Annotated in this window: 59 protein-coding genes and 2 pseudogenes (2 of these 61 only partly in view); 20 read left to right on the top strand and 41 right to left on the bottom strand. The window is 48.3% G+C overall.

Translation table 11 applies throughout. The annotated features are described in order from the left end of the window. Positions 1 to 227: the 5' portion of a hotdog fold thioesterase gene (locus tag G5S52_RS06170; RefSeq protein ID WP_165012263.1), read on the bottom strand. The gene continues 202 nt to the left of window position 1, outside the view; 227 of the gene's 429 nt are visible here — the first part of the coding sequence; it begins with the start codon at positions 225 to 227; its stop codon lies off the left edge, out of view. Between the two features lie 182 nt (positions 228 to 409). Here G5S52_RS06170 and G5S52_RS06165 point away from each other — a divergent pair, with 182 nt between their 5' ends. Beyond that, positions 410 to 1219 (top strand): M48 family metallopeptidase, encoded by an 810-nt coding sequence (locus G5S52_RS06165; protein ID WP_165012262.1) that lies wholly within the window; start codon positions 410 to 412, stop codon positions 1217 to 1219. 73 nt (positions 1220 to 1292) lie between these two features. Here G5S52_RS06165 and G5S52_RS06160 read toward each other — a convergent pair whose 3' ends face one another. The 6 genes from G5S52_RS06160 to G5S52_RS06135 all read right to left on the bottom strand — a co-directional run bounded on the left by G5S52_RS06160 (position 1293) and on the right by G5S52_RS06135 (position 8370). Continuing rightward, positions 1293 to 1721 carry a PAS domain-containing protein gene (locus tag G5S52_RS06160; protein ID WP_165012261.1) on the bottom strand — a complete coding sequence of 143 codons (429 nt, stop codon included), beginning with the start codon at positions 1719 to 1721 and terminating at the stop codon, positions 1293 to 1295. Positions 1722 to 1723: 2 nt separating this feature from the next. Beyond that, positions 1724 to 2731 carry a response regulator gene (locus tag G5S52_RS06155; RefSeq protein ID WP_165012260.1) on the bottom strand — a complete coding sequence of 336 codons (1008 nt, stop codon included), beginning with the start codon at positions 2729 to 2731 and terminating at the stop codon, positions 1724 to 1726. A gap of 203 nt (positions 2732 to 2934) precedes the next feature. After that, positions 2935 to 3609, bottom strand: a complete 675-nt coding sequence (locus G5S52_RS06150; protein ID WP_165012259.1) for a hypothetical protein — start codon at positions 3607 to 3609, stop codon at positions 2935 to 2937. Positions 3610 to 3729: 120 nt separating this feature from the next. After that, positions 3730 to 5559 carry an MOSC N-terminal beta barrel domain-containing protein gene (locus G5S52_RS06145; RefSeq protein ID WP_165012258.1) on the bottom strand — a complete coding sequence of 610 codons (1830 nt, stop codon included), beginning with the start codon at positions 5557 to 5559 and terminating at the stop codon, positions 3730 to 3732. Between the two features lie 109 nt (positions 5560 to 5668). Further along, complete coding sequence (locus tag G5S52_RS06140; RefSeq protein WP_165012413.1) at positions 5669 to 7252, bottom strand: hypothetical protein; 1584 nt, start codon at positions 7250 to 7252, stop codon at positions 5669 to 5671. A 224-nt stretch (positions 7253 to 7476) separates the two neighbouring features. After that, entirely contained in the window at positions 7477 to 8370 is an 894-nt protein-coding gene (locus G5S52_RS06135) for a LysR substrate-binding domain-containing protein (protein ID WP_165012257.1), read from the bottom strand. 217 nt (positions 8371 to 8587) lie between these two features. Between G5S52_RS06135 and dgcN the strand changes: the two genes are divergently transcribed. From dgcN to G5S52_RS06110, 5 genes are all read left to right on the top strand, one after another. Next, positions 8588 to 9601 (top strand): N-acetyltransferase DgcN, encoded by a 1014-nt coding sequence (gene dgcN, locus G5S52_RS06130; protein ID WP_165012256.1) that lies wholly within the window; start codon positions 8588 to 8590, stop codon positions 9599 to 9601. 1 nt (position 9602) lies between these two features. Beyond that, a complete protein-coding gene (dgcA, locus tag G5S52_RS06125; protein ID WP_165012255.1) occupies positions 9603 to 10538 on the top strand; it encodes an N-acetyl-D-Glu racemase DgcA in 936 nt (311 codons plus the stop codon). A 186-nt stretch (positions 10539 to 10724) separates the two neighbouring features. Then, on the top strand, positions 10725 to 11858 hold the full coding sequence (locus tag G5S52_RS06120) for an acyl-CoA desaturase (RefSeq protein ID WP_165012254.1): 1134 nt from the start codon (positions 10725 to 10727) through the stop codon (positions 11856 to 11858). Positions 11859 to 11959: 101 nt separating this feature from the next. Then, positions 11960 to 12184, top strand: a complete 225-nt coding sequence (locus tag G5S52_RS06115) for a hypothetical protein (protein WP_165012253.1) — start codon at positions 11960 to 11962, stop codon at positions 12182 to 12184. An 89-nt stretch (positions 12185 to 12273) separates the two neighbouring features. Next, positions 12274 to 12738, top strand: a complete 465-nt coding sequence (locus G5S52_RS06110) for a GNAT family N-acetyltransferase (RefSeq protein ID WP_165012252.1) — start codon at positions 12274 to 12276, stop codon at positions 12736 to 12738. Between the two features lie 50 nt (positions 12739 to 12788). Here the strand turns inward: G5S52_RS06110 and G5S52_RS24175 are convergent, their stop codons facing one another. The 5 genes from G5S52_RS24175 to G5S52_RS06085 form a co-directional block, all read right to left on the bottom strand. Further along, entirely contained in the window at positions 12789 to 13259 is a 471-nt protein-coding gene (locus tag G5S52_RS24175) for a trypsin-like serine protease (protein WP_268895512.1), read from the bottom strand. Further along, on the bottom strand, positions 13259 to 13804 hold the full coding sequence (locus tag G5S52_RS24170; protein WP_165012251.1) for a S1 family peptidase: 546 nt from the start codon (positions 13802 to 13804) through the stop codon (positions 13259 to 13261). The genes G5S52_RS24175 and G5S52_RS24170 overlap by 1 nt, the downstream gene beginning before the upstream one ends. A gap of 163 nt (positions 13805 to 13967) precedes the next feature. After that, positions 13968 to 14393, bottom strand: a complete 426-nt coding sequence (locus G5S52_RS06095; protein ID WP_165012250.1) for a GFA family protein — start codon at positions 14391 to 14393, stop codon at positions 13968 to 13970. Between the two features lie 110 nt (positions 14394 to 14503). Further along, positions 14504 to 15496, bottom strand: a complete 993-nt coding sequence (locus G5S52_RS06090) for a cytochrome d ubiquinol oxidase subunit II (RefSeq protein WP_165012249.1) — start codon at positions 15494 to 15496, stop codon at positions 14504 to 14506. Then, on the bottom strand, positions 15493 to 16833 hold the full coding sequence (locus G5S52_RS06085; protein ID WP_165012248.1) for a cytochrome ubiquinol oxidase subunit I: 1341 nt from the start codon (positions 16831 to 16833) through the stop codon (positions 15493 to 15495). Before G5S52_RS06085 ends, G5S52_RS06090 begins: the two co-directional genes overlap by 4 nt. 563 nt (positions 16834 to 17396) lie before the next feature. Here G5S52_RS06085 and G5S52_RS06080 point away from each other — a divergent pair. Beyond that, positions 17397 to 17678, top strand: a complete 282-nt coding sequence (locus G5S52_RS06080) for a hypothetical protein (RefSeq protein WP_062664566.1) — start codon at positions 17397 to 17399, stop codon at positions 17676 to 17678. A gap of 12 nt (positions 17679 to 17690) precedes the next feature. On the opposite strand, the gene G5S52_RS06075 is transcribed toward G5S52_RS06080, so the two are convergent. Together G5S52_RS06075 and G5S52_RS06070 are read right to left on the bottom strand one after the other, a co-directional pair. After that, positions 17691 to 18095, bottom strand: a complete 405-nt coding sequence (locus tag G5S52_RS06075) for a DUF1801 domain-containing protein (RefSeq protein ID WP_235956113.1) — start codon at positions 18093 to 18095, stop codon at positions 17691 to 17693. Positions 18096 to 18146: 51 nt separating this feature from the next. Next, positions 18147 to 19133: a CobW family GTP-binding protein gene (locus G5S52_RS06070; RefSeq protein WP_165012247.1), complete on the bottom strand. Its 987-nt coding sequence runs from the start codon at positions 19131 to 19133 to the stop codon at positions 18147 to 18149. 254 nt (positions 19134 to 19387) lie between these two features. Here G5S52_RS06070 and G5S52_RS06065 point away from each other — a divergent pair, with 254 nt between their 5' ends. The 5 genes from G5S52_RS06065 (at position 19388) to G5S52_RS06045 (ending at position 25062) form a co-directional block, all read left to right on the top strand. Continuing rightward, positions 19388 to 20773 (top strand): TldD/PmbA family protein, encoded by a 1386-nt coding sequence (locus tag G5S52_RS06065; protein WP_165012246.1) that lies wholly within the window; start codon positions 19388 to 19390, stop codon positions 20771 to 20773. Next, the gene (locus G5S52_RS06060) at positions 20773 to 22116 is read left to right on the top strand and encodes a TldD/PmbA family protein (protein WP_165012245.1); all 1344 of its coding nucleotides are present in this window, start codon (positions 20773 to 20775) and stop codon (positions 22114 to 22116) included. Before G5S52_RS06065 ends, G5S52_RS06060 begins: the two co-directional genes overlap by 1 nt. A 196-nt stretch (positions 22117 to 22312) precedes the next feature. Continuing rightward, the gene (locus G5S52_RS06055; RefSeq protein WP_165012244.1) at positions 22313 to 23998 is read left to right on the top strand and encodes an LruC domain-containing protein; all 1686 of its coding nucleotides are present in this window, start codon (positions 22313 to 22315) and stop codon (positions 23996 to 23998) included. Positions 23999 to 24002: 4 nt separating this feature from the next. Next, positions 24003 to 24485 carry a hypothetical protein gene (locus tag G5S52_RS06050; protein WP_165012243.1) on the top strand — a complete coding sequence of 161 codons (483 nt, stop codon included), beginning with the start codon at positions 24003 to 24005 and terminating at the stop codon, positions 24483 to 24485. 73 nt (positions 24486 to 24558) lie between these two features. After that, positions 24559 to 25062 (top strand): GNAT family N-acetyltransferase, encoded by a 504-nt coding sequence (locus G5S52_RS06045; RefSeq protein WP_205743791.1) that lies wholly within the window; start codon positions 24559 to 24561, stop codon positions 25060 to 25062. Here G5S52_RS06045 and G5S52_RS06040 read toward each other — a convergent pair. The 5 genes from G5S52_RS06040 to G5S52_RS06020 form a co-directional block, all read right to left on the bottom strand. After that, entirely contained in the window at positions 25057 to 25530 is a 474-nt protein-coding gene (locus tag G5S52_RS06040) for an NYN domain-containing protein (protein ID WP_062664579.1), read from the bottom strand. The genes G5S52_RS06045 and G5S52_RS06040 overlap by 6 nt on opposite strands. Positions 25531 to 25591: 61 nt before the next feature. Further along, positions 25592 to 25975 (bottom strand): MAPEG family protein, encoded by a 384-nt coding sequence (locus G5S52_RS06035; RefSeq protein WP_165012242.1) that lies wholly within the window; start codon positions 25973 to 25975, stop codon positions 25592 to 25594. Between the two features lie 24 nt (positions 25976 to 25999). Further along, entirely contained in the window at positions 26000 to 26854 is an 855-nt protein-coding gene (locus G5S52_RS06030; protein ID WP_165012241.1) for an alpha/beta hydrolase, read from the bottom strand. Between the two features lie 83 nt (positions 26855 to 26937). Continuing rightward, positions 26938 to 27528: a TetR/AcrR family transcriptional regulator gene (locus G5S52_RS06025; RefSeq protein ID WP_165012240.1), complete on the bottom strand. Its 591-nt coding sequence runs from the start codon at positions 27526 to 27528 to the stop codon at positions 26938 to 26940. 108 nt (positions 27529 to 27636) lie between these two features. Further along, complete coding sequence (locus G5S52_RS06020) at positions 27637 to 28158, bottom strand: GNAT family N-acetyltransferase (RefSeq protein WP_165012239.1); 522 nt, start codon at positions 28156 to 28158, stop codon at positions 27637 to 27639. 198 nt (positions 28159 to 28356) lie between these two features. Between G5S52_RS06020 and G5S52_RS06015 the strand changes: the two genes are divergently transcribed. After that, positions 28357 to 28662 carry a hypothetical protein gene (locus tag G5S52_RS06015; RefSeq protein ID WP_165012238.1) on the top strand — a complete coding sequence of 102 codons (306 nt, stop codon included), beginning with the start codon at positions 28357 to 28359 and terminating at the stop codon, positions 28660 to 28662. 450 nt (positions 28663 to 29112) lie between these two features. Next, entirely contained in the window at positions 29113 to 30453 is a 1341-nt protein-coding gene (locus G5S52_RS06010; RefSeq protein ID WP_165012237.1) for a calcium-binding protein, read from the top strand. 62 nt (positions 30454 to 30515) lie between these two features. Here G5S52_RS06010 and G5S52_RS06005 read toward each other — a convergent pair whose 3' ends face one another. Continuing rightward, positions 30516 to 31148, bottom strand: a complete 633-nt coding sequence (locus tag G5S52_RS06005) for a flavin reductase family protein (protein ID WP_165012236.1) — start codon at positions 31146 to 31148, stop codon at positions 30516 to 30518. A 428-nt stretch (positions 31149 to 31576) separates the two neighbouring features. On the opposite strand from G5S52_RS06005, the gene G5S52_RS06000 reads away from it, so the two are divergent. Beyond that, entirely contained in the window at positions 31577 to 32230 is a 654-nt protein-coding gene (locus tag G5S52_RS06000; protein WP_165012235.1) for a heme-binding beta-barrel domain-containing protein, read from the top strand. A 50-nt stretch (positions 32231 to 32280) separates the two neighbouring features. Here G5S52_RS06000 and G5S52_RS05995 read toward each other — a convergent pair whose 3' ends face one another. Further along, positions 32281 to 33180: a pyridoxal-phosphate dependent enzyme gene (locus G5S52_RS05995; protein ID WP_165012410.1), complete on the bottom strand. Its 900-nt coding sequence runs from the start codon at positions 33178 to 33180 to the stop codon at positions 32281 to 32283. A gap of 157 nt (positions 33181 to 33337) precedes the next feature. Between G5S52_RS05995 and G5S52_RS05990 the strand changes: the two genes are divergently transcribed. Beyond that, a complete protein-coding gene (locus tag G5S52_RS05990; RefSeq protein WP_165012234.1) occupies positions 33338 to 33709 on the top strand; it encodes a hypothetical protein in 372 nt (123 codons plus the stop codon). Between the two features lie 22 nt (positions 33710 to 33731). Here the strand turns inward: G5S52_RS05990 and G5S52_RS05985 are convergent, their stop codons facing one another. After that, a complete protein-coding gene (locus G5S52_RS05985) occupies positions 33732 to 34196 on the bottom strand; it encodes an Lrp/AsnC family transcriptional regulator (protein ID WP_165012233.1) in 465 nt (154 codons plus the stop codon). A 140-nt stretch (positions 34197 to 34336) separates the two neighbouring features. Here G5S52_RS05985 and G5S52_RS05980 point away from each other — a divergent pair, with 140 nt between their 5' ends. Continuing rightward, positions 34337 to 35308 (top strand): hypothetical protein, encoded by a 972-nt coding sequence (locus tag G5S52_RS05980; protein ID WP_165012232.1) that lies wholly within the window; start codon positions 34337 to 34339, stop codon positions 35306 to 35308. 241 nt (positions 35309 to 35549) lie between these two features. Continuing rightward, positions 35550 to 36371 carry a c-type cytochrome gene (locus G5S52_RS05975; RefSeq protein ID WP_165012231.1) on the top strand — a complete coding sequence of 274 codons (822 nt, stop codon included), beginning with the start codon at positions 35550 to 35552 and terminating at the stop codon, positions 36369 to 36371. A gap of 59 nt (positions 36372 to 36430) precedes the next feature. Here the strand turns inward: G5S52_RS05975 and G5S52_RS05970 are convergent, their stop codons facing one another. Further along, positions 36431 to 37006 carry a redoxin domain-containing protein gene (locus G5S52_RS05970; protein ID WP_165012230.1) on the bottom strand — a complete coding sequence of 192 codons (576 nt, stop codon included), beginning with the start codon at positions 37004 to 37006 and terminating at the stop codon, positions 36431 to 36433. A 133-nt stretch (positions 37007 to 37139) separates the two neighbouring features. Here G5S52_RS05970 and catB point away from each other — a divergent pair, with 133 nt between their 5' ends. Then, positions 37140 to 37769, top strand: coding sequence for a type B chloramphenicol O-acetyltransferase (gene catB / locus G5S52_RS05965; RefSeq protein ID WP_165012409.1), 630 nt, complete (start codon positions 37140 to 37142; stop codon positions 37767 to 37769). A 31-nt stretch (positions 37770 to 37800) separates the two neighbouring features. Here catB and phnP read toward each other — a convergent pair whose 3' ends face one another. From phnP to G5S52_RS05880, 17 genes and pseudogenes are all read right to left on the bottom strand, one after another. Next, positions 37801 to 38559 carry a phosphonate metabolism protein PhnP gene (gene phnP / locus G5S52_RS05960; protein WP_165012229.1) on the bottom strand — a complete coding sequence of 253 codons (759 nt, stop codon included), beginning with the start codon at positions 38557 to 38559 and terminating at the stop codon, positions 37801 to 37803. A gap of 64 nt (positions 38560 to 38623) precedes the next feature. Further along, positions 38624 to 39286 (bottom strand): DapH/DapD/GlmU-related protein, encoded by a 663-nt coding sequence (locus G5S52_RS05955; protein WP_165012228.1) that lies wholly within the window; start codon positions 39284 to 39286, stop codon positions 38624 to 38626. Then, positions 39279 to 39854, bottom strand: a complete 576-nt coding sequence (phnN, locus tag G5S52_RS05950) for a ribose 1,5-bisphosphokinase (protein WP_165012227.1) — start codon at positions 39852 to 39854, stop codon at positions 39279 to 39281. The genes G5S52_RS05955 and phnN overlap by 8 nt, the downstream gene beginning before the upstream one ends. Positions 39855 to 39874: 20 nt before the next feature. Continuing rightward, positions 39875 to 41011: an alpha-D-ribose 1-methylphosphonate 5-triphosphate diphosphatase gene (gene phnM, locus G5S52_RS05945; protein ID WP_165012226.1), complete on the bottom strand. Its 1137-nt coding sequence runs from the start codon at positions 41009 to 41011 to the stop codon at positions 39875 to 39877. Between the two features lie 15 nt (positions 41012 to 41026). Further along, positions 41027 to 41748, bottom strand: a pseudogene (phnL, locus tag G5S52_RS05940) (phosphonate C-P lyase system protein PhnL). An 8-nt stretch (positions 41749 to 41756) separates the two neighbouring features. Beyond that, complete coding sequence (phnK, locus tag G5S52_RS05935) at positions 41757 to 42542, bottom strand: phosphonate C-P lyase system protein PhnK (protein ID WP_205743804.1); 786 nt, start codon at positions 42540 to 42542, stop codon at positions 41757 to 41759. A 26-nt stretch (positions 42543 to 42568) separates the two neighbouring features. After that, positions 42569 to 43456, bottom strand: a complete 888-nt coding sequence (locus G5S52_RS05930) for an alpha-D-ribose 1-methylphosphonate 5-phosphate C-P-lyase PhnJ (protein ID WP_165012224.1) — start codon at positions 43454 to 43456, stop codon at positions 42569 to 42571. Further along, a complete protein-coding gene (locus tag G5S52_RS05925; protein ID WP_165012223.1) occupies positions 43453 to 44553 on the bottom strand; it encodes a carbon-phosphorus lyase complex subunit in 1101 nt (366 codons plus the stop codon). The genes G5S52_RS05930 and G5S52_RS05925 overlap by 4 nt, the downstream gene beginning before the upstream one ends. Next, positions 44538 to 45152, bottom strand: coding sequence for a phosphonate C-P lyase system protein PhnH (phnH, locus tag G5S52_RS05920; protein WP_165012222.1), 615 nt, complete (start codon positions 45150 to 45152; stop codon positions 44538 to 44540). The genes G5S52_RS05925 and phnH overlap by 16 nt, the downstream gene beginning before the upstream one ends. After that, the gene (gene phnG, locus G5S52_RS05915; RefSeq protein WP_165012221.1) at positions 45149 to 45601 is read right to left on the bottom strand and encodes a phosphonate C-P lyase system protein PhnG; all 453 of its coding nucleotides are present in this window, start codon (positions 45599 to 45601) and stop codon (positions 45149 to 45151) included. The genes phnH and phnG overlap by 4 nt, the downstream gene beginning before the upstream one ends. Continuing rightward, positions 45602 to 46297, bottom strand: a complete 696-nt coding sequence (gene phnF / locus G5S52_RS05910; protein WP_165012220.1) for a phosphonate metabolism transcriptional regulator PhnF — start codon at positions 46295 to 46297, stop codon at positions 45602 to 45604. It lies immediately after the preceding gene. A gap of 72 nt (positions 46298 to 46369) precedes the next feature. Next, the gene (phnE, locus tag G5S52_RS05905; protein ID WP_165012219.1) at positions 46370 to 47158 is read right to left on the bottom strand and encodes a phosphonate ABC transporter, permease protein PhnE; all 789 of its coding nucleotides are present in this window, start codon (positions 47156 to 47158) and stop codon (positions 46370 to 46372) included. A gap of 74 nt (positions 47159 to 47232) precedes the next feature. Continuing rightward, positions 47233 to 48228 (bottom strand): phosphonate ABC transporter substrate-binding protein, encoded by a 996-nt coding sequence (phnD, locus tag G5S52_RS05900; RefSeq protein ID WP_165012218.1) that lies wholly within the window; start codon positions 48226 to 48228, stop codon positions 47233 to 47235. Positions 48229 to 48255: 27 nt separating this feature from the next. Then, on the bottom strand, positions 48256 to 49089 hold the full coding sequence (gene phnC / locus G5S52_RS05895; protein ID WP_165012217.1) for a phosphonate ABC transporter ATP-binding protein: 834 nt from the start codon (positions 49087 to 49089) through the stop codon (positions 48256 to 48258). Between the two features lie 230 nt (positions 49090 to 49319). Beyond that, positions 49320 to 49631 (bottom strand): hypothetical protein, encoded by a 312-nt coding sequence (locus G5S52_RS05890; RefSeq protein WP_046304437.1) that lies wholly within the window; start codon positions 49629 to 49631, stop codon positions 49320 to 49322. A 98-nt stretch (positions 49632 to 49729) separates the two neighbouring features. Further along, the gene (locus tag G5S52_RS05885; RefSeq protein ID WP_046304436.1) at positions 49730 to 50299 is read right to left on the bottom strand and encodes a hypothetical protein; all 570 of its coding nucleotides are present in this window, start codon (positions 50297 to 50299) and stop codon (positions 49730 to 49732) included. 119 nt (positions 50300 to 50418) lie between these two features. Continuing rightward, positions 50419 to 52961, bottom strand: a pseudogene (locus G5S52_RS05880) (Ig-like domain-containing protein). A 351-nt stretch (positions 52962 to 53312) separates the two neighbouring features. Here G5S52_RS05880 and dctP point away from each other — a divergent pair. Beyond that, the gene (gene dctP, locus G5S52_RS05875; RefSeq protein WP_165012216.1) at positions 53313 to 54344 is read left to right on the top strand and encodes a TRAP transporter substrate-binding protein DctP; all 1032 of its coding nucleotides are present in this window, start codon (positions 53313 to 53315) and stop codon (positions 54342 to 54344) included. Between the two features lie 38 nt (positions 54345 to 54382). Here the strand turns inward: dctP and G5S52_RS05870 are convergent, their stop codons facing one another. After that, on the bottom strand, positions 54383 to 55974 hold the 3' portion of the coding sequence (locus G5S52_RS05870; protein WP_165012215.1) for a PTS sugar transporter subunit IIC/EAL domain-containing protein. Its footprint extends 526 nt past the window's final position; only the last 1592 of its 2118 coding nucleotides appear in the window; the start codon falls outside the window, past its right edge; its stop codon occupies positions 54383 to 54385.

Raw genomic sequence — 55974 nt, 5'->3', positions numbered from 1 at the left:
TCCACTGCCATATTGGCTGCCAGCGAGCCTAAGGTTTCTGCAAGCACAACTGACGCGCCACCATGCAACATACCTAGCGGCTGATGCGTTCGGGAATCTACCGGCATCGTGCCCGTCAGGCTGTCATCACTGAATTCGGTGTAAACAATACCGAGATGTTCCACCAAGGTGTTTTTCGAAGTGGCATTCAAGCCCTCAAGTGAAATGGGTTTCTTCCAGATAGACAAAACAAGTCCCTTCAATAATTTTTATGGTTTTAGCTATTATCTTTGTTGTCACTGTCTTTCGCTACCGGCTTCTATCGCAATCGGTGACATTTAAGGCTCTCCAAGGGTCTTTGTTGTTTAAATCAGGTCTATCGATCCTTTACTATATAGCCAGGATTATTAAGGGCTTAAGGAATAGCTTCATGAAGATCAACAAAATCAAATACACAGTCGCTGCAGCGCTGTTGAGTGCGTTGATTGCGGGTTGTACGACTTCGCCAACCGGACGCAGCCAGTTTATTCTCGTCTCGGGTGCAGAGATGGCGACACTGGGCGCACAATCTTTTTCTGAACTGAAACAAAACGAGAAAATCAGCACGGACAAAAAGACCAATGCTTACGTGCAGTGCGTAACCGATGCAATTTTAGAAGTGACGCCACCCCAGCCGGATTTTGATAAATGGGAAGTGGTGGTTTTCGACAGCGACCAAGTGAATGCCTTCGCACTGCCCGGCGGGAAAATCGGGGTTTATACTGGCCTGCTGAAAGTCGCTAGAACGCAAGATCAACTGGCGTCTGTGATCGGTCACGAAATTGGTCACGTGATGGCGAACCACGGCAGCGAGCGCGTTTCAAGCCAAGTGGCTGCAAATAGTGCCTTGCAGATCACCAGCATTGCACTGGGTGCGTCAGGTACCGCAGACGCTGACTTGATCATGGCGGGGTTGGGCCTTGGTGTGAACGTCGGCGTATTGCTTCCATTTAGCCGCACCCACGAATCAGAATCGGATTTGATTGGTGTGCGATTGATGAACGAAGCTGGCTTCGATCCTAACCATAGTGTTGCCTTGTGGCGAAACATGGCAAAAGCTTCTGATGGCGCTCCACCGGAGATTCTCTCCACTCACCCATCACACGACACCCGAATTTCTGACTTGCAGGCAGCTATCAACGAATTGCCACCGCCGACCCGAAAAGCACCAGACTGCGGCCGCCCAAATCTGTTCGGCTAACACTGTGTGATTAATTGAATGTCGGAAACAAAAATGCCAGCGATGACGCTGGCATTTTTCTATCTGCAAAGTGCTATTCAGAAGCTAAAGCCTCCCCCGTCACATCTGCCACAGAGATAAACATATGCTGTGCTTCACCACGCAAGTTCACCATAGGGTTTAACGTGACATTTTGGTACATAAAGCTCGCTTGCCCGGTGATAGGACGGACATTGCGGCAATGGAAAAGATAAGGGCGTTGCTTCCACACCACAAAGCTCCGGCATTTCAGCTCAAACACTGGGCGACACTTGGCGCGGAACCAACTTTCCGGAATTTCAGGGAACACATCAAACAGTGATTGCCCTTTCACCTTGTTTGGGTGCTTGCCCGTGTGGTGAACCATAAAGCCGTTCCACATATGGATGTTGAAATCGCGGTCGACAACAATCAAACCCATGTCGATATTTTGAACCATATCGACCATCCAGTTGAATTGTTCAAATTCTGGTGAGTCAATCATGGTTACTCCTCGTCATCCATCAGGTAAGCCAGTTTCGCGTCCAGAAGTGGTAAGGATTCATCAACCAGCAGCAGCAACAAATCACACTTGATGTTGGTGCCGTCAATGGCGTAACTCACTTCGATTGTCACCGTGCGCTTCCAGGTACCGTGCATGTTTTCCACCAGCTTATCGACCGATTGGTGTTGGCCAATAATGGCGGGATAACTTTGTGCGAATACCAAACCCGCTTGCTCACCGATACCAGAAAGGAACGCACTGATCAGCACGTTACTGACATCAACAAGCACTTCGAGATCATTATCAATGGTGCCATCGTCCGGATAATCCAGAATGCCCAGCAGGTCTTTCATCGAGGAATCAGAGATCAGCATCAAGGCTTCACCCGCAAGCCCCTCCCCGCTGAATCCCTGACAGATACCATTCATATTGTCGTTATTCGCCAGGTGCTTGATGGTCATGGTGAGCTCGCTGACCTCTAGCACGTTAACCTGTGGCAGCGGCATATGAACGAACACGTCAAAGTAACGCGCTAGCGAATCAGCTGCTCGACCCATCGCCACGTTCACCACTTCCATGTACATTTCGCGGCGGCCAATTTTCATGTCCACCGGCGGTTGAGTAGGTTTTGGTGAAGTTGAAGGTTCGCTGTTTTTGAAAGGTTGTAAAAGCTCAATCAGTTTCTCCTGACTGACGGGCTTTTGAACGAATGCTTTTGCGCCCAGAGAGAGGACTCTCTCTTGCGCCTTTGGTTGGATATCGCCTGATACGACAAAGACAGGAACATTGATGCTGTTGGCTCGCATCACTTCCAGTGTTTCAAAACCGTCCATTTCTGGCATGGTCAGATCAAGAAACATGACATCGAAACTGGAAGACTGAAGTTGCTCGATGGCGACTTTGCCATTTTCCGCGAACGTCACTTCTGCATTAACAAATGCTGGCAGCGACCGGGCAAGTTGCTTTCGTGCTAATGCAGAGTCGTCGGTGATTAATACTCGGGTTGTCAAAATCTCCACCCCTAAATCCGGCTGCGTATTCTATTGATTGGAATTGTTGTTGTAAGCAAGGCTACGAAATATAACGCAATTTTCAAGGAAATATGACCTTACTCCCATAAGCATAGTTGTTAAACAAGCCTATTGGTCTCTGTGGAAGTAATTTAATGTGATGGGGAGAGGGATTGACCGGTTTTCGACTCCCCCATTTGGTACTAAGGATGATCAGGAAGTGGCACATTACCAAATGCTGAAAGTTCCCTTTTCACTTTGTCGAGATCTGAGCTCAGATGGTCAAATTGCTCAATCATGGCGTTATTTTCGGCTTTTAGTGCATTGAAGTTATCGCAATCATTTTCCGATACTTTGTTCCAAGAATTACCTTTTTTGAACTCCGAGCATGCCTTCTGGCTGAGCTCCAGCTTGTGCGCGCCTTTCAGGATCTTCTCATTCAGATCACTGACCGCTTTAGTCAGCCGGTAACGCTCAGCGTACAATACATCGGTGTCCGTCACGCGTTTTTTGAGCTGGGCAATGGCGACAGACTTTTCTTCCAATGTCTTTTCCATTGCATCCGCTTTGCCAGCGTAAGTACGGGATTTTTCTCCCAGCGTCGCTTTCAACGCCGTTATCTCAGCCTGCTTTTCTTCCAGCTGCTGGGCGAGTGACTCAGCGTGCTCTGTCGCGGCTTCACCTTGCACGTTGACTTGCGCTAACGCTTCCTGCGCTTCGGCCAAAGCAACTTTTGTCTCGGATAGCTCGGCCTTCACGTCATCAAGTTGCAAGGAGATGCTATTTTCTACCGAAGACCAGTGGTTAGTGGCCACCAGTCCGCCCAAAAGTAAACCGCCGGCAAACAGCAATGCACCTTTTTTGTTTGTGCTTGTCATTATGTTTTCCTTGCAGTCGCAACTGCGTATTCCCCAAAAAATAACTGCCACCATGATAGCCTATGGTGGCAGTTATTAATGTTAGCTGATGGAAAAAATCTTTAGTTTTCCGCTATCTGATTAAGGTTTGACCAAAGTGACGTCACCTTTTGGAATACAACAACATGCGAGCACAAGACCGTCTTCTTTCTCACCGGGGAACAGGGCTGGCATGTCAGGTTGTTCTACTTCACCTTCGACCAAGCGAAGCTTACAGCAACCACACACACCTGCACGGCAACTGTAATCCACATATACACCTGCCTCTTCCGCCTGAACCAAAATCGGACGCTGGTTTTCACCGCGGATGAACTCACCTTCAATGTTTATGTTCACTTCCATCGCTGGCGCGTCATTGCCCACAGTTGGTGGAGTGAAGAACTCCTGATAACGTTGGCTTTCCGGCACACCCAAGGTTTCCAGCAGATTCATGGCGGACTCCATAAACCCTTCAGGACCACAAACAAAGACTTCACGCTGCGGCAGTTTTGGTAACAATGCCAAATGTTCCTGACTCAAGCGGCCAGACATTCCCTGCCAATCCGCTGCAGGCTGACTGAGTATGGTCATGACTTTTAGACCCGCGTGCGCATCTTCCAATGATTTCAGTTCATCCGCGAAGGGAATATCTGCTTCTGTACTGCATTGATGCAGGAAAATCACATCATTGATTTCGTTGTTATCTGCCAGCGCACGAAGCATCGACATCATGGGCGTGACACCGCTACCACCAGAAAGCAAGAGCAATGTCTGACGCTTGCCTGAATCATCACTCAGGTGGAACTGACCGTCCGGTTGCTGTGCTTTGATTTTGTCGCCGGCTTTTAGATTGTCGTGAAGCCAGTTTGACACCAAACCACCATCGACACGTTTAACGGAAATCGACAGCTTTTCGGGACGAGTTGGCGAGGAAGACAGCGTATAACGACGCTGGATGCGTTCGCCATCGATCTCCAGTTCAATAGGAAGATGCTGACCGGCTTTGTAACTTGGTAACGTGCCCTGCTGGCTGGTAAACCAGAACGTTTTGAAATCAAGGGCGACGTCTTCAACTTCGCTGCATTTGAGATTTAGCTTTGGCGTGGTGTTGTCTTCGTAGACTTCTGGCTCACGGTACTCAAGGACTTTGATCTCATCGTCTGCAGAAATCAAACCTTCATTCAGCGCAACCAAATTCATGCCGAAATTCACGTTGCCGTCTTTGTCGGTGCGGAACTGGCTCAACGTGGTGATAGGTTCGCCGTTCACACGGAATCGACCGCTTTCCAGATCCAGCGTGGTGAACACACAGCGACTGCAAGGACGGTCAACTTGAAACGTCACACCACCAATACGGATTTTCTCCCAGCGGTCTTCTTCAAACGCTTCACAACCGGTTGCGACAATGTTGGTCCGGAACTGATCCATGATGTGTTTATCGGGCGAGCGTTCGTTCAATGCTTCCAGAGAGGCTTCTGAAATCACCAAAAGCGGATAACCATCAGCAAAACTCACCTGGGTTTGCGCACTTTGAGAGTAACGCGGCGACGATTCTTCGCCCGTAAAGAGCAATTGCTTATTACCGCCTAACAGGTGACTGAACCAGGCATTGGCGGTGGATGTGGTGGAGTAACCCGCGAACTCATCTTTCCAGACGCCCGTTTGCACTTCACTCATGGAGAATTGAGAGTACTTCAACACCAAAGGAGACATGGTGGGATGAGTCAGCGTAATACCATTGGACTGAATACCCACCGACACTTCAGTCAGCTTTGGCTCGGTGCGTCCGGTGACCATTTTCCCCGTGCTATCCGTCACCATAAAGCGGCGATCGAAACTCAGGCCAATTTTTTCAACCCAAGCATTAGAGAGCGAGATGCCTCCTGCCGATTTAACGGGAAATACATTTATCTGGCTGACTTTTGTGCTCACGCTGACTCCTTTCATATGTAAACGCCGATTCCGTATTTTACAGAATCGGCGTTTGATTGCTCCAACAAACTGTTCAGTAAGAGAAATGCTTCACTTGTCCATACGTGAACTAACTGGCAATGCTTTCTCCGTTTGCAGCAATGATCTGGTTGAGTCGGTCAGGTTCACTCACCAATGCAGGGAACTTGAGGTACAAGTGGTGCAAACAGGTGAGACACAGTGAAATACAGTCATTGGTTTTCTCACGGATTTCTTCCGCATCCCACCAGGCTTCACCAGAGAGAATAAAGTTCCAGTCACTTTCCAATGTTTCAGCCAACTCTACCGCCACTTCCGAATCGCCTTTCACCAGCACACCCACAGCTTTGGCAACATTTTCAGATTGCGCCCCCGCACCGAAAATATTCCGAAGCGCGAGGATCGCATCTAACAAGCCATCTAAACGGTCGGGCTGTCTCGCCGCGCTGAACAGCCTTCCGAAAGCAAGTCGAATACCCGTTGAATCAGTATCTTCCAGCAACAGGCTCCAGTTTTCCAAATCATCCAACACACTGTTAGTGACTGATACGGGCTCTTCTGCTTCTTTAACGGTATCGACAATCTGTTTTGCCCCTTCCAGGGAAAAGGGATCGATATGCCATGCCCATTCTGGCGCGACGAAAGGCGGGGTTTGCTCTAGGAAGCACATTGCCATACACAAGGTAATGTTCAGCTCGGTCGCGACTTTATCGTTCTCCGCATCCATCACATCGTCCGGCCATTCATCATCTTCCAGCAAGTCACCCACATTGATGGCGTAAGCAAAACCAGATTCCAACATAAAGCCGCTGTCTTTGCGTTTAGCCATCTGGCTCGGCAGTTGGAGTACATATTCAGCAATGGCCGGCGTGTAGCGGCGAATGGTTCCCCACTTGGTATCCAAGGCATCGAAATCAATCAAGGCAGCATTGCGGAAGCCAACAAACAGCGGGATCTGTGCAACTTCGCCATCGGCTACACTTCTCGCAATTTCAAGCATCTCGAGTACGGTCTCGACAAAGATGTCCGCAGAGATTGGCCCACGCACACGCATTAAGTCGTAGCTGTTGATCAATAGCGCTGCGGGAAGCGAGGAAAGCGTGATCACGCCACGCTTGCCTTTAGAATCCGCATAATGGCCGAAGGTTTCGCTTGGCTCGTTGCCAATCGTCTCGAAGACCCGCTCAAAGGAATGATCTTCAATGAAATGTCGATACAAGGTCTTGTGGCCGGGCAGATTCATGATCGCCGCGCTCAAATGACCCGAAGCACGGTAAAAAAGATGAGGACGAGCCCCTGCTTTTACCAGAAACAGTGGATAAAGCTCAGCCGCAACATTCGCCAAGCTTCGCGCGAGCGGATCTGTCGCATTAACTACCGGCGTTACACCGCCATTTTGGCGACGCCAGACAGAAAACATATGCTGACCATTCTGCAGCACGTGCGGCAAACGATGGAAAAAGGATTGCTCGATGTCACCCTGTGAAACCGCCACGGCACGCATTTGTCGGCACAGTTGGACATAGGAAGACAGTGTGTCTTTTTGCTTGGCGTTCAGGCGTGCCTGGTGCTGCAGCACCAGCCTCGCATCCGCTTCAGAAACGTTCAGGATATAACTGACAACGCGATGCCCCATGGCTTTGACGAAATTCGGGATAGGTTCTTTCAACGGCATGTCACCCCCAGCGTCAATCTCTTCCGCTACACCCCATTTAGCGAGAGAGTCGTCTATCCAAACAGCGCTCACGAGAGGCTATTTGATCGTATCACCACGTGCTTTGAGAAAAGGCAGGCTGTTTGGACTTCTTATGCTTTAGTTATCGGCAGCGCGTTAGAAAAATATAGCAGCTACCCGACAAGATCTTTCGAGCCACTGGGCTGTTTCTTGAATTTCCATTGTCAGTTGAGAGAGTTACCGGTAGCAATTTTTTTCAGCGCCGACCACACTTTTTCTCCTGACGGATGCAATCGCGACTGATACCGGTACGCATAGTAAGCAACTTTCCGGACATGCTCCTTTTCTCCCAACACGATCAAGCGACCATCTCTGATTTCATCTTGAATCGAAAAGTCCGGTAACCATGCCACTCCCTGACCTTTGACGGCCTGAAGTTTTAACATGTCGACCATCGACGAAAGGAAGACGGTTTTTAGATTGAGCTCAGTGCGAAGGGAATCTGTTTGTCGTCCCATGTATGACGTCGGGTTATAGGCCAGCCATGGTGTTGCTTCTTCAGTGGTGAACGAAAATTTTGGCAACCCTTTTTCGTTGGGCGCGGTAACGGGTAGCAAATCAGCATGACCGACCTGAATGTAATCGAACGGCGGTAATTTCAGGTGTTCGTTCTCAAACGCCAATAACAAGTCACACTCGCCTTGTTGTAGTGCGTCTACGGCTTCATCCACGTTCATCGCATCGACACTCAGCATAGGCTGTGTTTCAGACGTAAAAGCTTTTTGAATGGCGAGCGTCATATCCAAAGCGAGAGAATGGGCTGAAGCAATACGTACCACACTGCCATCTGAGTAGTTGAGAGCGGAGATCTGGCTGATCCCCTCTTCCATCTGATGAACCAAGGTTCTCGCGGTAACCCGGAATATTCGGCCACTGGCGGTTAATGCGACGGGGGTTTGGGTGCGGTCAATCAGTTCAGCGCCGACAGACTGCTCCAGCATACGAATGCGGCGTGAAAAAGCAGGCTGGGTAATATTTCTAAGCCCTGCTGCCGTCGAAAAATTCCGTGTTTCTGCCAATGCCAGAAAATCTTCCAGCCACTTACTTTCGATATTCACGCCAACTTCCCATGCTTTGTCTCTGTTCCTATCGGCATTTTAATTTCAAAGACAAAGATTAAACCGACACCAATCACATTTTTATTAGTTTTCGATAACCGATTGGCATGGGCAAATCACAAACGGCATTTTTCTGGAAGGACCAACCCACCTATAGTGAAAACATCACCTTAGGACTTCATGCAGCACGCAAGGCGTGCCGGAGAAAAGTAAAACAATGAACATCCCAGCCCCTTACCTTCTTATGCTCGGCGACAGCCATGACCCGCTTGCGATTAAAACTGCCCGTGGTATCCACTACTGGCGACCAGAGAAATGTCTAGGCCAATTACGTTTGAACGATGGTGTACCTTCACTTGGCCTTCCAGAAATGGATGCCAATACTGCATACGCGCAAGGCGCCCAAACCTTTGTTCTGGGTACAGCAAACGCCGGTGGTGTGTTGGCAGAACACTGGATCCCAGTGATTGTTGAAGCGATTGAACTGGGTATGCATGTCGCCTCTGGATTGCACCAACGTTTGGCGGATGTGCCAGCTATTGCAGAAGCGGCTGAAAAAGCGGGCGTTCAACTGTTCGACTTACGCCACTACGCGGAAAAACTGGATGTCGGGAATGGTAAGAAACGCTCTGGTCGACGTCTGCTTACTATCGGTACCGACTGTTCCGTCGGCAAAATGTTCACCACCTTGGCGCTCGAAAAGGCGATGAAAGCACGCGACATAAAAGCTACCTTCTGCGCAACAGGGCAAACAGGCATTTTGGTCGAGGGTAAAGGTATCGCTGTCGATGCAGTGATCTCAGACTTTATCGCAGGTGCAACAGAAGCCTTGTCGCCGGCATGTGATGCCGATGAGTGGCAACTGATTGAGGGTCAAGGCTCCCTACTCAACCCTGCATTTTCGGGCGTCACCATGGGCCTGCTGCATGGTTCCCAGCCGGACGCATTGGTCCTTTGTCACGAAGCGAATCGCCCTCACACCCGTCACATGCCTCATATGCCAATGCCAGAAGTCAAAGACATCATGGAGCTGGGTTTGCGATTAGCAAAGCTAACCAATCCAAATCCTCGCTTTGTCGGCATGGCCATCAATACTTCAGCCTTAAGCGAGGACGAAGCCAAGGTCTATCTTAAAGAGATGGAAGAAAAGCATGGATTGCCAGCCACCGATCCGGTCCGATTCGGTGTTGAAAACATCGTCGACCGTTTGGTCAGCAGTTTCGGGGATTAAGATGCAAATTAGCGCGCAGATAGTCACATACACACTTAAACGCCCTTTTACGATTTCTCGTGGTAGCCGTACCCAAGCGGAAGTGGTTCAGGTAACTATCGAGAAAGACGGCAAAAAAGGGCTTGGGGAATGTTCGCCTACCGGACGTTACGGGGAATCTTTCGATAGCGTGTTAGCGCAAATTGATTCGGTAAAAGGAAAAGCCTTTGATCGTTCACAATTGAAGACGCTTTTACCCGCCGGTGCTGCCCGTAACGCACTGGATTGCGCGCTATGGGATCTGGAATCAGAAAACTTCCCTGATGGCTTTTCATTACCCGCGCGTATTCAAACTGCGATGACGGTATCGATAGCAACACCGCAGGAAATGGCGGATGAAGCCAAGGCCTATGTGGAGCAAGGCGCTACACTAATTAAGGTCAAGCTCAATGGCGACGAAGTGTTTGAAAGACTCTCGGCTGTTCGTGCTGCAGCACCAGATACCCTATTGATTGTCGATGCCAATGAAGCCTGGGGGAATCTGGATATCGAAGCGACGATTCAGCAAATCTCACCGCTGAATATCGCCATGGTTGAACAGCCCTTACCAGCTGCGGAAGACGAAGCGTTACGTCAGATAAACAGCTCCATTCCTTTATGCGCAGATGAAAGCTGCCACACCGCAGATGATGTCGAGAGCCTCGTTGGCAAATACCAGATGGTGAATATCAAACTGGACAAAACCGGCGGTTTAACGGCAGCGTTTGAATTGGAACAAGCCGCAAGAGCAAAAGGCATGCAAGTGATGGTGGGATGCATGCTTGGCAGTTCCATTGCGATGCGCGCTGCATTACCTGTTGCGGCAACGGCAGTGCTTGTAGATTTAGATGGTGCATTCCTTATTAGTGACGACATTCAGGGCGGTTTACATTATCAGAACGGACATATTGTTCTGTAGTCATATTCCCGCCTCACAGAGAGGGTGAAACACTTTCATAGTGTTTCACCCTTTTTTGTGGGTTTGAATCGAGTCACGTAATTAGTGGGCGAAATTGAGACAAATTGTTAATGGCCATCTTGACCGCCTAGATAGTGCCCACTATTCTAGCGTACATGTGTACGCTGGAAATTCGCGGTATTAAACATGGAATCAAATAACACTAATAAACCACCGATCATTTGGCTGAACGTCTCGGTATTTGTCGTCACTTTTGCGGTCGCCATGATTGGTACGCCACTTTGGGCCTATTACCATGGCTTCGATTGGGCCCAAATCGCGATGCTCCTTGTCGCTTTCACCTTTAGCGGTATGTCTATCACCGCGGGTTACCACAGGCTCTGGTCTCATAAAACCTACGAAGCTCACCCTATTCTGAAATTCATTTTTGCTCTTGGCGGCGCTTATGCTGTTCAAAACAGCATCCTTCACTGGTCTTCCGACCACCGCGTACACCACCGTCATGTTGATGACAACGATACCGACCCCTACTCCGCTAAACGCGGTTTCTGGTACTCACACATCGGATGGATGCTGCGTGAGTATCAAAAACACCGTTATTCTGACTACAGTAACTGCCGTGATCTCCAGAAAGACAAAATCGTCATGTGGCAGCACAAGTACTACCTGCCATTGGTCATCGCGACTAACTTCGGTATTCCGATCGCTTTCGGCCTCCTTCACGGTGACTTATGGGGTGCCATTATCCTGATTGGTTTCACACGTCTGGTACTTAACCATCACTGCACTTTCTTTATTAATTCACTGGCCCATATCTGGGGTAAACAACCTTACACAGAGAAAAACACAGCGCGTGACAACGGTATTCTGGCATTCCTGACTTTCGGTGAGGGCTACCATAATTTCCACCACATCTTTGAAAATGATTACCGCAATGGCATCTACTGGTGGCAGTTTGATCCAACAAAGTGGCTGATTAAATCAAGCAGCTGGCTTGGGTTGACGAAAAAGCTTCGTATCACGCCACCAGATCGCATCGAGAAGGCAAAGGCAAGAATGATGCTGAAAAATATTCAAGCGCGTTTGAGCCTTACGCCAAATGCGACACATCGCCTGCAGATTGTTGAGCAAGAATATGAGGCCTTGGTATCTCGCATGAGTGAATACTATGAAGCGAAGAAGCGACTGCTTGACCTGAAGAAGCAGAACCTGCTGAAGAAGTACGAGCGAGCCATTCTGGTGCAGCAATTGCAGATCTTGAAGGCAGACTTTCAGAAGCAGAAGCGTAATTGGGTGACTCTCACTGCTTCCTATGCCTAACTGGCCAATGAGACCATCTACGCAAAAGGGCAGAGAAATCTGCCCTTTTCTTTTTTGAAACGATAACCTCTTCAATTCGCTCGAAACTCACAAGGAATCGTATGAACGTTGGTCGCCTTCCAGTTTGGTGGTTTATCATCATCGGAGTTGCTTCGAATCTACTCGCCGAGATGGTACTCAGCCAGTTTGGATTTAGCTACGATATTTTCAGCGAAGCATTCAACCTAGGGAAACTACTCATCGACTCAGGTGTATTTGTTGGGTTCTTTATTGTGCTTAGCTTGGCATACTTTAAAATCTCAGCTCATAGAAACACTTCATCATGATTCAACGCCGTGTTTATCGCACACGAGACGCCGAGCTGCTTTTATCAAAAACTTTCTGATGGAACGTATAGAACCTAAAGGTCAATAACTTGGAAATCCGACAAGCAACACCACTCGATATCGAAGAGATATTCGATATCTATAAACAAATTGCCCAACAACACTTCGATAACGCTCCGAATGCCTTTAACCCTCCCTCACAGGAAGACAAGCGTTTTTTGCTTTCCAAAATCCAAGATGAAGCCTGGTGGTTTGCCGTGGCCGAATCTGAAGGCCAAATCGTTGGATATACCATGGCAAGGCTGGATAAAAATGAGACCGTTCCATTCCTCACTAACGCTCTCATTTGCCGCCTGAACACCATTGTGGTTAACCAGAATATTCAAACCAAAGGTGTTGGGCGTGCACTTATCGATGCTTGTAAAAAGTGGGCGGAAGAGAATGGTGCTGTAGAAGTACGTTTGGAAGTGATGTCATTCAATGAGAATGCCGTTGGTTTCTATGAACATATCGGATTTGAGAAGCTTTCCCACACTATGTGTCTATCTCTCTAACGCTCACGAAAAAGCCGGAGAGTTTCTTCAACTCTCCGGCTTTATTTTCTTTAACTGATTGTTTTGTTGCGCGACGCCCTTATCAAAATGACTGGCAGCATTAGCGTCAGTAACCAAAGAGGCAATGAACCGCCACCACCGCTAGTGCTCTCGACTAAAGGAATGGTTCTGTCTGGCTCGTAGTCTGTTCTTAGATTGAACAAGTCCATCTCAAAGGTTACATCGGGCTTTTGATAGCCTCCCATTTGAGCTGAAATCCAACCGTAGTAGCTAGCAATCTGAGTGAATCCATCTTCATTGTTAACTGTTCCACAGCCTTCCACCGAAGTGAAGCTGACGACACCTACAGCCACATAGCCCTTGTCACTATCATTGGTTGATAAAGGGTCTTGCCAAATGAGTGGACCACCTGAGTCTCCATAACAGATGCCCGTTGGTTCAGAACTGTTAGCGCAGATGAAAGAGGAATAAACACCGTTGTGGTCATAGCCGAAACAGGTAGAGTCATCGACACCATCCATCACAGTGAATTGTAAGAATCTGCTTGCGTAAGAATTAGTACCCGTCTGCCCCCACCAGAAACAAAAAGATTTCGAGTTTCAGCTACGGCAAATTCAGCATCTAACTCCAGTTGTTTTTCCGGCGGTAGAATAGCAATTGGAGAGGCTGTTCCAGGAACAGCTGTCGTCAGATGCAGCAAAGCAATGTCAGAAGTCAGATAGTAATCGTTATATGAAGGATGGACATCAATTTGGGAGACTGAGAGTATCTTGTCTTCATCTATGTACTGCATGTCTTCATGGGATGTCACGACCTTTAATTCGTTGGCACTGGTATCAACAACACAATGTGCCGCTGTCAGAACATGCTTTTCTCCAATAATAATTCCGCCACAAATTTGGTATCCGTCGATAGTAAGCGCTACTTGCCAGGGAACATTGGCTATTTCAGCGTAGGAGCCATTTACTATTGCAGGTGAAGGAGAGGGCTCGTCAGCACTGATAGTAAAAGCAGATAACATACCCACAACCGAGAGAAGTAAGGCTCTACCTTTTTGGCCCTTCATAGCAACACCTCAAAATAATCCGTTCAATCAACGGATAGACGATATCCTGCGGCCATACAGATAGCTTTATTTACTCAGTTACTTCTCGGCTCAACTCTCACTAATTGTCCATTTTTGCAGCCAAAAACAACCAATAAATTGTACTTGCACACTAAATTGATGGCTAAGGGTTGCTTTGTCGCCCTTCATCAAACTGCGGCAATTCATCGGTAATGTCATACCATTGCGCTTTAAATTTCTTGAAAATATGCGCATCAGGTTTGAGTGGAATATCACTTTCCAGCGTGCCCAACGTAAACTCAACTAACCTACCGTCACAGTTAGAAGCCTCAAACAGCAAGCTGGATCCGCAGTTTTCACAGAAGGTTCTTTTGGTGCCATTTTCCGCCGCATAGACTTTCAATTTGTCTTTGCCTTTCGTGAATCGGAAATTCTCCGCTTTGGCTTCACCAAAAGTAGCGAATGCGGCACCATGAAATTTTCGACACATTGAACAATGGCAATGCCCCATTTTCAGTTCGATGTGGTCAACCTCATATTGAATTTGACCGCACAAGCACTCGCCTTTGTAGCTGGCAGGTTTTGACATCGTAAACTCCTTTTACTGGTGAATTATCACCCTACCCCAGCCCCAACTGAATTGACAATGAAAATGGGCACCACGCCGGGTGCCCATTTTGCATTTTCATAGGTAACTTTTTACAGATAACTTAACTCTGTCGCTTTTCCTTTAAAGATTCGATAAATCATAAAGGTATAAAGCAGGATCATTGGCATCACGATGGCTGCACCGACACCCACTATCAGAAGGGTTGCAGGCGCACTCGCTGCTTCACTCGCAGTCATGATTCCTGGCACGACATCCGGGAAGAAGCTGTAAGCCAGCCCAAGAAAGCTCAGCGCAAAGATCAAGCTGACGCCGAAGAAAGGCCACCTTGCACCCAAATCATCTTTTACGGGTACCTGACGCAAATAACGGTCGACCAGGAAAATAATCGACATCACCACCAATGGCACTGGCGCCAAAAGCAGCATTTCAGGGAAGCTGAACCAACGCTCGGCGACTTGTTCGTTTACTAGCGGATTGACGATACTGACCGCTGCAATACCCAATGCCGCCAACCAACCTGCACGTCGAGACCATTTGGCTGCCCTGATCTGCAATTCACCTTCCGTTTTCAGTACCAGCCAAGCACCGCCAATATAAACATAGGCTGCGGTCACACAGAGCGCACTTAATACCGCAAATCCGTAAGCTGAGGCAGATTCCTCAAAGCCCATGATATAGCGGCCCATCATATAGCCTTGGGAAAGCGAAGCGATCAATGAGCCCGCTTTAAAGCAGAGATCCCAGCTGTCTTTTCTGTCAGCCTTTGCCTTGGCGCGGAAGTCAAACGCTACCCCGCGCATGATCAGCGCAATCAGCATAAACGCTGTAGGCAAATAGAGCTCGGTCAGAATCAAACTGTGAGCGGTTGGGAAGGCAATCAGCAAAATGCCAACCGCCAATACCAGCCAGGTTTCGTTTGCATCCCAGAAAGGGCCAATGGACGCAATCATCCGGTCACGGTGCGCTTCATTGTTTGAAGGCAGCAACATCCCCACACCAAGATCATAGCCATCTAAAATCGCATACATGAACGCGGAGAATCCAAGGAGCAGCAGATAAATTTCCGGTAAATAGTCCATCATGCGCAGGCCTCCTTAAGGTTTTTATTTAGCTCAGTTGATTCAGCGTCCAATCCTTTCCTTGCGAGATAGAAAAGCGTGCGAATATAGGCAACGAGTAAGACGGCATAAACAACCAAATACATCAACAGTGATAACATGACATTACCGCTAGAAACCGTTGTAACGGCATCCGAAGTGCGAAGCACGCCATTGACCAGCCAAGGTTGACGGCCAATCTCAGTCACATACCAACCTGCCAGGGTGGCAACCCAACCTGAGAAAGTCATTGCGACTAGCGTGTAAAGATAGGGTTTCGGAAGTTCGCGCTTCTTCAATATTTTGAATGCGCCATAACCCGCCACCAGTAACATCATTACGCCAACACCAACCATGATCCTGAAACCATAAAACAGCGGAGACACTGGGGGATGGTCCTCAAAATCATTCAATCCCACCAATTCACCATTGAGGTCATGAGTCAGAATCAGGCTCGCCAACTTCGGAATCCCAACTTCTAAGTCGTTGGAACGGGTTTCTTCATTAGGCACAGCAAACAAAAGTAAAGGCGCGCCGTTCTGTGTTTCCCAAACGCCTTCCATTGCTGCAATTTTTTCCGGCTGATGCTCGAGCGTATTTAAGCCATGTAAATCGCCCACGAAAATCTGAATTGGGATAAGCCCTGCGGCTGCCAATACGGCAACTTTTAAGCCGTTTTGTGCAGGTTTGTGGTCTGGTTTTTTCAGGTACTGGTAGGCGCTAATGCCGGCTATCAAAAAGCTTGCCGTCAAACCCGAAGCCAACAAGGTGTGTGCGAGGCGATATGGCATAGACGGATTGAATATCACTTCCTTCCAGCTGGTGACGTGAACAATACCGTCAATCAACTCATAGCCCGCTGGTGTGTGCATCCAACTGTTGAGTACCAAAATCCAGAAGGCCGACAACGTTGTTCCGATGGCCACCAGGAAAGTCGCCAGCGTATGTACCCATTCGGCAACGCGGTTACGCCCGAACAACATGACGCCGAGGAAAGTCGCTTCCATAAAGAAGGCAGTCATTACCTCATAACCGAGTAACGGCCCAGCCACATTGCCGACTTGCTCCATAAAGCCCGGCCAGTTTGTCCCAAACTGAAAGCTCATTGTGATGCCGGAAACCACACCAAGCGCGAAAGTCAGAGCGAATACTTTGACCCAGAAGTAATAAAGATCCAGCCAAGCCGAATCCTGAGTTCGGTTAAAGCGGAGTTTGAAAAACACCAGCATCCAGCCAAGTGCAATGGTGATGGTCGGGAAGAGAATATGAAAACTGATGTTCGCAGCGAATTGTATTCGCGAGAGCATAAGGGTTTCTAACATCGTTGTACCTCAATCATAAACAACTCGAAAAATGGATTTTGAAAACACGTTCAAACAGAAGAAGTGAGATGCTTGGTGTGATGCCTGCGCCCTAGGGGCTGTTGATAATTGATCTATATCAATTTTTATTTAGAGTACGAAAGAAGGATTCAGTGAGGATCTACGTCGAATTGTTTAGAAATATTAAGGGTTAACACCAGCACAACAAGCCAATTACATACCCGTGATTTATGTGCTGCTGGACAGCGATTTCAGGGAGGCGTAAGATTTCGCTCCCTTTATTAGGGCCTGTTGACCTTTGGTGATGATTTTTGCAGCAGTTTGTGGGGATTTTATGCAAGGCAGAGGCTTGGACGTGTAGCTAGCCTACATAAGAAGCCGATAACGCAGCAGAAACTCCCCACAAACGCTGCCCGAAGGGTTCTGCTCTAAGCGTTTTATGCTTTGTTAAGGTGTATTTGCTTAGAATGACTAGGCGGCACACACCTCGCCGCGCCTAAAACGCTTATAGCTAGAACAAAATTTAACCACCAAAGGTCAACAGGCCCAAGCGAGTCTTAAAAATGGCAAAAAAACCGACTCGCATGGATGCAATGAAACAGATTATTGAGCAGGTGAAGCAGGAGCTTCCTCTCTACGAATCCGACACTTTTGTGTGCGGCCCAGAAGGTAACTGTATTGGTTGTCCGAAGAAGCTGTTGGAAATGGTGGACTCAGAACTGAGTTATTGGGAATCAGCAATGTCTCGCGGCATTACACCGCAATTCGACGAAATTCGCCGTTTTGGAAAAATGTGTACCAGCGTCCGCCGCGGTTTGGTCCGTAACAACATTATTGCGGCTTGATAGAGCTCTGCGCTAAAGGCCAAGAAGCGGCTGTTTTCTTCTCGATTGATAAGTAAACGCCGCTTCAATGCAAACCCTTAAAGCTATATCTGGAAAAGGTTGATTTAATGGGAACGAGAGTTCGCGGTTTCCAGAATAACTGAATGCCTCTGGCATCACTTCTCGCAGCGTATCGACCATTAGACTCTGACAATGAAAGTAAATGGAGACCGATTCTGGTGCTTTGGCCTTCCAATCGAACCGCAGTGGCGTTCCGCCTTTTACAGCATAACTGGGTTCACCCCATTTCAGACTCTCGTCGACACTAACACCGCTTTCAGCTGCGACTACGAAAATCAGTTCCCTAAGTTGTAGCAATCTTGATTGTACTGGCTCTGGGTAACTTTCAAACTTTGTCTTTACCTCTTCCGTCATCATGCTGAATTCCTTTTCCCATGAAAACGCCCGGCATTTAGCCGGGCGTGACAATTATTCTGTGATGAACGACAGCAGGATGTCTTCAAGCTCGTCCCAAGGTAGCTGCTCTTTGTCGATGACTTCGACACGGGACTCAACGCCTTGCAAACTGATTGGGCTCACCGTCACCATCTGGTTTACCACGTTGAACGCAAACATACCATCATCGGTGTTCATCACGGCTTTTACGCGTTCCGCATTCAAGTTCGCAAACAGGCCGTAGAGTGAATCGAAAGGAAAAACTGTGTTTGGTTCGAACACCCAGCCGCAGCTGACATAGCCCTGCCCTTTATTTTCTTTACGACGGTATTTTTCACCTGGCTCCAGCTCAAACGGAGGCATTTCATCATCATCGTGTGAGTGATGGTGTCCAAACTGCGCATTACGGTCAACGCGTGGCAAGGCTAACCATTCAGGGTTGAGTTGTCCTTGTTCAACATACCCTGATGCTAACTTCGCGATTTCAGCGCTTTTGACGTAGTCATCGAACGCTTCAATGTCGGCTGGTGAACTGAGGTCAGCTTTGTTCGCCACCACGACATCCGCTAACGCCAACTGGTCGCGGAAGTTCTGGTTCTCGGTGTAACGAACATCTGCGAAGTTACGCGGATCAACCAAAGTAATCGTCGCATTCAGCTCGATATAATTTTCGTAGTGCTCTGAAAGCAGCTTACCGATAATGTCTTTAGGGTGTCCCAAACCGGTCGGTTCAATCAGCAAACGATCAGGATTTTGAGCGAGCAACGCATTGATGCCAATAGCCATGGGTAATCCCGCCACACAGCACATGCAACCGCCTGGAACTTCTTTCACCATCGCGCCCTGCTCACTTAGAAAGGCACCATCAACGCCCACTTCACCAAACTCATTCACGAGCACAGCCCAGTTTTCATTTTCTGGTTTTTGTTTGAGCAGATTGAGAATGGCAGTTGTCTTACCTACACCGAGGAAACCAGTGATGATATTGGTCGGGACTTTTTTGGTTAGCTTATCGGCCATGGAGATTCCTATCAGTACGCTGATCATTGTCAGGCTGAGCAGTGTATCAATCCGGCAGAGATCCGAAAGTGCAAATTCCTTATTGCTGCCATGAATACAGTGTATTCACTTACATTATGTAAATGTTTTGCATAATTTTTAATCAAACAGTCTCTACCTATATCACTAAAAGGCACACACGATTGGTGCTCTGATTGCTAGCTGTTAATCTCAAAGTAACAGATAAGAAAACTGACTCTATGTAGGAGGAAGGAATGTTAAATACCAGCACTGCCAAAGCAGTGATTGACCACGCCCTGTTTTTGGGTGCGGATTTTGCGGAGTTGTTCGTTGAGCGACACCATTCAGGGAGCGTAGAGTTACTTTCAGGCGAAGTCGACAAAGTAAATTCAGGTATCGATTTTGGTATCGGCATCCGCCTTTTCTTTGGCCATAAAGTGCTTTACGGCTACACAAACAGTCAAGATGAAGAAAAGCTCAAGCAAGTCACCTCACTCCTCTGTGCAAAAGACAAACGTGACCAAATCGCACAAGCTGGTGCATTGAACTTTATGCAGCGCGACGATCGTCATCCGGTGAGCATGCCTTTCTCAGCAAACAACCATGTTGAAGAGAAAATTGCTTTCCTTAAGCGTGTTGATGCCAAAGCGCGCGCTCAAAGCGATAAAATTTCTCAAATCATTGGTCGTATCGCCCAACGTGAACAGCAGATCGAAATCTTCAACTCCACTGGACTGCACGTTCAGGACACCCGCCACTACATCCGAATCGCATCTTCGGTCGTTGCTACTCATGGCAACGAACAATCTACCGGATATGAAGCACCGGGAATGCTCTCTGGCTGGGAATTTAGTTCTCAAATTGACCCAGAAGAGTTAGGTGAAATGGCTGCCAAACAGGCGCTGATTAAACTTGGCGCGGACGCCTGTCCTTCTGGTGAAATGCCGGTCGTGATTGGTAACGGTTTTGGCGGCGTGATTTTCCATGAAGCTTGTGGCCACCTGTTGGAAACAACATCTGTCGCTAAGAAAGCGTCAGTTTTCCACGACAAAATGGGCGAGATGATCGCTCACCCGGCGGTTAGCGCCGTTGATGATGGTTTGATGAAAAATGAATGGGGCTCTATCAACATTGATGATGAAGGCATGGAGACCCAACACACTCAACTGATTAAAGACGGTAAACTGACGAGCTTTATGGTCGACCATATGGGCAGCCTGAAAACTGGGTTTGAACGCACGGGCTCTGGTCGTCGTGAATCCTACAAATATGCCCCTACTTCCCGCATGCGTAACACCTTTATCGAACCGGGTGATGCGTCATTTGATGACATGATCAGCGGCGTAGAGCGCGGTATCTATGCGAAGAAAATGGGTGGTGGTTCCGTTCAGCCAGGAACCGGCGAATTTAACTTTGCGGTTCAGGAAGCCTATCTGATTGAAGATGGCAAAGTAACCAAGCCGCTGAAATCCGCAACCCTGATCAGTACCGGCCCTAAAGTACTGAAAGAAATCAGCATGGTGGGTAAAGACTTTGCACTTGCTGCCGGCATGTGTGGCTCTGTGAGTGGCTCAGTTCCGACGACGGTTGGACAACCCGCGCTTAAAGTGGACAACATTCTGGTAGGAGGCGGTAACTAATGAGCGAGCAAAAAACATTAGAAAACGCCATCGAGCAGGTGCTTGAACTGGCACAGAAAAGCGGTGCACAAGCTGATGTGATTGCATCCAGCAACGAAAGCTTTAGCCTGAAGGCCGACCAAGGCGAACTGTCAGAATACAAAGTCACCGCAAGTCAGGTCATCGGTGTTCGAGTAATTAAAGACGAACATGTCGCTATCAGCTACTCCGAATCCCTTGAGCCAGAAAACCTGTCGCAAATGGTCGATCAGGCGCTGACCAATGCCAGCTTCACCAAGAAAGATCCGCTCCAGAAAATTCGCGCAGAAGGTCTAAACATCAGCACGGATTATCCGGAAATCTATCAGCAGGACGATGCAACGCCCGAGCAGAAGATCGAGTTGGCTTTGTCGCTTGAAGGAAAAATCCGTGAAAAACCATTGGCAAAAGGCGCGCCTTACAATGGTTACAGTGAAAGCAGTGGTATTACCCTGCTGGGCAACACCCTCGGCACCCGCTGTTTCCACCAATCACGCTCACTGAGCTGTTATACCGCCGCGTTGATTGACCACAACGACAAGCAAGCGATGCACGTTGCTGCGTCTGTCGCCCGCACCTTTGATGGCCTGACACCAGAAAAGGTCATCAACGATGCCTACGATATGGCTGAAGCCCTGTTGGAAGGCACGCCGATTGCGACTGGCCAATACTCGGTCATTTTCGAGCAAGACAGCCTGAATGAGGTGCTGGGTGCTTTTGGTAGTGTGTTCTCCGGTGAATCGGCAAAACGTGGTATCAATCCGTGGCGCGATAAAATTGGACAGCAAGTCGCAAGTCCGCTGTTGAGTTTCAGGGATGTGGCTTACATGCCTGGCGGCCATGCCATCAAGTCATTCGATGGTGAAGGCTTTGCAACAGGTGACACGCCGCTGATAGAAAACGGTGAGCTGGTTGGTCTGCTGCATAACTCAGCCACTGCCGCACATTTCGGCGTTGCGCACACCGCGAATGCAGGTCGCTCGCCAAAAGGCACCTTGAGCGTCAGTTCTCGCCACGACGTGATTGGTACTGGCACCAGCAGTGAAGCCGAAGTCACCGCAGGTGAATACCTTGAGCTGGTTGACCTCCAAGGCGTTCACTCTGGTGCAGATGCTATCAGTGGTGATTTCTCGTTTGGAGCAAGCGGATTCCTTTGCCGAGATGGTAAGCGAATCCAACCGGTACGAGGCATCACAGTCGCGGGCAACTTCTACACCATGATCAAAGAAATTGAAGCAGTAGGAAACACTGTCGTGCCAAACTACGCAGGACAGTTCTACTCTCCATTGATTCGCTTTGCGCGACTGAGTATTGCCGGAAAGTAATACTCTCAATCAGTTAGATTGAAAATGCCCCGTTTATCGGGGCATTTTTCTCATATCGACAATCATCACTATTCTCAAATTGATGCATCCTTTCATACCTCCCCATTAAAAACATCTAAATTATTAATTTTAAACACAAAAAATTCAGGCATTATTTTTGCTGAGTCCTCTTAAGATTTCACTTTGGAGGCTAGGTATGTTGTTGAGAAAAATGCTCATCACCGGAGGGTGCATATTCAGCACTTGCACGTATGCATTGACCGCAGAAGATTTGGTTTTTGAATCAGGTGCCGATTCAAGCAACTACTCTGCACTGGGTAAACCAAATGATGTTTACTCGATAGCTGACCAACTTCCGCAAGATACATTAGATAACGTGTATTCCATGCTCCCTGAAGGTACTGTCGTTAATCCTGACTTTATCGACAGCGGCAAATATTCCAGTATCGATATCGATGATGAGTTGGGCGGTGCTGCATACGCTACGGCGCGGGTCACTTTTCTTAATGAAGGCGCCGGTTACCGGAACGTACTTGGCTATTTTGTCTACGACACTGCAAACCCTCCAGCCTCGATAGATGATGTCGACACACATATGATTATCTTTCCAAACGCCTCCAAACCCAATCAGGGTGAGCTTTTGGAAGGCGATACGATCGATCTGAGCGTGCAGCTTACCGCGGGTCAAACTCTGGGATTCTTTATTCTATCCAATGCCTGGGGTTGGGGCTGGGGTTACAACAGTGTTCCTTATCTAGGCAAATGGGGAACACCGTTTTACAGCTACCCAGACCTGAACCCTGAAACAACATCTGATTGGCGCAGACATAACGTTGCCTTTATCGACACGCAAAATGACTTCCTCGTGTTGGCGTTTGAAGATATTAAGCGTCCTCAAGGCGATAATGATTTCAACGACCTCATTTTTACAGTCGAAATAACGCCATTCCAGGCAATCGATGGGGTTAACCCAGATGGTTCTACCGATTCAAAATATGAAGTTCTGACACAAAACAATGACCCAGACATCACGATCACTTCTGTGTATCCAAGCTCAAATGGTTATGCGACTGTCGCCTTCGAAGATAATTGGCCAATCAAGGGCGATTACGACTTTAACGATGTCGTCATGCGCTACAGAATTACAGAAACACTGAATGGCCAACGTGAACTGAAAAGCTTCTCAGCGGATTACACCCTACAAGCAATGGGAGCAGGTTATTCAAATGGCTTTGCCCTTCATTTGCCAAACGTTGACCCTTCAAATATTGCTTCAGTTTCCTTAACACGTAATGGTCAAGCTGTTTCCCACACAGTGCAACAAGCTAATCCGGGTGAAACTGTTCTTATCATTTCGGAGAACGTCAGAGAGGACGTGGAGAATCTCGGTGCACTTTCTGAAGGTTGTCCATTCTACCGGACTCAAACCGCGTGTTTAGATTCGCAAACGAGCAAACTGGACTACCAACTTAACGTAGAACTCACGACGCCTGTAGCGCGTGCTGTCGTCGGCTACCCACCTTACGATCCATTTATATTTGCCACCGACGGTATTTATCACGGTGACTTTACCGACACGCCACCAGGAATCAGTTGGCAGTTGCATCTCAAACAATTTTCCGGCACCAGCGATATGAACAACGCCTTTTTCAACACCAACGACGACAACTCCGGTGGCGCAGAATCATTCCTGACCAGTAACAATATGCCGTGGGCTATCAATATCAGGGACGAATGGAGTCACCCAACAGAGAATACCGACATCAGCCACGCCTTCACTACGTTTGCCGACTGGGTCACCAGCAGCGGTGAATCGAATAACAGTTGGTATTCCACAGCGACATCCGGAAAAGTCGTTCCCCCATTGGCAGATGAGGAATAAGAAGATGAACATGATACTTAAACGTATGACTCTAATTGCCCTGCCATTGTTTCTCACTGCCTGTGGTGGCGGAGGTGGCGGTGGCGATACCTCCACGGGGAGTGGCGGCTCAGGAAGCAGCGATGTGTCTAGCTCTTCCCCCACAACATCACTTGTTAATACAGAAGACATTGTCGCGGCGCGCGCTTTTAAATTCTGCATCGGTGACGCTATCCAACTCAGTGTGAATTACAGCGGTTCAACGCCTGGAGCACTGCATGTTTATTCTCAAGCAGATTACGTACACGCTAATGGTGATGTTGATGTGGATCCAATGTCGAGGTTGACCACAATATATCCCGATCTGACCACGACGGTTGATATCGAGATTAACGGTAATTGGGAACAAATATACGCCAGATGGGTACCAATGAGCAGCTCAGAGCCAGAACAGACCTTTGTTGTCACCCTCAATCAAGCAAGCGGTGCTTATGTCATCTCATTCTAACTAAATCGTTTTATCTCAAGCAGCTATAATCATAAGAGCCCTTACTTTAAGGGCTCTTTTTTAGGGAATATCGATGCAACAACCCATACTAAGCACATCTCGATTAACGCTCAGAAACCTTAATGAGAAAGATGCAGGCTTTATCAACCGACTCTATAACACTGATGGTTTTCTTCAGTTTATTGGAGACAAAAATATTCGCAGTCCCATAGACGCTGCTGTTTACCTTCGTTCGACGCTGCTGCCTATGCACAATGTTCCCCTAATGGGCCTATTAGCCGTGCAGCTCAAAAACCATGAACCTATTGGCGTATGCGGATTGATTGACAGAGACAACCTTGACGGAATCGATTTGGGTTTTGGATTTTTCCCAGAATATCACGGACAAGGGTATGCAAAAGAAGCAGCAATGGCTGTATTAGAGATGGCGAAAGATTCACTGGCATTAACAGAGGTGGTAGCCATCACACTTGAAACTAACAAACGTTGTTTGAAACTACTCAAGCACCTCGGGTTCCAAAAAGCGAAAGCTGCGCATCCTGAACCCGAAGTCATGCTTTTGAAATTGAAGTTATAGCAACAGATCTTCTTCAATGCGGATAAATTGGTCAACGCTGTTTATCAATGAATTAGCAGTCAGCATAGGCACACCGAACACTATCGCTTCTTTACTGTAGCGCTCACGCACTTTATTCATTAGCAAGTCAAAATCCCCATCGCCGGAAAGCAGGATGATGGTATCTACCTCTGGTGCCATTTCCATCACATCAATCGCAATGCCGACGTCCCAATCTCCTTTGGTACTGCCATCACTGCGTTGAATGTAGGGTTTGAGCTTCACTTCAAAACCGATATGGCGAAGCGCATCCTGAAACTTTATTTGCTGATCATCGTCGCGACGGATGGCATAGGCGTTAGCCACCACCACGTCTCCCATGTACTGAAGCTGCTGCCAAAGTTTTCGATAGTTAAACTGGCGGCCATAGGCCTGGCGGGTGGTGTAATAGATATTTTGTACATCTGCGAATACAGCGATTTTCTTCAAAGGAAGTTCCGGTGTGCTTATTGAGGGACAAAGCCAGAATAACACACCATGGTAATAATATTTAGAATATACCTAGATATAGCGCCCATAGTGCTGACGCTATCAACACTGTGAAGGTCAACAACATACCGTAAACGCGAAATTTCAGAGGCTCAGTTGGTTGGCTCACTGCATAGGCGTGGAGCAATCGACCAAGGAGTAAGGCGATACCGAGCACATGAAGATACGGGCTTTGCTGATCTAGCTGAAGTTCCACCATCAACATCAGCAACAAAGCGAACGGGACATACTCTGCGAAATTGCCGTGAGCGCGAATGGCTTTGTTCAATAACTTTTCATCGCCATCACCCAAGGCCACTTTATATCCTCTACGGAATTTAATGACCCTCATTGCCAAGTAAATAAATACCAAACAAAGCAGCGCAGCATAGATAGGTGTGATCATGAGTTTCCCTTCCCAATGACTGATTTAGGTAAGCGGCCCGGCCACTTTTGAAAACGCTTCTTTTAACGGAGCACTTTTCAATACACGCCCATGCCCTAGCCCTTCTGTTTCCACCAAGGTGACATGGTCATAAATGGTCGCTTCTTTTGACACCCCAAATGGCGCAAAACGGTCACCTTTGTCATGAACAATCACAACCGGAGATTGGCGTTGACCCAACTTAACGAAGGGATCGATATCTTCAATACGGACATTGTATTCCTGCCCGACAGAAGCAATCACCTCTTTGAACAGTTTCATGGAGTAACCCGACGCTTCAATGGTGCCAAATAGGTTGTCCCAGTATTTGAGTACCGGTGCCACAAGAATAATCGGCTTGCCTTGCAATGAATGGTGCTCGCTTTCCAGCAAGGTTGCTCCTCCCATTGAGTGCGCCACGACACCTTCTATCTTTTCCTGTTGGTTGAGAATGTCATCCAAAGCGTTGAGGAAAGCGGGAATACTCCCTTCTTTACCTTCGCTTTTGCCATGTCCTGGGTGGTCATAAGCCAACGCGGTAAAGCCAGCTTCAGCAATGTATTCCATCAACGGAAAAAACTGATTTGAAGACCCTGACCAGCCGTGTGTCAGCACCCAAGTTGGCCCAGTTCCCAACTTGTATGTCATCATTTTACCTTGTGCCGTTGGTACCGCTTCCACTACCATTCCCTCAGGCATTGGATTGGTTTCGCGTCCTTTTGCCGGTGTTAGAAACAGACGACGGGCGGTTTTAAGCGCATGCTTCGGAGCAATAGTGTGATGAAGCCTGCTGGCAACACTCAAAGCGCCACGTTTAAAGCTGAACCGGTTATTATTGCCAAAGTAGATTTTGCTACTCATGGATGTTCCTCATCATTTTCGAACGGTCGTGCTATTCCATCTCAAAGAAAAAGCAGATTCGGTATGCATCTGCTTTCCACCAATTATTTTCTGACTTTATTGAACAGGCCATCAATCCCTGTCCAAAACCTTTTCGCCCCTCCAGATTCAAGTTTCAACGTTCTAAACAGATGGCTACTCAGGTACAAACCGTAAAGCTCATATACGGTTTGCCAACAATCCAAATCTTCGCGGAACTCACCAGACTCAATCCCTTTCTCGAATTGAATATGCAAATAGTTCAGCCACTTCTTGATTGTTCCTTCCAACGCCTGCTGCATTGGGTCTTCTTCGTCATGGCTTTCGCGCCACGCATCCAAGAACATGCAGCTTCCCTGAAACGAACTATTCCAAGTCAACCAGTTATCTAGCATATGGCGAATTTTCGCTTCAATGCTGGGGTGCGACGCTTCACGACAAGGCACGATAATGCGGGCAGCGAAGCACTCGCCGGCAAACATCACGACAGCCGCCTGTAAATTACTGCGCGAGTTAAAATGCGCAAACAACCCGCTTTTGGACATACCCACCTGCTTGGCAAGCTCGCCAATAGTGAGGCTTTCCAACCCGTCCCGACTCGCCATTTCAAAGGCGACTGTCAGTATCTGTTCCCGCGTCTGTTTTTTCTTGCTCATTTTACGACTCTCAAGCATCTAAAAATAAAAATAGCACGAACGTTCGATAGATCAATCACTGAGTTCGCTGGTCAGAGTAGTCGATGCCACCTATTGGTAAAGCTCATGTCATTTAAGTTGCCGGCTCAATACAAGGGTATCCCACTGGCGACCTGCAAAAGTAACATCCTTCGTACGACGTTCAATTTCACTCATCCCCATTTTCTGACACAGGCGAATAGCAGCTTTGTTTTCAGCGATCGTTTCCGCATAAAGCTGCTGAATGTCGAGAGATTCAACGCCATATGCCACCAAGGCTGTCATCGCTTCTTCAGCCAGTCCTGAATGATGAAACTCACGCGACAAACCGCACCCTACTGACGCTTTTCCTGGCTGTTCTAACCTGAGTCCTACCGTTCCCATAAACTGATCCGTTTCTTTATCGCAAACTGCCAACTGATAATGTGTGCGTGGTATGGAGATCGCCTGCTCTTGAAACAAAGCCACCAAATACTCGGCTTTCTCTGCGCTAACATCATCAGGCGAATAGAAACGTTGATACTTCTCATCTTGGGTCATGCTGAAATAGTCAGGTAAATCCTCTTTGAGAAAATCCCGAAGCTTTAACCTTGGCGTGAATAATTCAAACATTTCAAATAACCCGTTCCGTGACTGATGGGAAAGAATTTCTTTCCAGTAATACTATCAAAATCAGCATCCTGGTTAAGGGCTCATTCAGTTATCCCCTTGAATCTTAACCCTTCCTGAACGCGATGCAGTTAACACTTTTCGACTCAATCTTTCATTGCTAACGTGATTTGGCATCAACGCACTTATGAGGAAAATACAATGAAAAAGGTCCTTGCTACATTGCTTCTTAGCCTTGCTGCCTCTCCTGCTTTTGCGGCCAATACGGAGATTAAGGTCACGCCGGTACACGGCGGTGCTTTTGTCAAAGTCACCCAAAACGGTCAACCTGTTGAAGGTGCTGAAGTGGTTACCAGCTCCGATCTGCTTGGCTCAAAGCTCACAGATGAATACGGCAGGGCATTCTTTTCAGCATCGCCACAAATCACCCAACGGGTTGAATTCAGCATGACCGATACCGATGGATACACAGCGAGCCAAAAGCGTACGATTGAACGAAACGGATAAAAGTCTGCCCCCGCCACGTGTTCTACTTGGCGGGGGGAATTGTCTGACTATTTATTCATCACATTTAGCGCCACAAAAGTACCAACTTTTAGTTTCATTCTTTTTTCATTAAAAGCATAAAATTAGGCCTATCTAAATTGTGTATGACTTTCCATACCTAAAGCGACACCTAAATTAGCTTTGTTTTTTTGAATATTCATCACTATTTATACCAAAACCACTCCGTTACAGGCCATGTCAGCCATACAACGGCATTTATTTCTACACTAATCCTAGATGAATTATTTCTACCTTCCTCAGGGTAATTATCACGATAAACACTCTGGCATTCCCTATTTTGTCTCACCACAAAGACAGGTCAAACAGTGAGAGATGGCATTATTCCCCACCACGTGAAAGCGGTTTCTCCACGTTAGCATTTCAATCTCTCAAAATAAGGAATAGGAACCTATGGCGAATATCATCAACGGAACCGAAAACGACGACATCATTGAAGGCACAGACGGTGTCGATTTCATCTATGGCCATGGTGGTAACGACTACATCCAAGGCTGGGATGGAACAGATTACATCTACGGTGGTGATGGCGATGACACGGTTATCGGAGGCGATGGAACTGACGAAGTGCATGGTGATGCGGGTAACGACTGGGTACGTGGTGGCCTGTTGAATGACAACCTGTTTGGTGATTCTGGTGATGACCGTGTTGAAGGTTTCGATGGTGACGACAACCTATATGGTGGCACGGGTCACGATGATCTTTATGGCGGCAAAGGCAATGACAAAGTTTACGGTGGTGATGGCAATGACCGCGCGCGAGGTAACGAAGGTGATGACTTCGTTAGCGGCGGAAAAGGTGACGACGTCTTATTCGGTAACACGGGTAATGACGTACTCGAAGGCGACGAAGGCCATGATGTACTTTGGGGCAACGAAGGTACCGACAAACTAGACGGCGGACTGGGCAACGACAAACTCTTCGGTGGCGAAGATGATGATCTGCTTTATGGTAAAGACGGCGACGACCTTCTGGAAGGTGGTGATGGCCACGACGAAATCTACGGTGGTTTGAACAACGACTATCTCGACGGTGGCAATGGCAATGACATGCTTAACGGTGGCTACGGTAACGATGAACTCCATGGCGGCCTGGGTAATGATGAACTGTATGGCCGTGGCGATGACGATCAGGTCTTTGGCGGTGCGGGGGACGATTATGTCAGTGGTGGCCTTGGCAACGACTTTGTCAACGGTGGCTCAGGTAACGACACCATTTTGGGTGAAGAAGGTGATGACCACCTGATCGGACTTGAAGGCAGTGACACCATTTATGGTGGCCTTGGCAACGATTTCATCGATGGTCACACTGAAGATGACCTGCTTTACGGCTGGTCTGGGAATGACACTATCCGAGGTGGCCTGGGTAACGACAAACTGTTCGGTGAAGCAGGTAACGACAAGCTTTACGGCCACGACGGACTGGATCGCCTGAATGGCGGCGGCGGTGACGACTATCTGGATGGCGGCATGGGTCGTGACATCCTGACTGGTGGCGCTGGCCGCGACACCTTCTTCTTCAATAACAGCAGTGAAAACGACATCATTCTCGACTTCAATGGCAACCTGGACACCATTGCAATTCAGAAGACGCTGGCAACACGTATGTCAGACATCAACATTCGCCAATCTGGTGAAGACGTGATCATGACATTTGATAAAGCACCAACCAAGATCGTGCTGGATAAGTTCAGCGCAAACGATCTGGATGCGTCTATGTTTGATTTCGTATAACCCTTAAAACTCAAAAGCGGAGGTCTCCCCTCCGCTTTTCTTTTTTACAGCCAGATGCTTTCTCAGTCGATAACATCTGGTTTCTTGTCTGGCTTCGCGTAGCTCAGTCGCCCTAACCTGTTGGTGACGTGGTAGCTATCCAGCCCGGAAACAGCCACGGTTTCCAGCGCTTCAATATCGATATACCCATCATTCGCAATCACATCGTCTTCCACCAGCACATGGTTTATTTCACCAATCACTAATACCGTGCCGTTGATCTCCAGTGTTTGTGATTCTCTCAACACCAGCGAGTATTTCAGTCGGCTTTCTGCAACAAAAGGCGCTTTGACTCCATCAACCCACTCGGGTGTCAAACCAGCCTCATCAAACTCGGAGACGTGCTGATCATAACGTGCTGAGGTTTGGTGGGCTTCCCTCCAAATCTCGACGTTGACCTGATTGATGGTGTATTCGCCAAGTTCGAGAATATTTTCCAATGTGTCTCGGGTGACAGTATGAGGACGCATGATCATACCCACCAAAGGCGGGTTGGCTCCAATGTGGAAAACGGAGCTTACGATCGCGAGATTATGATTGCCCTTTCCATCCGTTGTACCAATAAGATTTGCGCTTTTAAAACCGGAAAGACTGTTAATGAGCTTGGCGCGATACCTGTCTTCAAGCTCTCTGAGCGCTTCGATGTTGAAATGCATGATGGCCTCTCGTTATGATATTTGCCTTTCAATACCAGATTAACGCCCATTTCGATCAATTATTCCGTCTCTAGAATTACGCCTTCCTTGTTAACTCTATGTTAACCTCGCCCCCTGTGAATGCTGGATTTATGGGCATAACCTCTCACTATCATCGTCCACTCAATGAAAGTTCTCAATAACAATCAAATATTCTGAATTTTACTGATTATTATTGATTTTCCGGTTTTGTTTCATCGCAAATAAACTGATGGTATTGGTCTATCTCTGACTACATTCTTTGTCATCGCTTCCTTAGGATCTACTCGCCTGTTCCAACTCGCACAACTCAACAACCCACGCATTTTAGCGCTCACAAGCTACGCAGGGGTTGAGTGAAGAAAATACCCAACGGAAAGCTTGGGCTTAACAAATAAAAGGAAGCAATAATGAGCAAAACAACAATCAAAATTGCGCTGCTGTCATTGGCTGTTTCAGCCAGCGCTACATCTTATGCTGAGGACAAAGCAACCAATCAAGATAGCGTGATAGACGGCATCAACTTTGGTCCACTAGCACAGTTAGTCGGTACCTGGAAAAGCACTGAACAAGGTGGCGTCGATGTCTCCCCTGCCCAGGCGGGAACAGAAAATGGCAAAGGTGCACCTGCTGCTACTTCACTGTACGAAGTGATGACATTTGAAGTTGCCGCGGATGCCACCAACGCCAGCGAACAGTATCTGGCTGCGATTTACTACAAACAGGAAGTTTTCCGTAAAGCCGACGACACCAAATTTCATGACCAGCGCGGCTACCTGATTTACGATCATAAAAACCAGACCGTTTACAACTCTTTCTGTGTGCCTCGGGCGACTTGCGTAGTGGCAGAAGGTAAAGCAGGCAACGACATGACTCTGGTTGCTTCTGGTGACGGTATCGCACAGTCAGACTTTATGGCGAACAATGCCAGCACCAAAGACTTCACCATGAACATCAAAATCGATGGCGACAAGCTGACTTACACTGAGACAGTTAAGCTCGATATCTACGGAAAGCCTTTCTCACATTCAGACAGCGACACACTGATTCGCGTCAACAACTAACAAAAACGCCCTCCGGTATGGAGGGCGTTTTCTTAAAACTCTCAGAAAGGTCATTCACCGTACTTTCGTTGGTATCTCGGCAGCATGCTCTCATTGCCGATAATGCCCCCTTGATGGACATAGAGTAGCGTCTTGTTCTCATTTTCCAGTAACCATTCGCTCAGACATCGCCACATCAAAGGGTCGTACAACAAATCAAACTCAATCCCCGTCTGTTCCAGTAAGGCTTTCCATATTTGATAATCTTGACGATATAGTTTTCCGAAATGATGCTTAGTCGGTGGCTCTAATACCGCAGGGAAAGAAGTTTCACCGAGCTCCTTGAACTGCTCAACCAAATAGTCTTTTCCCCCCACACACGGACACGTCAGAACTTCAATACCATGTGCTTTCAAATGCTTGTGTAAGAACAACGCTGTGGTTCCGGTTCCTGACGGCAGCGCTACACAGACATTTTCGATGTGATTGGATTGCACCCACTCCAAAATCTCTTGCGCCAACGTCGCCACGCCCCGCTCTGCAATGGGAGAACGCCCACCTTCTGGCACATATAAACATCCCTCGCCAAGCCGGTTTGCATGAATGTAATCATGGGGATGAATAGGTTTATCCGTCAGCTCCGACACTGCAATCACTTCCGCGCCCAGTTCCAACGCGATCCGATAGTTCCCAATCGGGTTTTCCTTCAACCAACCGGGAATACGATCGACATAAAACTCCAGCTGCCAGTCTTTCATCTTCGCCAATGCTGCCAGCGAAAGCAGTGAATTTGCCTGCGGAGAACCATAGCCAATCAGATGAGTAACAACCTTGTCTTCCAGTTCTAATAACGCCATCAATTTGCGCGCTTTGTTGCCAGAAAAATGTGGGTGGAGCTGATCGTCTCGTTTAAGGAAGAAGGAATAGCCTTCAAAGCGATGTTGCGTGACCGAGGTTTGGGAGAGCTTCATCATTACTGAACTTGTTTGGTGAAGGTTACATCATATCTCAGTTTGCCCGCCGTATAGCTGCCACTTCTTACGAATGTACACTTTCTAAACAAACTTTAACGATATGATGAGCTGACGACCTAAACAAACGTCGAGCGAAATGGAAAAGGAGTACTCGATGTCAAATTTCCTATGGACTATCTTTCAGTCAGGACAAATTGGACGAAACCATTCAACAGCGACTCAAGCTTCTGTCAAATCTGAGCGCAATGCCAGCGACGTAAATTACCTCGAAGACAGGTTAGACACCCTATCTCTTGCCAATCAGGCCATGTGGGAATTGCTGTCCAACCATCTCGGTTATACCGAGGATGATCTTCTGAAGAAAATGGAAGAAATAGACATGAGAGACGGCGTGCTGGATGGAAAAATCACCGTATCTGCTGTTAAAAATTGCCCGGAATGCGGACATACCATCAGAAAGCGCAGGGCAAACTGCTACTGGTGTGGCGCGGCATTAAAAGGACCGACACCATTTTCCGAAGCTTAGATGGGGTTTGGGGATTTATGATTTATTCCCCCAACCCAATTGCCGTCTCAAACTTTACCTGACGCATCGCAACTGATGTGTGGAACTTCCGGATATTCAAATCAGTGTGCAGCACTCGCTCGACAAACGCTTCATAAGCTTTGATATCCGGTACATTGACGAGCAAAACAAAATCATAGCTTCCGGAAGTCTGGTAACACTGGGTCACCTCCGGAGCTTTTAGAATCGAAGCCCGGAAAAGCTGATAGATTTCCCTGCGGTCGCGCTCCATTTCCACAGAAACGATCATCGTCATTTTCACGCCCGCTAAGTCTGGGTTAAGAATCGACACATCTTTTGCGATAACACCTTCATCACGAAGTCGCTTTACCCGCTTCAAACAAGCAGGGGGAGACAGCCCTACCCGCTCAGCCAGTTCAACGTTGGCAATACGATTATCAGTTTGAAGTGCCATCAAAATACGCTTGTCGATACGGTCGATTTCCATATTTCTTCACTATCCATTTTCTGAGCCCTAAATTTCTTATACGCCCAAACAAAAGAAATAAACAGCTAATTATCCCCACTAAATAGAAATTTAGTCACACCAAAACGGTTTAGTATTAAGTTTCTCAGCAGCACAAGGAGGTGGGATATGAAACAAGTTGTGAATTTTTCCAGAGAACGCTAGCTGAGAGCGTCAATGTCGCAATCACACTTTATAAGGTCATGATTCCCACCATCATCGTGGTAAAGATCTTCGAAGAGTTCGGTGGCGTGGTCTGGTTTTCCAGTTTCATTGCGCCTCTGATGAATGCAGTTGGCCTTCCCAGTGAAATGGGCTTAGTCTGGGCGACCGCTATCTTTGTGAATATATACTCTGCTCTTGTCGTTCTTATAAACACTGATGTCACCATGTCAGTAGCCCAAGCTTCCATTCTAAGCTGCATGATCTTGCTTGCGCACTCAATGCCAATTGAAGTCGGGCTCGCCAAGAAATCTGGTGTTTCTGTCTGGTGGAGCATTCTTACCCGTGTTGGCGGTGCATTGCTTCTTGGCTGGCTCTTACATTTGACATATAGCGCAACGGGATCGCTGCAAGAACAGGCAAAAATCATCTGGCAACCCTCCATGGAAACAGCCACGTCGCTTGCAGCCTGGGGGATTAGTCAGCTCCAGAATTTGATTTTGGTCTTCGTGATTATCGTCGCCTTGATATTCGTACTAAACATTCTCAAGGTAATAGGTATTGAAAAACTTATCGCCAAGGCACTCAGCCCTTTCCTTCGTTTGCTTGGCATCAGCAAAGAGGCCACGAATCTGACGCTGATTGGTATAACTTTGGGTCTTTCATATGGAGGTGGCCTGCTCATCAATGAGGCCAAGAAGGGGCATATACCGCCTCGGGATATATTTACAGCCATTACTTTGCTCGGGCTACTGCACAGCCTGATCGAAGATACCCTCTTGATGCTGGTGATTGGTGCTGACTTTACTGCCATCTTCTGGGGAAGATTGGTCTTTGCATTGGTTTTAGTGGGTGTTGTATCCAGACTAATGCGGCTGATCGATGGCAAACGCTATGAGCGTCTTTTCTACCGCTCCGTTGCGACTGCTTAGCCTACTCAAATAGGGGGAACTTCTCCCCCTTACATCTTACCTTCCCCAATTAATGCCTACCCTTTTTGTCTTTTTTATAAATAAAGACCATATAATCTTCACAATATTCACCCTCACTCATAACACTCCGAAAAATTAACTTGATCAGTTTCAAAGTAGACAAATAAATATCAATATAATCAACCTCTAAGACTACTATCAAAATGAAACCAAACAGGATGTTCAATAAAAAGGTGACGATATGTTCAGGTTCGTTTTTGCAATATTGCTAGGTTTTATTTCGTTTCAGAGTTCAGCAGATGACCGAAAATTAGAATTTATTCTCAAAGATGGACAGCAGGTACTCTTTGAGAAAACAGTAAGCATTGATCAGATGGAAGCGTCGGCGGCTCAGCGCTCACTGTCGTTTCAGTCTCCCGTTTACAACAAGCCAATGGCTTACGAAGGTCTGTCCTTCAAAGATGTTGCAAGCCAGGCCGGCGTTGACTTCAGCAAAGTAGAAGAAATCAAGTTTGTCGCGTTGGATGGCTTTGTCGCCACTTGGTCTAAAGGCACAACGAAAAGCCCTTTGGTCGTGGTGACTGGCGAGCAAGGTACTGAAGGGAAATTCACCGACATTGGTGAAGGCAAAGAGACGCTCAATCCAGGGCCATTTTATGTCATGACAACAGATCCTAAAGAATATAACAATTGGATATGGCCGTTTCAGGTTTATAAGATAGAGCTTAATTATCAAGCGCCAAAACCGGGTTATTACCCTTCGGGAGCGGAAGATAAACCCGTTATTATGGCCGGATACAATGCATTTAAATCCACATGTATTTCTTGCCATTCTATTAATCTGGAAGGTGGCGACATTGGCCCGGAATTAAATATCCCCAAAAATATTACTGAATATAGAGATATCGAATACTTAAAGGCTTTCATTAAGAACCCGAACTCATATCGCGCCAAATCTCGAATGCTGAAGTTTGAGCACCTATCTGACCAGCAGTTGAACGAGCTTATCGAATATATGGCTTATATGGGCTCACTGAAAATGCTTGATAAGATTAACGAGTAAAATCAAAGAGCCGACCGCGTGTCGGCTCTCAACTACAGCAAGTTTGAAAGAGCAAACATTTATACCTTGCAACCATACTCATCACACCCATTATTTTCTTCTAAAGCCTTACCATCCGGGCTTTGGGTATCTAAAGTTTGACTTTCTGCCTCAGCATTTGCTCCCTCTTCCAGCAGCGAACCAATAAGCGCTCCCACCTGCATATCACTCAGCATACCGAAATGGTTTAGCCTGAGTTTTCCATGCTGATCCAGAATGAGAAGCGTCGGCGTTCCACCAAACTGATAACGGTCCATGGTCTTTGGGATTGGGTTGTGCTCACTCGGTTGATCAATCGCTACGGGAAACTCAATACGATATTCATGGATAAACGCTCGCAGTGCATCAGGGGTCATCACATCGTGATGCTCAAAAACAGAATGCAGACCAATGACCTGAACGCCTGAGTCTGAGAATGTGCTCTGAATGTTCTTTGCCAGTGGCAGTCCATGGGAAATACAACCAGGGCACAGCATTTGAAATACATAGATGACAACGACTTTCCCCAGATATTCATTAAGTTCGATAGGTCGCTCCGTATTCAACCATTCACTAGCGGTCAGCTTGAAAGTCTGACCGGATAATACACTCGACATATTTTCCTCCCATCAACATTAGTTTCGATACGAAACAAATGTATCTTTCTACAGATACTCACGTCAAGTTTCCTTTGGTTGTCCGATATCTCAGGAGTATCATTCTCGCGCAGCAACTTCAGTGAAAAAGACCATGAACTATTTCGAATCACCTTTTGTTGGCAAACCTATTGCCGATCAAATCACCAATCCAAACATCGTTGTCGGCAGACACAGCTATTACTCTGGCTATTATCACGGTCATAGCTTTGACGATTGCGCTCGTTATTTGATGCCCAACCGCGATGATGTCGATAAGCTCATCATTGGCAGCTTCTGTTCCATTGGCTCCGGCGCAGTATTTATGATGGCGGGCAATCAAGGCCACAGATCGGATTGGGTCAGTACCTTCCCGTTTTTCTATCAGGACAATAAGAACTTTACTGGTGCCGAAGACGGCTTCAAACGCGCAGGTGATACAGTGATAGGTAACGATGTTTGGATTGGTTCAGAAGCTATGATTATGGCAGGCGTGAAGATTGGTGACGGTGCCATCATTGCCAGTCGCGCGCTGGTGACGAAAGATGTCGCCCCTTACGAAGTGGTGGGTTCTAACCCCGCCAAGCACATCAAGTTCCGGTTCTGTGAGGCTGAAATTCAAATGCTACTAGAAATGCAGTGGTGGAACTGGAGCGATGAACAACTGAAGGGCTGTATGGATTTGATGTGCTCTTCAGAGATTGAGGGGCTATACAAATATTGGCAGACACAAGTTTCCGAGTAGGTTTTTAATGCATTAGGGCGACAAGTCGCCCTTATATCTCCATCCCTTCCCTACCTATTTCCATCCAATCAGGGATATCGTTATCCATTAACCAACAATCAAGCTCATGGCCGATATGAGTGATGATGAGTTCCTTCGGCTGGAGCTTTTCATATACCTGCCAGGCCGCTTCAACGTTTCCGTGGTTTGAGCCCTCGTGCTCGGGCGGAAATGAGCAATCGAGAATCAACGCGTCCAGTTGCGTTAACGAGGCGAGGAAATCAAGCGTTTGGGCTGGCAGTCCGTCTGTATCGGTGAGGTAAGCAATACTTTTCGGCCCATATTCCAGCAGGTAACCAACAGTCGGCCGCGAGTGTCTGAGTTGAAGTGGGGTAACACGCAGTCCATTAATGTTGACCACATCACCATGGTTCATTTCCGGAAGAAATCTCAGGCAGCCAGGGTGCTTGAGCAAATCAGCACAGCCTTGCTCATCATCTGGACACCACACAGGGATGGGCGATGGGTTGCCCCACCTTAAATGAAAAAGACCTTGAACATGGTCCACATGAAAATGCGTAAGCAAAAAGCCATGGTAGGTACCTGCAGGAAAGCGCTCGTGCAAGTCCATCAGGCCTGCATCAATTAATAGTCTTTCTCGGGTGCTCCCTTTACCCCATTCCACCATTGCGGAGCAGGGTTTTCGCTCAAATGCAGTTTGCTCTCTGGCCCGCCGACACGCCCCACATTCACATCCATACAGGGGAACGCCCCCTGCCGCCCCTGTTCCTAGCAAGGTCACTCTCAACATTAATCCTTCCATGCACAAAAAAGTTGGGTATGCACCCAACTTTATACCCTTCAAGTTTTGACAGTCAGTGGTGCTTCTTTACTGCTTCAATAAAGGCTTCGGCACTTTGCTGAAAGTATGGAAAATACTGCCTGATTTTCTCTTCCGGCCAATCCCACCAGCACAGGCTTTCCAACTTTCTCGCGGTGTCTGGATTTTCAAACCTTGGCCGCAACATCTTCGCGGGATTACCAACCACAATGGTATAGCTTTGCACATCTTTGGTGACTACGCTGCCTGCGCCGATGATCGCACCATCTCCGACGCTGACGCCGGGGAGAATTATGACACCATGCCCAATCCAGACATCATTCCCAATCGTCACCCGGTTTTCCGCCCGCCAGTCGAATACCTCTGCATCCTTGTCTGAGCCGGCCTGATGGAGATCTTCCATTCCATATTTTCCGGGACGATAGGTAAAGTGATGTAACGTCGGCCGCCACCAAGGGTGGTTGCCGGGATTAATCCGAACCTTTGAAGCAATCGAGGTGAACTTACCAATGTCAGTGTTCGCCACTTCACTGTCGGGACCAATATAGCTGAAGTCTTGCAGTGCAACATGTTCCAATAGTGTTCGTTCGCCGACTTCAGTCCATCGCCCGAGCACCGAGTCAGTTACCACAGTATCGCGACAAATTGTTGTCTCTTCATGCAAAGTGAGATTTGTGTCAGTGTGATGCTCATCCACGGTGATTACCTCCGTTTTCTTTGCAGAGTGCGATATCTAATTCACAAGCAAACTGAGCAACGGTGTCTTCAAGTTTCCCGCTGTTGTTGAGATGAATCGCATTGGCCGGGCGCATCGCGTCATAGTGAATGGCGCGTTCCAATCGCTGGGCAATTTCTTCTACGCTTTCTCTGCCCCGGGCTTCGAGACGTTCTCTAAGTGCATCAGGGTTGACTGAGATCCATACGACTTCCAGCTGTTCTCCAAATACCCCTCTGGCGAAGGGTAGATACGCTCGAGAACCATTCACCATCACATCTATGCCCGACGCCAACCAAGTTTCCACTTCACGCCCCACCCCATAGCGCAGTCCGTTCGCTCGCCAGTGCATGGAAAACAGTTCTTGCTTGATACGAAGATCAAATTCGTCGTCTGACAAGGCAACATGATTTTCACTGCCAGCAGAAGCAGGCCGTGTAATGTAACGATGCGCCACCATCAACTTGTCGCAGAAGTGCTCTCTGGCGGTATTGATCAGCGAATCTTTCCCTGCCCCAGAAGCACCAAGCACATAAAACAGCTTTGCCATTTTCTTGTCCTGCCTTTGGGTTAAAACACGCGGCGCCCTTGACGCCAGACCTGCTCCACATAAGGCTGATCGTAATGACGCTCTACGAGCAACAAATCTGCCCGCATGCCCTCTTTAATGATGCCGCGATCTGAAAGGCTAAGCGCGGACGCAGGGTTACGTGTCGCTAGGCATGTCGCAGAGGGCAGATCCAGCGCATTGCGCTCATCATCTGCAAGACGGAAAACCGCATCCAACAAACTGCCAGGGAAATAATCAGACGACAGTGCATCTAACACGCCCAACGACGCCAGCTCATGCGCTGCGACATTGCCTGAGTGCGAGCCACCACGAACCACGTTGGGCGCTCCCATCATGACTTTCAAACCAAGTTCGTGGGAACGTTGCGCCGCTTCAACGGTAGTAGGAAATTCCGCCAAAACAAGTCCCAAAGCACGGGATTCTTCAACATGGGCACGGGTCGCATCGTCATGGCTTGCAAGAGGAATATTTCTGTCATGGCAAAGGCTCGCAATCGCGCGTCGGTTTAGGTCTGACCATATCGCGGACTTTTCACGCTGATCCTGTTCGAATGCGGCCATCTCCTCGTCATTGAGGTTGTATTTACCCTGATAGTACTCGTAATACTTGGTGAGATTCACGAACTGGCGCTGACCCGGAGAATGGTCCATCAGGGACACCATATGAGTCTGATCCAAGTCGAGATAAAGCTTAACTAAATCAACCGTCGTCTCGTGGGGCAACTCACAACGGATATGAACGAAATGCTCAGCGCGATTCAAACCTCTTTCGCCACTTTGGACAATGGTATTGATCATCTTGTCGAGGTTATCCTGACGATGACCACCATCGCGCACGTCACCGACTGCAATCGCATCCAGAACCGTTGTGATACCGGCTCCGATAAGTTGCGCATCATGCGCTGCCATGGCCGAGAATTCAGGCCAGCTGACCTTTGGTCGCGGCATGAAGTACTTTTCCAGATTGTCGGTATGCAGCTCAATTAGCCCCGGCATCAACCATCCCTGATTGCCATCTACTGCTCCTGGCTGATAGCTGGGCGAATCAGACATGGCGCGAATAATGCCATTCTCAACTTCTAACGAGCCATTAACGACTTCGTCTTCCAACACCAGTTGAACATTGGTAATGATCATTGTCGCTTCCTTCCCTTAAGCCGATTTCAATTTAGCGGTTGAAATGTCGTAGAACTTATCTGCCACTTGCTGGCGGACGTATTCGTCGTGGAATATGCCAACAATCGCAGCGCCCCTTTGCTTGGCTTCCAGAATGAGTTCAATCACGACATCACGGTTCTTTTCATCCAGTGATGCCGTCGGTTCATCCAGCAAAAGAATCGGTGATTCAACGATAAATCCGCGAGCGATGTTCACACGCTGCTGCTCACCACCAGAAAATGTCGCGGGTGCTAAATGCCATAAATGTTCCGGCACGTTGAGTCGTTTCAACAAAGCCCCAGCCTTTTGCCGTGACGTTTCTTTGCATTCCCCTTGTTCCACCAAAGGTTGCGCGACGACATCCAGCGCACTGATGCGGGGAATAACACGCAGAAACTGGCTCACCCAACCTAAGGTTTTTTGCGAACATCCAGAATGTCGCGGGGCAGTGCACTGGCAATATCCACCCAATGCTCGCCTTGCGTTGTATTTTGGTGTCGTACCTTAATTTCGCCGTTATCGACGAGGTAGTTCGCATAGAGCGCGCGGAGCAAGGTACTCTTCCCAGCACCGGAACGCCCCAGCAGCACGACACACTCTCCTTTGTCGACAGAGAAGCTGGAGTCAGCCAGTACGGAGAGCTTTGCGCTCCCTTGATTGTGAAGAACAAAAGTCTTACTGACGTTCGACACGCTTAACATGGTTGTGTTTGTCATGGTCTTCCCTACCCCTGCAAGACGGATGATACGAGCAACTGTGTGTAAGGATGTTGAGGATCGTCGAGCACCTGATCGGTCAGCCCGGTTTCAACAATTCGACTCTCTTTCATCACCACAAGTCGATGCGCAAGCAATCTCGCGACAGCCAAATCATGGGTCACGATGACCACAGACAGCCCTAAGTCCGTAACGAGATTTCGAATCAAATCCAGCAGCCTTGCCTGCACAGACACATCAAGCCCACCTGTCGGTTCATCCATAAAGATGAGTCTTGGATGCGTCACCAGATTGCGTGCAATTTGTAGCCTCTGCTGCATACCGCCAGAGAAAGTGATTGGCATGTCGTCGATTCGGTCTTTAGGAATCTCCACCTGAGAAAGCCAGTCCAACGCTTGCTCCCGAATATCGCCGTAATGTCTGTTTCCTACTGCCATCAGTCGCTCGCCGATGTTGCCGCCAGCAGAAACCCGTGGGCGTAATCCATCCATTGGGTGCTGATGAACCACTCCCCAATCAGTGCGCAGCAATCGACGGCGTTCACTTTCAGAAAGCGCGTAGAGGCTCGCTTGTGAGCCACCCTCAAACTGGTAATTCACTGCGCCACAATCTGGCGTTTCACGACCTGAGAGCACACGTAACAAGGTGCTTTTTCCAGAGCCTGACTCACCCACAATACCCAGCACTTCGCCTGGCCATAAATCAAAAGAGATGTCCTGACAGCCTTTGCCTGGCTGATACAGCTTGGTGAGGTTTTGTACTTCTAATAGTGGCTGCAAGTTCGTTGCTCGCATCGTCGCGTGCTCGCGACCTAATTCTGTTACTGACACGCGCGCTTCTCCTCTTGCTCCTTTTTCAGGGCATTTTTTGACTGCTGGTCATTGCAATAATCGGTATCAGAACACACGAAAATCCGATTGCCTTTATCATCCGTTACTACCTCATCTAGAAAGCTGGTTGTTGAACCACAGATGCAGCAAGGCTCACCCCATTGCTGGATTTCAAAGGGGTGATCTTCAAAATCTAAGCTCTTCACGTCGGTATAAGGGGGAATGGCGTAAATACGCTTCTCACGCCCAGCGCCAAAGAGTTGCAGCGCGGGCATTTGATCCATCTTGGGGTTATCGAATTTCGGAATGGGCGAAGGATCCATGATGTAGCGACCATTCACCCGCACTGGGTAGGCGTATGCGGTCGAGATATGGCCATAGCGCGCGATGTCCTCGTAAAGCTTCACGTGCATCACACCATATTCTTCCAGACCATGCATTTTGCGCGTTTCCGTCTCACGCGGTTCGATAAAACGCAATGGCTCAGGGATTGGCACCTGATACACCAGAATCTGGCCTTCGTTCAGCGGCTTTTCTGGAATCCGGTGGCGGGTTTGAATCAACGTAGCCTGCTCTGTGCGCTCAGTCGTTTCAACGCCGGCAACCTTTTCAAAGAAGCGGCGGATAGACACCGCGTTTGTGGTGTCGTCAGCCCCCTGGTCAATCACTTTAAGCACATCAGGCTCACCGATAATGGCAGCGGTGATTTGAATGCCACCAGTCCCCCAACCATACGGCATGGGCATTTCACGGCCACCAAACGGCACCTGATAACCGGGAATCGCAATGGCTTTTAACAGGGCACGTCGAATCATGCGTTTGGTTTGTTCATCGAGATAACCGAAGTTGTAACCACTTTGAACGGCTTGCATAGTCATAGCGCTTCTCCTTCGCCCGATGCGTCGCGGGCATCAAATTCTTTTTGAAGCTTGCGAATGAGTTCAAGCTCAGCCTGAAAGTCTACGTAGTGAGGCAACTTCAGGTGGCTGACAAAACCCGCGGCTTCAACATTGTCGCCGTGCGCTAACACAAACTCTTCATCCTGAGCGGGGCCTTGTGGCACCTCGTCATATTCGCCACATTGCAACGCTCTATCTACCAACGCCATCGACATCGCTTTACGCTCAGAGAATCCAAACGTGACGCCGTAACCTCTAGTGAACTTCGCTTTGTGCTTTTTACTGCCAGTGAAACCATTGATCATCTGGCATTCGGTCATTTCGATATCGCCAATTTCAATGGCAAAGCCTAACTCTTCAGGAACGACTTCAAGCGTGACGTTGCCAGAGCGAATTTCACTGGCAAACGGGTGATTGCGCCCGTAACCACGTTGGGTGGAATAGCCCAATGCCAGCAAGAACCCTTCATCACTGCGCGCGAGTTGCTGCAACCTTGCACTCCGGTTCGCCGGGAATGTGGGTGGCTCCATGGTGATATCATCCGGCGCTGCACCGTTATCTTCCTCAGTCACCGTCAGGTCGAGGTTTTCCAGAATACTCATCACCCTTGGGCAATGAGCCATCTCTTCGATATCACTCAGTTTGGCGGGTTCGCTACGTTCCCCACCTTCTGCCAATAAAGCAAAATCAAGCAACCGATGGGTATAGTCATATGTTGGCCCAAGGACCTGTCCCCCGGGCAAATCTTTATACGTTGCAGAGATGCGGCGCTCGATTTTCATCGTTTCGGTATTGGCAGGTTCCGTCACCGCCAGCCGAGGCAAAGTAGTGCGATAGGCGCGAAGCAGGAAGATAGCTTCCACCAAGTCACCGCCCGCTTGTTTGATCGCTAACGCTGCGAGCTCTTTGTCATAGATGCCGCCTTCGGTCATCACACGATCTGTCGCACCCGCCAGTTGCTCGGCTATTTGTTTGACATTCAGCGCGGCTTGCGAAAAAGAGCCCCGGCGTTTTTTGTCCTGCAATTCATGAGCAGCAGCGATGGCTTTCTCACCACCTTTTACAGCGACATACATGTGGCCTCCTCAACTTCCAGGTTCACTTCGGTCGAGCGAGGCAATGCAATAACGTCGGAGCCAGACGTAAACAGAATGTCTACGCCATGGGGGAAGTGGCTGCGTTTCGTTACCAAAGCCAGAAGAAGCAGCGGGTTCAAACCCTTCACTTCAATTTTCGTTGTCGACTGAATACCGGGCCCAGTAAGCGTCAACACATCGCCTTCCATCAGGCTATCCACCTCAATAATCAAGGTGGTGCTTCTATCGGGATAGTGTTCGTCCCCAATATTGAAGCCTTCGAAACCCTCCAGCTCACTGCCTCTAATAAGGGCAAAAACAGACTCACACTTCTGATCAGCGAGCGGTGCGGCACAATGAAAACGGATGTTTTCAACCAAGGCTTCATCTGCATTGAAGTCTTCTGATAGCCAAAGATGGGTAGCGTTGTCAGCGAGCGTCAGTAACACCTGGGTCGCTGCTCGACTGGCTGACCCAAACTGTGCGGTGTAGCCTAATGAAACCCGTTTCCCGGGGCGTGACATCGCCTCCATCAACTCACGGAAGACCTGCTGCGCATCATGCACGGGAGTATCAAAACCCGCGGTTATCTTGCTCATTCGTCCTCTCCTCTCACCATGGTGAAGAAATCCACTTTACTGGTCGCCACTTCCCGTGCTCGCAACTGTTCTTGTTCTGCTTTTTCTGCAGCGAGCGGCGATATCAGGGTTTGCTGCAGCGCATCATGTGCAGAGGTTTGCATCAATGCGTCCGCCACAGCGGCGAGTTCTGCATGCTGCTTGTTTCTTCCAGTGACATAGCTGTAACCCAGCTCGCCACTTTCCAATCGAACCACAGCACGGGTGATGGTGACATCGCCCATATTGAAAGCGTTGCCTGTCCCACCCATTCGAGCGCGTACCTGCGCCAAGCCGATTTCTGGTGCGCGTACCAATTGGTATTGTGGTGTCAGGCTGAGGTTATCCCAGTGCGCTATCAGCGCATTGGCATCCGCTCTGGCGAGGACTGACATCCAGTGATGGCGCGGTGTTTGTTTTTCCTGTTCCATTCAATGCTCCAAAACAATCTCAACCAGATCCGAACGTGTGTGGGATGATGAAAACTCCACAATCCGGTCGGTTCCTGTGATCACGTTGGTGGTTTTAAACACCATAATGGGAGTCTTGCCGGATAGCTGAAGCAATCGGCAATCTGTCTTTTTCGGCATCATGGCTCTGAGCCGAGTACTTTTACGGGTAAGGTGAACGTCCAACTTGTCTTTGAGAAAAGCGTGTAGCGAGCCGACTTCGAAATGCTTCACGACGGGCCACCAATGAAGGTCTGCAAGATAGTGATCAATCACGCTCGCTGGCATGCCGTTTATCTTTCTAAGCGTGCGAAGTTTGATGACTTGCGATTCCAGCTCAACACCAAACATGCCTGCTATTTTCTCGTTCGCAGCCACGAGCCCCCTGCTGATCACCTGACTGGTCGGCAAACTCCCCTGCTCCATCAAGTTGTCTGTAAAGTGCGCACCAGCGTGAAGCGGATAGTCATAGGGTTGGCTGACCACCATGTTGCCGCGCCCCTGCTGGCGCTCGATAAGCCCCGTGAACACCAGTTCATCAATGGCGCGTCTTACCGTGTGGCGGTTAACGTCATATTTCTTCGCCAGCTTGGATTCAGGCGGCAGGTAATCCCCCGCCTGAAAATAATGGCGAACTTCCTGTTCAAGATGCCTGGCGATATCTAAATACACTCGCATGGTTAATCCCTTTTTAACCCCTTTGCGTTTTCGGGTTATCTAGACAAGTTGGGTGAAATAAAAATCGGGTTATCAGATAAACATCTTGCGAATGTACTGAGATGCAAAGTCGATCAAACTGACAGTCACAATCACGATCAGCATGATGGCGGCGGTTTGTTGGAACTGAAAACCGCGAATCGCTTCCCAAAGCATCACACCAATGCCACCTGCACCCACCATGCCGACTACGGTGGCGGAACGTACATTCGATTCGAACCGGTACAAGGTGAACGAAATCCAAAGTGGCAATACTTGAGGTAACACCCCGTACATCACTTCCTCAATCTTGTTTGCTCCGGTGGCGCGAACGCCTTCAACAGGCCCGATATCAATCGCTTCGACCGCTTCAGAAAACAGCTTGGCGAGCACGCCCGTAGTGTGAACAAACAGTGCGAGAACACCTGCGAATGGCCCCAGACCAACAGCGACGACGAACAACATCGCGAAAACCATTTCGTTGATGGCACGCGCGGCATCCATCAAACGGCGCATTGGCTGATAAACCCACCAAGGCACGATGTTTTCTGCACATAGAAGCCCGAAAGGAATCGAAAGGAGGACAGAAAGCACAGTGCCCCAAATGGCGATTTGGATAGTGATCAGGGTTTCATCAACATAAAGCTTCCAATGCGTGAAATCCGGCGGGAAGAAATCAGATCCCAGCTCTGCCATGTTTCCAGCATCTTTGACGAGTTGTGCTGGGTTCATCTCAGATCCTTGCCAAGACCAGGCAAGCACAATGGCAACAAATAACATGCCGACAAAGCGTTTCCAGTGAGAGGTTTGTGGCGCGGCTAAAACGGCGGTATCACTGCTCATTTTAAAATCCCATCAGGCTACAAATAACCGAGTAAAAAAGAAGAGCCGGAACGGGTTCCGGCTCAATAGCATGTCTATTCCATTGCCTCGAGCGCACTCATTTGGCGGTTCAGGGCAGCCAGAGAACTCTTGATGTTTGCCAGCTCTGCCGCTTGCTCATCAGAAAGCTTGTCTTGGTTGCTCAGGCCATTGAGTTGCTTGTAAAGCGCCAGTTGGCGAATAGGCAGCAGTTGCAGGTCGCTTGATGGTTTGAACGGTGCCCAGTCCAGACCTTTCAGAATCGCCACTTCCTGGGCATCGCCGGTTGTGCCGTAGTTCATGAAAAAGCTGTAGATGTCTTCCTTCACGTTATCTGGCAGGTTCTTGCGCCATACGATGGGGTCAGAAGGGATGAGTGGCGATTGCCAAATGACTTTGATGTCTTTGAATTTGTCAGGATTGTTGCGCTCGAAACGACGCAGGTTTTCGGTGTTGTTGGTCGCCACATCCACTTGCTTGTTGGCGACCGCGAACAGATTCACTTCGTGGCTTGAGTTCAGTGTGCGTTTGAAGTCACTCGGCTGAATGTTGTTCTTCGCGAACACATAGTAAGAAGGCACCAAGAAGCCAGAAGTAGAGTTAGGATCACCGTTACCGAAGGCCAGCTTGCTGCGGCTTGCAATCATGTCTTCAACGCTGTTGATTGGGCTGTCTTTATGAACCACCAAAAGGCTCCAGTAGCCTGGGTTACCCTCTGAATCGACAGTTTGGGCGAAGATTTCACCGCCAGAACGGTCGACCGCTTCCATCGCGGATTTGTTACCAAACCATGCAACGTCAACTTTGTCGAAACGCATGCCCTGAATGATGCCCGCGTAGTCAGGAGCAAAGTAGGCTTTCACTTCCATACCCAGTTTCTTGCTCATGTCGTCTAGGAACGGGTCCCACACTGATTTAAGGTTTTGCTGGGATTCCGTAGAAATAATACCGAAGTTCAGGGTGTCCATTTTTTCCTCTGCAGACGCTGGTGCAGCGACGGCTGCAGCCAACATGCCAAGTCCACAGGTGAATGTGCGTAGTGCTCGTAACATCGTCATCGTCCTTTGTGTGTTAACGGTTTAACTGATGAGAGAAAGTGGTGCTTTTTTCACAGAAGCCGGTTGTTCTTCCATACCGACGTCCAATGTCATTTCTGATTTACTGCCATAAAGTTCAGCAAGGGCGTGTTTGTTGATTGCCGCGCTTTCTCCTTGATAGAAGATTTTTCCGTCTCGCAGTGCGACAACGTGCTGGCAGTATTTGAGGGCGTGATCGACCTGATGAAGAGTAACGATCACAGGGATACCCTCACGCTGGTTGATGTCGCTAAGCAGCTCCATCACGATGCGGGAAGATTCAGGGTCCAAAGAGGCAATAGGCTCGTCGGCGAAAATGATGCGGGCTTTTTGCATGAGTGCGCGGGCAATAGCCACACGTTGTTGCTGTCCGCCTGACAGAGTAGAAACACGCTGATAAGCAAAATCTTGCATACCAACACGTTCCAATGCGGCCATCGCTTCTGCTTTCTGCTGCTTGGTGAAGTTACCGGTAAGCGTGCGCCAGAACGGCGTGTAGTTGAGCGCCCCAATCAGCACGTTGGTCATCACTGACAGGCGGTTCACTAAATTGAATTGCTGGAAGATATAACCAGCTTGCGCGCGACAGTTACGAACCTGACCTGAGGCTCGGCCCTGACTCTGAACGGTTTTACCAAGCACCTGAATCTGTCCGTCTTGCGTTTTATCAGAAAAGACCAAGCCGCTCAGATGGCGAAGTAGCGTAGACTTTCCTGAACCAGAAGGTCCAAGAAGTGCGGTCATTTCTTTGTGTTGGATCTTGAGGTTGATCTGGTCAAGCGCTTTGTTTTTTCCAAACGTCTTTGTCAGACCATTCACTTCAATAATGCTATCCATGTTTCAGGGAACCTCGTTAAGTGGTGCCCTTATCGTGTGGTCTGTTTGTGTCGTTTTTATAACGAAATGGTGTCAGGGAAGTTGACGATTGAAGAGGTGAGACAGAGGTATAAATTGCGTGGAAGCGTTTGTATGCAGGGGCTGGAGGGGTTATCTAGATAGGTTGCTCGACTTGTCTAGATAACCTCGTCACTAAAGATTCATACTCATCCGGTGACATTACCACCAGATTAATGAGTGACTTTAATTTGGACTTTGTACGGCGTTTCCAACTGCATGGTGTCACCAAATTTCACGATGGTTTCCAGCGCTAAAACCTCACCGGTAAACGTGGTTTTCTTGTTCTCAATCAGGTCGCGCCAAATATCGTCTAACGACAAAATGCGAGAATTATTAAACCCTTCAAATGACAGTCTCATACACTGCTGCCAATCTTTACCGCTGCCTGTTCTTTCATACTCAGCGCCGACATCACCTACTGTTCTCTTGGAAGATACTTCAACATAAAATTCGGCAACTTCTTGTTCTCTCCATGTATTCATCTAGCATGCCTCATCATATAAGCCTGTCGAAATTATAGACAGTAACGACAACATTGATCGCATTTATGAGACAAGCGTGACCTATGTCGTTATAGGCCCTAACGTCGCCACCAGATGATGAGATGCAACAAAGCAAACAGGCCGTGCCCCCAGATATAGGCTTCAATCGCGCCAACGGCGGTTTTATGAATGGCTAAAAAATCTGGGCTGAGTGGATTTTCCATTAACATCGCGATGGCCCAAAGAGTGCCTGTAACGGTCGCCAACATCAGTGCCAGCAAGCCTAGTCCCTCAACCATCGCAGCCAACCCAGCAGGTTTTGGTTCTGGCAAGCGGCCAGTTCTGAGAATAAGCAAGTCAGCTTTAATGACTGTAAAGTTACCAAACAGCCAGGGATACATGTCTGTGATTGGACGCCGGTTAACCACGGTTACGAAAAAAACCATAGAGAAAAGTAACAGCCCTATCCCGCCATACATATGAATATGGTCAATCAGGGTGAGGTGATAAACGGTCGCATCTTTGCTGACATGCATTCCGGCTGAGGTGAGCAGTTGAAATATTACCCAGCTTATGGTCGTAAAGTGAAGCCACTTTTCCGCTGAGGGTAGTCGCGAGAACAGGAAAGAAAGTCCGCGAAGCGTTTTGTTTGGTGTTTGAACGTGCATATCTGGGTACTACTTTAAGAAGATTATGCAAGTCTATGAATTAAGATGGATAGTTGTTGTTTCAAAATTGATGAATAGGAAAAAAAGCGGGACATTAGGTCCCGCTTCGCGTATTAAGGTTATTGCCCTGCATTCATGGCACTTAACTTGTCACCGATGGGGCCAGAGAAATTAAAGCCATCATGTTTGTCCCAGTTGATTGACCAGGTCATCACGCCACCAAAATTCGGGTAGTTGAAAGCAGGTTTCACTGTTCCACACGCAGTACCTTTGGTCACACAGTCAAGAGCATCCAAGATGTTCTGAGTAGGTGCCTGGCCAGAGTTCGCCGAGCTTGGACCTGATGGTAAGCCGATAGCGACCTGATCATCGCGAAGTGGCGCAAACGTGGTGCCGTTTGCCAATTCAAAACCTTCAATCAACATTTTGGATTGCGCTACCATCATGTCTACTGAACCCTCTGGTGCAGCGCCTGAAAGGTACGGATTCGGCAGGCCACCATTGTTGTAAAGCTGAACATGCAGCAGGTCCAAGGTATCGCGCAGTTCATCAATCAATGGAATGTAAGCGCCCCAAATACCGCTGTACGCCACCATACCGCCATGAACATAAGGATGTTCAGGTGCCATCGTCAGGTACATGTCACCACCCATGTTGGTTTCAATCTGCTTCAATGCACGTGGTAAACGCGCCTGAATTTGCGAACCATGAACAAGGTTGGAGCCACTTTCCAGATCGATATCCAGACCATCAAAACCCCACTCTTTCACAATCGCTGTCAGGCTCGAAACGAAGTTAGCTTCATCAGCATCAGTATTCAGCGTGATCGTCCCTTCCGCACCACCGAGTGACAGAACGAAAATTTTTCCTTTCGCCTGCAACGCAGCCATGTCTTGCTTGAACTTCATAGGATCAAGCGGAGGACAAGTGCTGCGAATGTCACCGTTATACAGATTGAAGTGGACAGTACCGTCGCTGTTGCGATCGTTCTCTGCGAAGGCGATATCAATGATATCCCACGCATCCGACATTTCACTCAGGTTCAATGGACAGCCAGCGCCGTTCACGAAGTTGTGCCAATAACCAATCAGCTGATGTTTTTCGCCGATTGCTCGAACACTTTGAGCGTAACTGCTGCGGTTGACGCAGTCAGACCATTGCTGTCTGTCGCCAGTGCAGAAACCGCGTAACTGCCTATTGCGCCTGGTGTCCAACTGGCACTGTAAGGCGCCGTTGAATCAGATGCGACGATGGAACCATCAACCACGAAATCAACTTTCGCCACCGTACCGTTGAGGGCACTCGCTTCTGCTTCGAGCAACACAGCTTTACCTAAGCCAACAGAACTGCCTGCTGCTGGGGAAGTCAGGCTCGCTACCAATGGCTGGTCGCTCACATTAACCAGAATGCCGGCATTGCCTGTATTACCCTCGTTATCAGTGGCAACGGCGCTGACGCTCACTTCGCCTAAACCTGTTACCGCCCAATCAACGGCATAAGGCGCAGCATTATCAACGGCAACGCTTTGGCCAGCAACGAAGAACTCGACGCCGGTTACGCTGCCATCAGAATCAACGGCATCAACAGCAAGGGAAACCGTCTCACCTGAAAGCAGAGTTGCATTATCCGACGGAGAAGTGAAAGTCACGTTAGGAACAATGGCGCAGATACCAAGCTCAGTCCAAGCGTCTTGCCAGTGAGCGCCGGTGTTTGGCTCATATGCCCACGCCGCATCCGATGAACACCATCCCGCTACGTCACATTGGTATTTGTAGTTCGCGTTTTGAACAATATCGCCAACTGTATAGCTGGTGCCAGCGCTGTAAGTCGGTACGCCAGCACAACCACCACCAACGGTATTGCCGGCAACTTTAACAGAGACTTCACCTGCCCAAGCCTGCAAGCCATCGTTGTCAGTCGCTTTAGCATTGAAACTGTGGTTGCCTTCCGTAGCAAGCCAAGGGGTTTCAAACGGTGCAACGTCATCTGAACCGACAAGTTTGTTGTCGACATAGAATTCTACAAGCGTGACTGCACCATCAGAGTCTTCTGCAGTTGCTGTCAGAGCAACAGTTTCGCCTGCTTTTAATTGCGAATTCGCAGTAGGGTTAGTCAACTGCGCGGTAGGTGGAATACCAAACACAGGATCCTCAACCGAGATACTCGCGCTTTGCTCGGACTTTGCCCCCTCATTGTCTGTGACCACAGCACGAACAGTCGCCTGTCCCTGCTCTGCAACCCACTCCAAAGAGAAAGGAGGTGCTGTCACAATGCCTACGCTGTTTGCGCCGATGAAGAATTCAACATCCGACACCGAGCCATCACTGTCGGAGGCAGTCGCAGAAAGAGTAATCACATCGCCGGTAACAAAGTTGGAGTTATTTAAAGGAGAAGTCAGGTCGATGACGGGAGGCTGGTTTCCACCAGTAGAACATTGACCCAGCGCTTCCCACTCTTGCCATGGACCAGAGTTTTCAGCCGGGTTCTTGCCTGTCGTCCACCATTTGGCTTTATAAGCTTCGCCAGTATGTGCCACCTGATCACCGCCATTGTATATGGCAGTGTTTTCCCAAGTGGGTAATGAAGTACAGTCAACTGCCCAAGCTGGCAGAGCTGTTGCTACGCTCAGCGCAATGGCCGAGAGCATCATTGGTTTGTGCATGATGAATTTCCTTATTCGATAATAAGTCACCACCATTTTTATGTCCCGCTTACGGGACTACCTCAAAAAAGACTTCGTGGCATTTTTTAGGACTCTCAACTTTATTTACGCCAAGAATTATCCCATTTCCATCATGATTGATTGAGTTCGCTATCTCCATGACAAAGCAGCTGTTTTCTCTCGTATTGGTGACCATTGCACAAAGACAGTCCGCAACATTTTTATTTCATTGAGGAAGTTCCCAAGGCATCACTTTTTCTCCCAGAATCTCAAGGACTAAACTGATGAAGCGTATACATTTGCATTAACAATTAATTAGAAGCAAATCATTGTTGGCACGGAAGTAAAGAGGTGAAAATGCGCTATCTGCTGAGACTGTTTACGGTGACACTCACCTTTTTACTGTCATTACCCGTTTTGGCCACAAGTGAAGAAGAACGGTTGGTGTGGCGTTTTGGGCTGGAAGAAATTGAAGGATCAGTGCAAGACATTTACGCCAAAGAATTTAAGCGCATCATCGAAGAGAAGTCCGGTGGTGAGGTGGTCGTCGATATTTACTCTTATGGCACTTTGGGCGAGTCGGAAGATCTCACCGCGTTGACCACACTCGGCACACTGCAGCTTACCCATGCCTCCGTGGGTATCATCGGCAGTCTGGTGCCTGAAATGCAGGTTTTCAATATTCCCTACATTTATTCTCATGACGACGAGCTGAATCAATCCGTTATCGCCAGCAATCCAACACTCTATGAAGTGCTCGGGAATGCGCTTATCGATCAGGATCTGCGCTTGATGACCCTCTATCTTGAAGGCGATATGGTGTGGTCAACCAATCAAGAAGTGGTCAAACCCAGCGATTTTAAGCAATTCCGAATGCGTGTGATGAATTCCCCGTTGGTGATTGAATCCTTCCAACTTTATGGCGCAGATGCCGTGCCACTCCCTTATTCTCAGGTTTATGGCGCGCTACAAGCCAATATTGTGGATGGGCAGACCAATCCGGTTTTCTCGATAGAAGAAATGAAGTTTTACGAAGTGACGGAATACATGATTTGGCCGGGCAAGCAAAAGTTCACCACCTCAGTGATTGCCAATCAAGCATGGTATTTATCACTCTCGCCTGAGCATAAAGCGCTGCTTAGGGAAACATTTCAAGGCTTGAGTGACTATATACTCGAAAAGCAGCAAGCCCTGAACAAAAAGCAACTGGCCACCATTAAAGCATTTAAACCCAGTATGACCTTTATCACTCTCAACCGAAGTCAACAAAACGCATTTAAGAAGCTCGCCGAGCCTGTTAGAAGTCGTTATGTGGAATTAGTAGGGAAGCCCGGAGAGCGTTTGTTAGAAGCCTTGGATGAAGTACTTGCCCACAAAAAATAAGAGAGCGACCAGCGCTCTCTTATTTCTCTTTGGATTGGTTAAGCAATTTCTCGACTGGTGCGTACCACCGGCACTTTACTGATCGCTTGGCGTTGCAGGGCATAGTTCCGCACCTCTGATGCGGAGATGGCCTTGCTGTAATACCACCCCTGAATCACCACATCTGCTTCGCGCGACACAATATCAAGCTGCTCTTGGGTTTCCACCCCTTCTACAATAATGTTCATGCCGAGCTGTTTGGCGATTCCAGTCAAGCTATAGAACACCTGCTTGCCCCGTTCGCTGCTTAGCGCCAACACAAAACTGCGGTCGATTTTCATCGCATCAATATCGAAGCGGTTGAGATAACTCAATGAACTATAGCCAGTCCCGAAGTCATCGATGTGTACAGTAGAACCCGCCATATGAAGACGCGAAATGGCCTGTTCTACCAACGCTGGTTTATCAATCAGCGAATCTTCAGTGATCTCAAAATGAATCAGTCCCGGCACCTGCGCGATGAGCGAGAGAATCTCTTCCATTGCGTCTTTATTTGTCAGGGTATGACTGGTGATGTTCACGCTGATTGGCATATAGAAAGTCTGATCCATCCAGAGCTTGCTCTGTTCCACAGACTGTCGCACAACCCAGAGATCGATATCTGTCATCAGGTTCGCTTTCTCAAATACCGAAAGGAATTGACCCGGCGCTTCCACATTCCCCATGCTATCGCGTAAACGGATCAACGCTTCTACTGCCAACACCTGACCAGTATGGCTCGAAATCTGCGGTTGATATTCCAGATAGAATTCGCGGGTAGCAAAGGCTTCCAACTGCATTTGCACACCCTGAATTTCGCGCACTTTATGGAGCGATTCCGTCACCGGGTCTACCGCTAACACATACGCTTCTTCTTCACGACGAGTGAAAGTGGTATCCAGCGAAGGAATGTACAAATCACGAGTTTTGGCGTGTGCATCCAACATACGAACAAAGGGTAAATAGATCAGTGTACTGACCATCACCAAACCTACCTGCAATATCACTGCGTTGTAATCGCCACCTGTTGAGATAAACGCATTCAGAATCAACGGGCTTGTGATTGGCGCCATCACCACAGGAATAGCGACCAGCCCCATAGACATCACAGTTAATGCAATCCCCATATTGACCAATGGTGCGATCAAAAACGGAATGAAAAGACGCAGGTTGAAGATGATTGGCAAACCAAACATCAGGATTTCATTGATATTAAAGAAACCCAAAGGAATGCTTGAAATCGCAATCACACGCATCACTTTGTCTTTGGAAAACGCCAATATCGCAAGCGCAAGCCCCAATGTCGCCCCTGAGCCACCAATGAAAACAAACGATGACAGGGTCGAAATATTCATCACGTTTGAAGGCATGGCCCCAGCACTGTAAAGCACGCGGTTGATATCCAGCACATCAATCAAAGGTTGAACCAATGGCGTTAGCGCGTAGTAGCCATGAATACCCAAAAACCACAACAAGGAATTCAAGGTAGAGAAGAGCGCACCGACGCTATATGGGTCATTGACTGGGTCAAACGCCTTAAGGAAAGCCGCTGAATCAAAATACAAGCTGGTCAGAGTGAGTAGCTTCGTCAGCAAGACAACCACACCAGTGG

This window comes from Grimontia sedimenti (assembly GCF_011045095.1).
GTDB lineage: Bacteria > Pseudomonadota > Gammaproteobacteria > Enterobacterales > Vibrionaceae > Enterovibrio > Enterovibrio sedimenti.
This window is presented reverse-complemented; position numbering and strand designations above follow the sequence as displayed.

What these genes read in the sequence shown, in the direction of transcription:
- G5S52_RS06165 (WP_165012262.1), top strand. Translation starts at nt 410, where the DNA reads ATGAAGATCAACAAAATCAAATACACAGTCGCTGCAGCGCTGTTGAGT.
- G5S52_RS06160 (WP_165012261.1), bottom strand. Translation starts at nt 1,721, where the DNA reads ATGATTGACTCACCAGAATTTGAACAATTCAACTGGATGGTCGATATG.
- G5S52_RS06150 (WP_165012259.1), bottom strand. Translation starts at nt 3,609, where the DNA reads ATGACAAGCACAAACAAAAAAGGTGCATTGCTGTTTGCCGGCGGTTTA.
- G5S52_RS06140 (WP_165012413.1), bottom strand. Translation starts at nt 7,252, where the DNA reads ATGCCGTTGAAAGAACCTATCCCGAATTTCGTCAAAGCCATGGGGCAT.
- dgcN (WP_165012256.1), top strand. Translation starts at nt 8,588, where the DNA reads ATGAACATCCCAGCCCCTTACCTTCTTATGCTCGGCGACAGCCATGAC.
- dgcA (WP_165012255.1), top strand. Translation starts at nt 9,603, where the DNA reads ATGCAAATTAGCGCGCAGATAGTCACATACACACTTAAACGCCCTTTT.
- G5S52_RS06120 (WP_165012254.1), top strand. Translation starts at nt 10,725, where the DNA reads ATGGAATCAAATAACACTAATAAACCACCGATCATTTGGCTGAACGTC.
- G5S52_RS06115 (WP_165012253.1), top strand. Translation starts at nt 11,960, where the DNA reads ATGAACGTTGGTCGCCTTCCAGTTTGGTGGTTTATCATCATCGGAGTT.
- G5S52_RS24175 (WP_268895512.1), bottom strand. Translation starts at nt 13,259, where the DNA reads ATGGATGGTGTCGATGACTCTACCTGTTTCGGCTATGACCACAACGGT.
- G5S52_RS24170 (WP_165012251.1), bottom strand. Translation starts at nt 13,804, where the DNA reads ATGAAGGGCCAAAAAGGTAGAGCCTTACTTCTCTCGGTTGTGGGTATG.
- G5S52_RS06095 (WP_165012250.1), bottom strand. Translation starts at nt 14,393, where the DNA reads ATGTCAAAACCTGCCAGCTACAAAGGCGAGTGCTTGTGCGGTCAAATT.
- G5S52_RS06090 (WP_165012249.1), bottom strand. Translation starts at nt 15,496, where the DNA reads ATGATGGACTATTTACCGGAAATTTATCTGCTGCTCCTTGGATTCTCC.
- G5S52_RS06085 (WP_165012248.1), bottom strand. Translation starts at nt 16,833, where the DNA reads ATGTTAGAAACCCTTATGCTCTCGCGAATACAATTCGCTGCGAACATC.
- G5S52_RS06080 (WP_062664566.1), top strand. Translation starts at nt 17,397, where the DNA reads ATGGCAAAAAAACCGACTCGCATGGATGCAATGAAACAGATTATTGAG.
- G5S52_RS06075 (WP_235956113.1), bottom strand. Translation starts at nt 18,095, where the DNA reads ATGATGACGGAAGAGGTAAAGACAAAGTTTGAAAGTTACCCAGAGCCA.
- G5S52_RS06070 (WP_165012247.1), bottom strand. Translation starts at nt 19,133, where the DNA reads ATGGCCGATAAGCTAACCAAAAAAGTCCCGACCAATATCATCACTGGT.
- G5S52_RS06065 (WP_165012246.1), top strand. Translation starts at nt 19,388, where the DNA reads ATGTTAAATACCAGCACTGCCAAAGCAGTGATTGACCACGCCCTGTTT.
- G5S52_RS06060 (WP_165012245.1), top strand. Translation starts at nt 20,773, where the DNA reads ATGAGCGAGCAAAAAACATTAGAAAACGCCATCGAGCAGGTGCTTGAA.
- G5S52_RS06055 (WP_165012244.1), top strand. Translation starts at nt 22,313, where the DNA reads ATGTTGTTGAGAAAAATGCTCATCACCGGAGGGTGCATATTCAGCACT.
- G5S52_RS06050 (WP_165012243.1), top strand. Translation starts at nt 24,003, where the DNA reads ATGAACATGATACTTAAACGTATGACTCTAATTGCCCTGCCATTGTTT.
- G5S52_RS06045 (WP_205743791.1), top strand. Translation starts at nt 24,559, where the DNA reads ATGCAACAACCCATACTAAGCACATCTCGATTAACGCTCAGAAACCTT.
- G5S52_RS06035 (WP_165012242.1), bottom strand. Translation starts at nt 25,975, where the DNA reads ATGATCACACCTATCTATGCTGCGCTGCTTTGTTTGGTATTTATTTAC.
- G5S52_RS06030 (WP_165012241.1), bottom strand. Translation starts at nt 26,854, where the DNA reads ATGAGTAGCAAAATCTACTTTGGCAATAATAACCGGTTCAGCTTTAAA.
- G5S52_RS06025 (WP_165012240.1), bottom strand. Translation starts at nt 27,528, where the DNA reads ATGAGCAAGAAAAAACAGACGCGGGAACAGATACTGACAGTCGCCTTT.
- G5S52_RS06020 (WP_165012239.1), bottom strand. Translation starts at nt 28,158, where the DNA reads ATGTTTGAATTATTCACGCCAAGGTTAAAGCTTCGGGATTTTCTCAAA.
- G5S52_RS06015 (WP_165012238.1), top strand. Translation starts at nt 28,357, where the DNA reads ATGAAAAAGGTCCTTGCTACATTGCTTCTTAGCCTTGCTGCCTCTCCT.
- G5S52_RS06010 (WP_165012237.1), top strand. Translation starts at nt 29,113, where the DNA reads ATGGCGAATATCATCAACGGAACCGAAAACGACGACATCATTGAAGGC.
- G5S52_RS06005 (WP_165012236.1), bottom strand. Translation starts at nt 31,148, where the DNA reads ATGCATTTCAACATCGAAGCGCTCAGAGAGCTTGAAGACAGGTATCGC.
- G5S52_RS06000 (WP_165012235.1), top strand. Translation starts at nt 31,577, where the DNA reads ATGAGCAAAACAACAATCAAAATTGCGCTGCTGTCATTGGCTGTTTCA.
- G5S52_RS05995 (WP_165012410.1), bottom strand. Translation starts at nt 33,180, where the DNA reads ATGAAGCTCTCCCAAACCTCGGTCACGCAACATCGCTTTGAAGGCTAT.
- G5S52_RS05990 (WP_165012234.1), top strand. Translation starts at nt 33,338, where the DNA reads ATGTCAAATTTCCTATGGACTATCTTTCAGTCAGGACAAATTGGACGA.
- G5S52_RS05985 (WP_165012233.1), bottom strand. Translation starts at nt 34,196, where the DNA reads ATGGAAATCGACCGTATCGACAAGCGTATTTTGATGGCACTTCAAACT.
- G5S52_RS05975 (WP_165012231.1), top strand. Translation starts at nt 35,550, where the DNA reads ATGTTCAGGTTCGTTTTTGCAATATTGCTAGGTTTTATTTCGTTTCAG.
- G5S52_RS05970 (WP_165012230.1), bottom strand. Translation starts at nt 37,006, where the DNA reads ATGTCGAGTGTATTATCCGGTCAGACTTTCAAGCTGACCGCTAGTGAA.
- catB (WP_165012409.1), top strand. Translation starts at nt 37,140, where the DNA reads ATGAACTATTTCGAATCACCTTTTGTTGGCAAACCTATTGCCGATCAA.
- phnP (WP_165012229.1), bottom strand. Translation starts at nt 38,559, where the DNA reads ATGTTGAGAGTGACCTTGCTAGGAACAGGGGCGGCAGGGGGCGTTCCC.
- phnN (WP_165012227.1), bottom strand. Translation starts at nt 39,854, where the DNA reads ATGGCAAAGCTGTTTTATGTGCTTGGTGCTTCTGGGGCAGGGAAAGAT.
- phnM (WP_165012226.1), bottom strand. Translation starts at nt 41,011, where the DNA reads ATGATCATTACCAATGTTCAACTGGTGTTGGAAGACGAAGTCGTTAAT.
- phnK (WP_205743804.1), bottom strand. Translation starts at nt 42,542, where the DNA reads ATGCGAGCAACGAACTTGCAGCCACTATTAGAAGTACAAAACCTCACC.
- G5S52_RS05930 (WP_165012224.1), bottom strand. Translation starts at nt 43,456, where the DNA reads ATGACTATGCAAGCCGTTCAAAGTGGTTACAACTTCGGTTATCTCGAT.
- G5S52_RS05925 (WP_165012223.1), bottom strand. Translation starts at nt 44,553, where the DNA reads ATGTATGTCGCTGTAAAAGGTGGTGAGAAAGCCATCGCTGCTGCTCAT.
- phnH (WP_165012222.1), bottom strand. Translation starts at nt 45,152, where the DNA reads ATGAGCAAGATAACCGCGGGTTTTGATACTCCCGTGCATGATGCGCAG.
- phnG (WP_165012221.1), bottom strand. Translation starts at nt 45,601, where the DNA reads ATGGAACAGGAAAAACAAACACCGCGCCATCACTGGATGTCAGTCCTC.
- phnF (WP_165012220.1), bottom strand. Translation starts at nt 46,297, where the DNA reads ATGCGAGTGTATTTAGATATCGCCAGGCATCTTGAACAGGAAGTTCGC.
- phnE (WP_165012219.1), bottom strand. Translation starts at nt 47,158, where the DNA reads ATGAGCAGTGATACCGCCGTTTTAGCCGCGCCACAAACCTCTCACTGG.
- phnD (WP_165012218.1), bottom strand. Translation starts at nt 48,228, where the DNA reads ATGTTACGAGCACTACGCACATTCACCTGTGGACTTGGCATGTTGGCT.
- phnC (WP_165012217.1), bottom strand. Translation starts at nt 49,089, where the DNA reads ATGGATAGCATTATTGAAGTGAATGGTCTGACAAAGACGTTTGGAAAA.
- G5S52_RS05890 (WP_046304437.1), bottom strand. Translation starts at nt 49,631, where the DNA reads ATGAATACATGGAGAGAACAAGAAGTTGCCGAATTTTATGTTGAAGTA.
- G5S52_RS05885 (WP_046304436.1), bottom strand. Translation starts at nt 50,299, where the DNA reads ATGCACGTTCAAACACCAAACAAAACGCTTCGCGGACTTTCTTTCCTG.